Annotated in this window: 51 protein-coding genes and 1 pseudogene (1 of these 52 running past the window's edge); 24 read left to right on the top strand and 28 right to left on the bottom strand. The window is 45.6% G+C overall.

Annotated features, from left to right (window positions below; all coding sequences use genetic code 11):
* Positions 1-113 carry the 3' end of a hypothetical protein gene (locus J7529_RS08170; protein ID WP_271942162.1) on the top strand. Its footprint begins 181 nt before the window's first position, so only the last 113 of its 294 coding nucleotides appear in the window; the start codon falls outside the window, past its left edge; it ends in the stop codon at positions 111-113.
* Between the two features lie 34 nt (positions 114-147).
* On the opposite strand, the gene treY is transcribed toward J7529_RS08170, so the two are convergent.
* Both treY and treZ read right to left on the bottom strand, forming a co-directional pair.
* On the bottom strand, positions 148-2,991 hold the full coding sequence (treY, locus tag J7529_RS08165; RefSeq protein ID WP_318728580.1) for a malto-oligosyltrehalose synthase: 2,844 nt from the start codon (positions 2,989-2,991) through the stop codon (positions 148-150).
* A 161-nt stretch (positions 2,992-3,152) separates the two neighbouring features.
* Positions 3,153-4,976, bottom strand: coding sequence for a malto-oligosyltrehalose trehalohydrolase (gene treZ / locus J7529_RS08160; protein ID WP_318728579.1), 1,824 nt, complete (start codon positions 4,974-4,976; stop codon positions 3,153-3,155).
* A 176-nt stretch (positions 4,977-5,152) separates the two neighbouring features.
* Here treZ and J7529_RS08155 point away from each other — a divergent pair, with 176 nt between their 5' ends.
* Positions 5,153-5,413 carry a hypothetical protein gene (locus J7529_RS08155; RefSeq protein ID WP_413038843.1) on the top strand — a complete coding sequence of 87 codons (261 nt, stop codon included), beginning with the start codon at positions 5,153-5,155 and terminating at the stop codon, positions 5,411-5,413.
* A 62-nt stretch (positions 5,414-5,475) separates the two neighbouring features.
* On the opposite strand, the gene J7529_RS08150 is transcribed toward J7529_RS08155, so the two are convergent.
* The gene (locus J7529_RS08150; protein ID WP_318728577.1) at positions 5,476-9,267 is read right to left on the bottom strand and encodes an NACHT domain-containing protein; all 3,792 of its coding nucleotides are present in this window, start codon (positions 9,265-9,267) and stop codon (positions 5,476-5,478) included.
* A 385-nt stretch (positions 9,268-9,652) separates the two neighbouring features.
* On the opposite strand from J7529_RS08150, the gene J7529_RS08145 reads away from it, so the two are divergent.
* Positions 9,653-9,868, top strand: a complete 216-nt coding sequence (locus tag J7529_RS08145) for a hypothetical protein (protein WP_318728576.1) — start codon at positions 9,653-9,655, stop codon at positions 9,866-9,868.
* Positions 9,869-10,196: 328 nt separating this feature from the next.
* On the opposite strand, the gene treS is transcribed toward J7529_RS08145, so the two are convergent.
* Complete coding sequence (treS, locus tag J7529_RS08140) at positions 10,197-13,694, bottom strand: maltose alpha-D-glucosyltransferase (protein ID WP_413038842.1); 3,498 nt, start codon at positions 13,692-13,694, stop codon at positions 10,197-10,199.
* 187 nt (positions 13,695-13,881) lie between these two features.
* Here treS and malQ point away from each other — a divergent pair, with 187 nt between their 5' ends.
* Together malQ and cysC are read left to right on the top strand one after the other, a co-directional pair.
* Complete coding sequence (gene malQ / locus J7529_RS08135) at positions 13,882-15,405, top strand: 4-alpha-glucanotransferase (RefSeq protein ID WP_318728574.1); 1,524 nt, start codon at positions 13,882-13,884, stop codon at positions 15,403-15,405.
* A 170-nt stretch (positions 15,406-15,575) separates the two neighbouring features.
* Positions 15,576-16,106 (top strand): adenylyl-sulfate kinase, encoded by a 531-nt coding sequence (cysC, locus tag J7529_RS08130; RefSeq protein ID WP_271942138.1) that lies wholly within the window; start codon positions 15,576-15,578, stop codon positions 16,104-16,106.
* A gap of 77 nt (positions 16,107-16,183) precedes the next feature.
* Here cysC and J7529_RS08125 read toward each other — a convergent pair whose 3' ends face one another.
* The 3 genes from J7529_RS08125 to J7529_RS08115 form a co-directional block, all read right to left on the bottom strand.
* Complete coding sequence (locus J7529_RS08125) at positions 16,184-16,834, bottom strand: Uma2 family endonuclease (protein WP_271942136.1); 651 nt, start codon at positions 16,832-16,834, stop codon at positions 16,184-16,186.
* 117 nt (positions 16,835-16,951) lie between these two features.
* Positions 16,952-18,616: a chaperonin GroEL gene (groL, locus tag J7529_RS08120; RefSeq protein WP_271942133.1), complete on the bottom strand. Its 1,665-nt coding sequence runs from the start codon at positions 18,614-18,616 to the stop codon at positions 16,952-16,954.
* Positions 18,617-18,798: 182 nt separating this feature from the next.
* Positions 18,799-22,164 carry an EAL domain-containing protein gene (locus J7529_RS08115; RefSeq protein WP_318728573.1) on the bottom strand — a complete coding sequence of 1,122 codons (3,366 nt, stop codon included), beginning with the start codon at positions 22,162-22,164 and terminating at the stop codon, positions 18,799-18,801.
* A gap of 345 nt (positions 22,165-22,509) precedes the next feature.
* Here J7529_RS08115 and J7529_RS08110 point away from each other — a divergent pair, with 345 nt between their 5' ends.
* Positions 22,510-23,610: an isocitrate/isopropylmalate family dehydrogenase gene (locus J7529_RS08110; protein ID WP_318728572.1), complete on the top strand. Its 1,101-nt coding sequence runs from the start codon at positions 22,510-22,512 to the stop codon at positions 23,608-23,610.
* A gap of 31 nt (positions 23,611-23,641) precedes the next feature.
* Here the strand turns inward: J7529_RS08110 and lpxB are convergent, their stop codons facing one another.
* Positions 23,642-24,817, bottom strand: coding sequence for a lipid-A-disaccharide synthase (gene lpxB / locus J7529_RS08105; RefSeq protein WP_318728571.1), 1,176 nt, complete (start codon positions 24,815-24,817; stop codon positions 23,642-23,644).
* Between the two features lie 139 nt (positions 24,818-24,956).
* Between lpxB and J7529_RS08100 the strand changes: the two genes are divergently transcribed.
* Positions 24,957-25,745 (top strand): Uma2 family endonuclease, encoded by a 789-nt coding sequence (locus J7529_RS08100; protein ID WP_318728570.1) that lies wholly within the window; start codon positions 24,957-24,959, stop codon positions 25,743-25,745.
* 72 nt (positions 25,746-25,817) lie between these two features.
* Here the strand turns inward: J7529_RS08100 and lpxA are convergent, their stop codons facing one another.
* From lpxA to purC, 5 genes are read right to left on the bottom strand one after another with little or no spacing between them, the layout of a single operon-like run.
* On the bottom strand, positions 25,818-26,618 hold the full coding sequence (gene lpxA / locus J7529_RS08095; RefSeq protein WP_271942114.1) for an acyl-ACP--UDP-N-acetylglucosamine O-acyltransferase: 801 nt from the start codon (positions 26,616-26,618) through the stop codon (positions 25,818-25,820).
* 48 nt (positions 26,619-26,666) lie between these two features.
* Positions 26,667-27,176 (bottom strand): 3-hydroxyacyl-ACP dehydratase FabZ, encoded by a 510-nt coding sequence (gene fabZ / locus J7529_RS08090; protein ID WP_271942112.1) that lies wholly within the window; start codon positions 27,174-27,176, stop codon positions 26,667-26,669.
* A gap of 24 nt (positions 27,177-27,200) precedes the next feature.
* On the bottom strand, positions 27,201-28,031 hold the full coding sequence (gene lpxC, locus J7529_RS08085; RefSeq protein WP_318728569.1) for a UDP-3-O-acyl-N-acetylglucosamine deacetylase: 831 nt from the start codon (positions 28,029-28,031) through the stop codon (positions 27,201-27,203).
* Between the two features lie 2 nt (positions 28,032-28,033).
* Positions 28,034-31,036 carry a BamA/TamA family outer membrane protein gene (locus tag J7529_RS08080; RefSeq protein ID WP_318728568.1) on the bottom strand — a complete coding sequence of 1,001 codons (3,003 nt, stop codon included), beginning with the start codon at positions 31,034-31,036 and terminating at the stop codon, positions 28,034-28,036.
* Between the two features lie 45 nt (positions 31,037-31,081).
* Entirely contained in the window at positions 31,082-31,810 is a 729-nt protein-coding gene (gene purC, locus J7529_RS08075; protein WP_413038841.1) for a phosphoribosylaminoimidazolesuccinocarboxamide synthase, read from the bottom strand.
* 137 nt (positions 31,811-31,947) lie between these two features.
* Between purC and J7529_RS08070 the strand changes: the two genes are divergently transcribed.
* Positions 31,948-32,181, top strand: coding sequence for a hypothetical protein (locus J7529_RS08070; RefSeq protein ID WP_318728566.1), 234 nt, complete (start codon positions 31,948-31,950; stop codon positions 32,179-32,181).
* Between the two features lie 11 nt (positions 32,182-32,192).
* Here J7529_RS08070 and J7529_RS08065 read toward each other — a convergent pair whose 3' ends face one another.
* On the bottom strand, positions 32,193-32,336 hold the full coding sequence (locus J7529_RS08065; protein ID WP_318728647.1) for a hypothetical protein: 144 nt from the start codon (positions 32,334-32,336) through the stop codon (positions 32,193-32,195).
* Between the two features lies 1 nt (position 32,337).
* Here J7529_RS08065 and J7529_RS08060 point away from each other — a divergent pair, with 1 nt between their 5' ends.
* Both J7529_RS08060 and J7529_RS08055 read left to right on the top strand, forming a co-directional pair.
* Positions 32,338-33,669 carry a WG repeat-containing protein gene (locus J7529_RS08060; RefSeq protein ID WP_318728565.1) on the top strand — a complete coding sequence of 444 codons (1,332 nt, stop codon included), beginning with the start codon at positions 32,338-32,340 and terminating at the stop codon, positions 33,667-33,669.
* A gap of 27 nt (positions 33,670-33,696) precedes the next feature.
* Positions 33,697-33,996 carry a WG repeat-containing protein gene (locus J7529_RS08055; RefSeq protein WP_413038838.1) on the top strand — a complete coding sequence of 100 codons (300 nt, stop codon included), beginning with the start codon at positions 33,697-33,699 and terminating at the stop codon, positions 33,994-33,996.
* 89 nt (positions 33,997-34,085) lie between these two features.
* On the opposite strand, the gene J7529_RS08050 is transcribed toward J7529_RS08055, so the two are convergent.
* The 7 genes from J7529_RS08050 to J7529_RS08020 form a co-directional block, all read right to left on the bottom strand.
* Positions 34,086-34,376, bottom strand: a complete 291-nt coding sequence (locus J7529_RS08050) for a hypothetical protein (RefSeq protein ID WP_318728564.1) — start codon at positions 34,374-34,376, stop codon at positions 34,086-34,088.
* A gap of 255 nt (positions 34,377-34,631) precedes the next feature.
* The gene (gene grrA / locus J7529_RS08045; protein WP_318728563.1) at positions 34,632-35,042 is read right to left on the bottom strand and encodes a GrrA/OscA1 family cyclophane-containing rSAM-modified RiPP; all 411 of its coding nucleotides are present in this window, start codon (positions 35,040-35,042) and stop codon (positions 34,632-34,634) included.
* Positions 35,043-35,149: 107 nt separating this feature from the next.
* On the bottom strand, positions 35,150-35,476 hold the full coding sequence (grrA, locus tag J7529_RS08040) for a GrrA/OscA1 family cyclophane-containing rSAM-modified RiPP (protein WP_318728562.1): 327 nt from the start codon (positions 35,474-35,476) through the stop codon (positions 35,150-35,152).
* A 60-nt stretch (positions 35,477-35,536) separates the two neighbouring features.
* Positions 35,537-36,292, bottom strand: coding sequence for a DUF554 domain-containing protein (locus tag J7529_RS08035; protein WP_318728561.1), 756 nt, complete (start codon positions 36,290-36,292; stop codon positions 35,537-35,539).
* An 81-nt stretch (positions 36,293-36,373) separates the two neighbouring features.
* Positions 36,374-38,008 carry a trypsin-like peptidase domain-containing protein gene (locus J7529_RS08030; protein WP_318728560.1) on the bottom strand — a complete coding sequence of 545 codons (1,635 nt, stop codon included), beginning with the start codon at positions 38,006-38,008 and terminating at the stop codon, positions 36,374-36,376.
* Positions 38,009-38,106: 98 nt separating this feature from the next.
* The gene (locus J7529_RS08025; RefSeq protein ID WP_318728559.1) at positions 38,107-38,571 is read right to left on the bottom strand and encodes a hypothetical protein; all 465 of its coding nucleotides are present in this window, start codon (positions 38,569-38,571) and stop codon (positions 38,107-38,109) included.
* A gap of 125 nt (positions 38,572-38,696) precedes the next feature.
* Positions 38,697-39,440, bottom strand: a complete 744-nt coding sequence (locus tag J7529_RS08020; RefSeq protein WP_318728558.1) for a hypothetical protein — start codon at positions 39,438-39,440, stop codon at positions 38,697-38,699.
* 371 nt (positions 39,441-39,811) lie between these two features.
* Between J7529_RS08020 and J7529_RS08015 the strand changes: the two genes are divergently transcribed.
* Positions 39,812-39,982: a hypothetical protein gene (locus J7529_RS08015; protein WP_318728557.1), complete on the top strand. Its 171-nt coding sequence runs from the start codon at positions 39,812-39,814 to the stop codon at positions 39,980-39,982.
* On the opposite strand, the gene J7529_RS08010 is transcribed toward J7529_RS08015, so the two are convergent.
* Entirely contained in the window at positions 39,970-40,965 is a 996-nt protein-coding gene (locus tag J7529_RS08010; protein WP_318728556.1) for a carbohydrate kinase, read from the bottom strand. The two genes, J7529_RS08015 and J7529_RS08010, sit on opposite strands and share 13 nt — an antisense overlap.
* Positions 40,966-41,230: 265 nt before the next feature.
* Between J7529_RS08010 and J7529_RS08005 the strand changes: the two genes are divergently transcribed.
* The 7 genes from J7529_RS08005 (at position 41,231) to J7529_RS07975 (ending at position 47,012) form a co-directional block, all read left to right on the top strand.
* On the top strand, positions 41,231-41,509 hold the full coding sequence (locus tag J7529_RS08005) for a helix-turn-helix domain-containing protein (RefSeq protein WP_271940846.1): 279 nt from the start codon (positions 41,231-41,233) through the stop codon (positions 41,507-41,509).
* A gap of 15 nt (positions 41,510-41,524) precedes the next feature.
* On the top strand, positions 41,525-41,830 hold the full coding sequence (locus J7529_RS08000; RefSeq protein WP_318728555.1) for a hypothetical protein: 306 nt from the start codon (positions 41,525-41,527) through the stop codon (positions 41,828-41,830).
* Positions 41,830-43,104 (top strand): histidine--tRNA ligase, encoded by a 1,275-nt coding sequence (hisS, locus tag J7529_RS07995; protein WP_318728554.1) that lies wholly within the window; start codon positions 41,830-41,832, stop codon positions 43,102-43,104. Before J7529_RS08000 ends, hisS begins: the two co-directional genes overlap by 1 nt.
* A 130-nt stretch (positions 43,105-43,234) precedes the next feature.
* Entirely contained in the window at positions 43,235-43,414 is a 180-nt protein-coding gene (locus tag J7529_RS07990) for a hypothetical protein (RefSeq protein ID WP_318728553.1), read from the top strand.
* A gap of 389 nt (positions 43,415-43,803) precedes the next feature.
* The gene (locus J7529_RS07985; protein ID WP_318728552.1) at positions 43,804-45,219 is read left to right on the top strand and encodes a hypothetical protein; all 1,416 of its coding nucleotides are present in this window, start codon (positions 43,804-43,806) and stop codon (positions 45,217-45,219) included.
* Between the two features lie 52 nt (positions 45,220-45,271).
* The gene (locus J7529_RS07980) at positions 45,272-46,078 is read left to right on the top strand and encodes a hypothetical protein (protein ID WP_318728551.1); all 807 of its coding nucleotides are present in this window, start codon (positions 45,272-45,274) and stop codon (positions 46,076-46,078) included.
* A gap of 145 nt (positions 46,079-46,223) precedes the next feature.
* Entirely contained in the window at positions 46,224-47,012 is a 789-nt protein-coding gene (locus J7529_RS07975) for a radical SAM protein (RefSeq protein ID WP_318728550.1), read from the top strand.
* Positions 47,013-47,095: 83 nt separating this feature from the next.
* Here J7529_RS07975 and J7529_RS07970 read toward each other — a convergent pair whose 3' ends face one another.
* From J7529_RS07970 to J7529_RS07960, 3 genes are read right to left on the bottom strand one after another with little or no spacing between them, the layout of a single operon-like run.
* Positions 47,096-47,551: a lasso peptide biosynthesis B2 protein gene (locus J7529_RS07970; protein ID WP_318728549.1), complete on the bottom strand. Its 456-nt coding sequence runs from the start codon at positions 47,549-47,551 to the stop codon at positions 47,096-47,098.
* A 23-nt stretch (positions 47,552-47,574) separates the two neighbouring features.
* A complete protein-coding gene (locus J7529_RS07965) occupies positions 47,575-47,931 on the bottom strand; it encodes a DUF86 domain-containing protein (RefSeq protein WP_271940826.1) in 357 nt (118 codons plus the stop codon).
* Positions 47,921-48,211 (bottom strand): nucleotidyltransferase family protein, encoded by a 291-nt coding sequence (locus J7529_RS07960; RefSeq protein WP_271940823.1) that lies wholly within the window; start codon positions 48,209-48,211, stop codon positions 47,921-47,923. The genes J7529_RS07965 and J7529_RS07960 overlap by 11 nt, the downstream gene beginning before the upstream one ends.
* A gap of 183 nt (positions 48,212-48,394) precedes the next feature.
* Here J7529_RS07960 and J7529_RS07955 point away from each other — a divergent pair, with 183 nt between their 5' ends.
* The 3 genes and pseudogenes from J7529_RS07955 to J7529_RS24660 all read left to right on the top strand — a co-directional run.
* Positions 48,395-51,604, top strand: coding sequence for an efflux RND transporter permease subunit (locus J7529_RS07955; protein WP_318728548.1), 3,210 nt, complete (start codon positions 48,395-48,397; stop codon positions 51,602-51,604).
* Positions 51,605-51,655: 51 nt separating this feature from the next.
* Positions 51,656-51,907, top strand: coding sequence for a DUF433 domain-containing protein (locus J7529_RS07950; protein WP_318728547.1), 252 nt, complete (start codon positions 51,656-51,658; stop codon positions 51,905-51,907).
* Between the two features lie 81 nt (positions 51,908-51,988).
* Positions 51,989-52,108 (top strand): annotated as a pseudogene (locus J7529_RS24660) (DUF5615 family PIN-like protein); the annotation flags it as partial.
* A gap of 221 nt (positions 52,109-52,329) precedes the next feature.
* Here the strand turns inward: J7529_RS24660 and ureE are convergent.
* The 3 genes from ureE to J7529_RS07935 form a co-directional block, all read right to left on the bottom strand.
* A complete protein-coding gene (ureE, locus tag J7529_RS07945; RefSeq protein WP_318728546.1) occupies positions 52,330-52,773 on the bottom strand; it encodes an urease accessory protein UreE in 444 nt (147 codons plus the stop codon).
* A 175-nt stretch (positions 52,774-52,948) separates the two neighbouring features.
* Positions 52,949-54,025, bottom strand: coding sequence for a glycosyl transferase (locus J7529_RS07940; RefSeq protein WP_318728545.1), 1,077 nt, complete (start codon positions 54,023-54,025; stop codon positions 52,949-52,951).
* Between the two features lie 136 nt (positions 54,026-54,161).
* Positions 54,162-54,650, bottom strand: a complete 489-nt coding sequence (locus tag J7529_RS07935) for a universal stress protein (protein ID WP_271940809.1) — start codon at positions 54,648-54,650, stop codon at positions 54,162-54,164.
* Between the two features lie 148 nt (positions 54,651-54,798).
* Between J7529_RS07935 and J7529_RS07930 the strand changes: the two genes are divergently transcribed.
* The 3 genes from J7529_RS07930 to J7529_RS07920 all read left to right on the top strand — a co-directional run.
* Positions 54,799-55,800, top strand: coding sequence for a GUN4 domain-containing protein (locus J7529_RS07930; protein WP_318728544.1), 1,002 nt, complete (start codon positions 54,799-54,801; stop codon positions 55,798-55,800).
* Between the two features lie 10 nt (positions 55,801-55,810).
* Positions 55,811-56,464 carry a Uma2 family endonuclease gene (locus J7529_RS07925; RefSeq protein ID WP_413038840.1) on the top strand — a complete coding sequence of 218 codons (654 nt, stop codon included), beginning with the start codon at positions 55,811-55,813 and terminating at the stop codon, positions 56,462-56,464.
* 344 nt (positions 56,465-56,808) lie between these two features.
* Positions 56,809-57,671 (top strand): RNA-guided endonuclease InsQ/TnpB family protein (locus J7529_RS07920; protein WP_413038839.1); only part of this gene is annotated, 863 nt, incomplete at its 3' end.

Raw genomic sequence — 57,671 nt, 5'->3', positions numbered from 1 at the left:
GCAATGGAGAACCCCTAGAAGGATTACTGGTGCTTGGAGTCACCTGTAGTCTCGTCGGGGCTATGTTTGATGCCTTTGCTTTTTATCGAGAACAAATTTGGCATAGTCATTAAGTCATTTGGCCTAATGTCCCGATGACCACTTGGTTTATGAAGTTTGTTTAATCAGCAAGGCTACGGGAAATTGGTTGAGAATCTCCCGCATCCACAGAGTATTTTCACCTTGGATTTCTTGCCCCGTAATCGCATCTTTCCACACCGCAGAAGACCCCGTGGGTAAAGAAATTCGAGTTTCATGCCAAACTTGTTCCCCCAAGGGGTATTCATCTTCCTTAATTAATTGAGTTAAAAACCGGGGAGCGATCACAATTGCACTTTGCTCATTCCAAGTCCTCATAAACGTTACAATATGAGATTTTAAACTCCCATTAACCGGCAACTTCTGGTAATCTCCCCGTTGAAACAATTCTTGATAGTCTTGACGAGCCTTGAGGGATTGAACAATAGTAAACAGCTTAATTTTACCTTCTTTTGGGTGCTGGAGAAGATCGGTAAATAAAGCAGACTTATTCTTTTTCCACTGCGATCGAATTTCATTAAGCAACTTTAATCGCTTCTTAAAGTCTACTGGCCGCCGGTTATCTGGATCGACCAACGTTAAATCCCATAACTCCGTTCCCTGATAAAAATCAGGCACACCCGGAACCGTAATTTTTAGCAGCGTTTGTGAAAGGGAGTTGAAAATACCGTAATGTTGAATTTTCTGCTGGAATTGACGGAACGAGGGTAAAAACTTATTCTGCTTCGTCTCCTTAAATAAACTATCCACAAACTTCAGAAACCCTTCCTCATAGGCCGTATCCGGACGCAACCAGGCCGTATTGACCTTCGCTTCCCGAATAGCCTTAATTAAATACTCCTTAATCCGTTGTACAAATTCCCCTTTATCTTGGTCATCAAAAGGATAAATTCCCAACAGAGTCTGATAGAGGAAATATTCATCATTGGGAGTGGGCACATCTAAACCGCGCACCGTGTCTTTATACCCCGCATTCATCTTTTTCCAATCTTTTATATAGGTACTCCATTCCTCCGGGATTTCCGACAGCACATTAATTCTAGAGCGCATATCTTCCCCCCGTTTTGTATCATGGGTAGATGTGCCATTCATCGCATGGGGCCAATTTGAACACCGCTCTTGATTAAACCCATGGAACTCTTCTAGAGAAAACCCAAATTGACCGGGTGTAGAACCGACCTCATTTAAAGACACCAAGCGGTTATAGATATATAAAACCGTATCCTCTACCGACTTGGCCATCAGCGGCCCCGTGAACTGCTGTTGACGCATGACAAAATGCAGCCATTGTTTTTTATCTTCTGGGGTTAAATTGTCATCAAATTGCAGCAACAAGAACTTTTTAATAAAACTAATTTCGTTAATTAGCTCATTCAAAAAGCTAGGAATATTTTCTTGTGTCTTGGCAATCACTTGAGCAATACAGTCTTGGTCTAGGGTACTCACTTCATAATTGACTTCCTCTCCACTGACTTCTCCGCTAATATACGTCCGATAGACCGAGAAGGCTGCCATCACTTCCACCAAAGCCGCTTTCAACCCATAAATGGTAAAGTCACTCGAATAGCGATACTGGTCAGCAATCCGTTTGAGCAAATGCGCTAAGTTATCAATATCTCCTGCTAGATGTTTTTCCAGGATTTTGCGTTTATTCTCATCAATTAACTTATCGCATTTCAAGACATCACCAATAAATTGGCTATAGCACTGATCGAATTCTGCTTCCGAGTCTTGATAGCAAAAAATCCCATTGATATAGTTCAAGAAATCATAGCCTGTCGTTCCTTCAATCGGCCAATTTACTCTCAATTTCTCATGAGGTTCGATGATTTTTTCTGCTATAATATAGGTATTTTCTGCCTGATTTCTCAATCGAATTAGATATTGTTTGGGATCGTACAAGCCATCAATATGATCGATTCTTAATCCGGTGATTTTGTTTTCTTCTATCAACTGCAAAATTAGCTTATGACTTTGATCGAAAACGGCTCTATCTTCCACTCTCACACAAATTAAATCATTAACGGTAAAGAAACGCCGGTAATTGAGTTCTTCATTTCCCACTTTCCAGAAAGAGAGCCTAAAGAACTGCTCATTGAGTAAGTCATCCAGTAGATCAAAACTTTCAGGTTTACCGACCTCTCCATTAAAGACTTGAATATTCTCTTCTATAAAGACTTTAATTTCAGGATTGTCATTCCACAACTCCCAAATCATGCTTTTAATAAAACTAATCTGTTCGTACCGTTCTCGGTAACCTGCACTGCTGGGAATATATTGAATAGCATTAATCGCGTACAATACACCTAGAAATTTAACAAAATCTGGATGAGTTCTGCCTAGCTTGTTTCGCAATCGCTCGGAATTATGGTCTAATATTTTGCTATAAGACTCAATCTGAATGGGGAAATTCCAATCCCAATAGTTAATCGTAAATCCTTTTTTTTTATACTGGATTTTTAGTTCACCACTTTCTAGACAATCTCCATAAAATTTACCTAAAAATGGGGCTAAAACTCGGTGTCTAATGCCTTCATAGGGATGTTCCCAATCAATATCAAAATAGTCTTTGTATTGAGAGTTGGGGCCATTCTCTAGAACATCCACTAACAAGGGATTTTGGCTACTAAAGGCCATATGGTTAGGGACAATATCTTGTATCCAGCCAAGTTGGTGTTTTTGCACCCCTTCAATGAGCTTTTCAAACTGTTCTTCTCCACCGAGTTCGGGGTTAATTTGATTGGGATCGACTACATCATAGCCATGGGTGCTACCACTTTGAGCTTTCAAGATGGGAGAAGCGTAAATATCAGAAATCCCTAATTCAGATAAGTAGCGAAGAATGGACTGAGCTATTTCAAAGGTAAATTGGGGGGTAAATTGGAGTCGATAGGTCGCGGTGGGAATTTTCATAAAGTAGTATATCAGAAAAACAGTTCGGATTGATTATAGCGTCAATCCAGGAGTTATAGCATTTTGCTCTGAAGTGGCGCTTAAAAAGGTGCTAACAAAGGGCTGAGAGCAATTTGCCTTAATAGAAATGGTATTGGGTACACAATCAATGGAATTTAACGCTAGGATTGAGTATACAAGACAAATCCCCAACCGGAGAGCGTGATTTCTTTGCCTGCGCTCAGTTCTTGGGGGTTAGTTTGTCCGAAACCGCTCCATTGTGGAGCGGCAGAATCAAGGATTTTTGTCCAAACTCCAGGGGGAATGGAGGGGGTGAAGGTAATCGGATCGGAGTTGAAATTTAGACAGATATAGACATGAGAAGTGTTAGCGTGACGATGGAGGAGAATCACGGAGGTATCCGTGGGATGTATCACTTTTGTATGCTCTGTTTTAAGGGAGGCTAAAGCAGGATGAGTTTTGCGTAATTCGATGAGGGTTTTATGGAGCGATCGCAGAATTTTATGATTTCCTTGTTGTCCTAATTCCCAGTTTAAGGTCGATTCCTCAAATACGTCCACACTTTGGGGGTCAGGGACTTCTTTTTGCCAACCAAATGACTTAAATTCTTCGGCTCTTCCTTTACGTACGGCTGCCACTAAATCGGGGTCGCCATGGCTGATAAAATACTGAAAGGGCGCGGTTTCTCCATATTCTTCTCCCATGAATAACATGGGGATAAAGGGAGAGAGCAATACAGCGGCTGCTGCTAATTTTAACTGATCGAATCCGACTAGGGTAGAGAGGCGATCGCCAGCTAATCGATTTCCCACTTGGTCATGATTTTGGATACAGACGACAAAACACTCCCCCGGATAGCTTAACGAGGAATTGCCATGGGAGCGCTGACGATGGACAGAATATTGACCTGAATACACATAACCTTCGCGATAAGCCTTCGCTAAGTGGCTTACCTGACCGAAATCTTCGTAATATCCTGAAGTCTCTCCCGTTAACAGGCTATGGAGAGCATGGTGAAAATCATCACACCATTGACTATGATGGCCCCACCCACCCGTCTCCCGGGACTGGAGAACGCGCACGTCATTTAGATCACTTTCCGCAATTAAATAATGGGCATATCCTAACTTTTGATCCAAGGCTTCCACGGCTGCCCCCAACTGTTGCAGAAAAGGCTGGGCGCTAAAATCATAAATGGCATGAACCGCATCTAAACGCAGAGCATCAATATGATATTCTTCTAGCCAATAGAGGGCATTTTCGATAAAGAAATTGCGTACAGGGTCGCTATAAGCATCATCATAATTGACTGCATCTCCCCAAGGGGTGCGATATTTATTGGTGAAATAGGGGCCATAATCCCAAAGATAATTGCCCTCCGGGCCAAAATGGTTGTAAACCACATCCAGAATGACGGCAATTCCCGCTTGGTGACAGGCATTCACCAGGGTTTTCAGTCCATCCGGCCCTCCATAGGAGGATTGCACCCCATAGAGATAGACCCCATCATATCCCCAGTTGCGACTACCGGGAAACGCGGCAACTGGCATAATTTCGATGGCGTTAATGCCTAAATCGAGTAAATCGGGCAGTCGGTCAATAATCGCGCTAAAAGTTCCTTCAGTCGTAAACGTGCCCACATGCAGCTCGTAAATCACATAGTGCTCTAAGGGCAGACCGTTCCAGTCTCGATCTTGCCAGACAAACCCTTGATGATCCACGACTTGCGAGGCATCGTGAACCCCTTTCGGTTGCAGGGAGGAAGCGGGGTCAGGACGGTCTAGGGTAGTGTCGAGTTGATAAAAGTAGAGGCTTCCGGGTTGAACATCACTAATGGTTACCGACCAATACCCCTGTTCGTCTCGTGAAAGGGGAATTAGCCGCTCTTGGGGAGAAACCAGGTGAACAGCAACTTCTTGCCGTTGAGGGGCCCAAACTCGAAATTCACACTGGTTGTTTCCCAAATATTGAGATCCAATTTTCATCTGTTCAAGATCCTTAACTGCATCATCCGATCTTAGTACAGGATTGGCCGGGGTAGAAAACCGGTTTTCTTTTCACCCCAGCAGTAGGGTGTGTGAATAACGCACCCTATTCAATTTTTGCGATAATACGATTGGAGCTAGATGACGGCGATCGTTTCCCTGAATCAGGAGGACAAATGGTTAGACAACGTTGGACGGATGAAATGCTCGATGAGTTGGCTTCGAGTGTAGATGAACTCAGAGATAGTGTTAGTGAGATCAAAGATAGCGTGGATGGGTTGAGAGTAACCAGTCAAGCGCTCTTACAAGTTGCGGCTCAAAATCAACGAGATATGGAATTAATTAAGGAGCGACAAGCGGAAAGTGATGCACGATTTAATGTTTTACTCGAAGAAGTTCGTTATCTGACTCGACGAGAACGAGAGGATGAGGCGTAGAAACCGGGTTTCTTGCTACATTGGTATCCCACCAGGAAAGTCCTGAGAAACCCGGTTTCTTTTCACGCCAGCAAGTCTAGCCAAGATTGCAGCACCGAGACCAAATTCTCCTGCTCCGGGGGGAAGCCGCGCAGGGGAGCATCCAGAGGAGTACGGGTAATCCAGGCGATGGAGACAGTGGGAGCGAGGAACTGGCACAGATGGAGGAGGCACTCTTGCGGGTCGCCGTTGTGGAGAATCAGGGCAATGTGGGGGTGGCGCAGTTGGGCGTTGGTGAGTTCGGTTTCGAGGTCAAAAGAGTCGGTAATTTTGGGGAGGGTTTCCCCAGGGAAGAGTTGCCGAAAGACGCGGGTACTGAAGGCTTTGGCGAGTTTATCCTCATCGGTAATGGTGGTTAAATGTTCGATATCCACCCAGACGGGGGTGGTGTGGGGGGTGGGGTGCAGTTGGTTGGGGAGGTCGCGCAGTTGGGCGTTGAGGGTGTCCGTGAGGGCAGTTTTGCCCACGGGGGTTTGGTCTGCGACTTCGGGATGGGGGGGAGTGTCGAGATGATGCCAAGCGCGGTAGAAGTCGGGGTAGGGGAGATCTTGGGCAATTTTCCAGAGGAGGTTGTAGCTACTATCAAAAAGGTGCAAGTTATTTTCATTAATTTCATTGCTCAGGTGAGGTTGGAGAGCAAAAACTATCTCTTGCCGTTGTTTATGGGTAGTGAGAATATCGCCTAGACTCTTAGCTGCATAGTGAACACTTATACGATCAGTAGAAGTTGCTATGATTTTCAGCAAAGCCTTAATAACATCAGTATTTCCTTGTCCGAATTTTCCTAATCCCTGAATTACTTCATGATAATAAATACTATCTTTATGAGTTTCTAGGAGTTTAAGGATACTAGAGATAACATATTCATTTCCTAGAGTTATTTGATATAAACTTTCCATTGCTATTCTAAAACTAGAGAACATATTTGGGGTGGCAAGATAGTCAATAATTGTGCGGATTGCTTTATTATTGTTTTTGGCTATTCTGCCTAAACTATCAAAAACTACTTGATCGCTAATATGTGGAATAGTTGTAGTTTTGAGGATTTTGATTAAACCTTCAATTACTGCCGGATTTCCAGGATCTATTAATTCCAGTCTTTCGCAGGCTTCCCAGCAAATTTGATCTTCTTTTATTTTGTCTATTAAATTTTCCAATGAAATTATTGCTTGGGCATTTCCAGGCTCAAGTTTGCCTAAATTATAAGCCACTTGTAAACAATGCTTTTCATCTTTAGCCGTTTCCAGGAGTTGCATTAATTTAGAAATTGCATCAGAATTGCCAGGATCAATCAGACCTAAACTAAAAGCTGCACGCCTACAAGTATCAGGATTTGGATTGGTCTTAATGAATTGACTTAAGACTTCTATTGCATCACTATTTCCTTGTGCCATATTTCCCAAAGTAGATATGGTATAGTGAACAGTCTTTTCTTGCGAAGTGTTTTTGAGAATATGAATTATTCTCTTGATAGCTATTTTATGTTGTATAGCTACTTTCCCCAAGCAAACAATAACTGTGTGGCGAGTTGTTTCATTTTCCGTTTGCTGCACTAGATTGAGTAATTCAGTAATGAGTTTCTTATTTCCTTGTCCTATATCAGCCAAGCCTAACATTACAGTCCAACATCTGTAATCATATTGAGTTGTTTTTAGTATATTCATACAATGATCTATGACTTTTATATTTTGACTCGCAATTTTCTCTATAATCCTAAATATTGTATTCAATCTATCTGAATTAACACATTTGTCTATGAGATGGATTAGACAAGTAATTATTTCCGGGTTATTACTTCTAATTTTTTCTAGAGTCTCGATTTTTTGAAAAGGAAGATGTTCAAAATCTTTGTCTTCAATTCTATTGATCAAAAAAGAAACAGCATAAGAATCATATGGAGATATTTGTGCTAAGTTTTCAGAAACCTCTAACTGTATGTCATCTGGAATATTGTTAGATTTAATTAGATTTATGAGTTTGTGATTTATATACTTTTTATCTGTCATCATCAATGTTTTTCTAGCACTTTTCCTGATTTCTTCATAAAAGCTTTGCCAATGGTTAATTTCAGGATTGAAAAAACCAAATGAAAACTGTATTACTTTTGATAAAATTCGGTCTTTCAAATAGCAAGTTTTAAATTCACTGATTCCAACCGCAGCTAGAAAATAGGCACGATACCAATAAAACTGGTAACATCCATCCTCAAAATTCACCAACGTCTCAATAAATCCCTCCTTCTTCCCATCCTCCACATCTCCACGCCCCAACCACAATAAAATCACCTCGCGCCAACGGGATTCAAAAATGCGATAGGGTTGACTCGAAGACTGTTCTGGCGAATGATCCGACGGTAGAAAAAAGTGCCAATCTGCCACTGCACAAGCGGCAAAATACTCCTGAAATGTCAAATGGAAAAACGCATAAACCGGCTCCTTGGTGTCATTATCGAGATAGACAAAATTCAACCATCCCAATTTTTCCGCTAACTCAAACTGTTTTCCTAAAACGTTATCTACTAAAGATTCCTTCAAAGGCACATTATCCTTCATCGCGCTACGTGCTAATTTTGCTAACTTTTTATTTAACTTCCAGCGTTGCTTCCTGTCTGTAGGAAATCGATTCTGTTTCCAGATGTAAAAATCTCGACAAAACCGCTCATATAAATCTGCTTTTGTTGCCGTTTCCAGAATCTCCCCCTGATTCAACCGCCAACTCTGGCACAACAAAGGCAACCTCAACGGATTTCTCACCAAATCCAAAATCCTGGCACGTTCCGGTTCCTGCAACTTCTGCGCCAACTGTTTCCCTAACTCCGGTTTCTTCTCCCGCTCAAACCAAGCACCAATAAACTGCTCCACCTGCTCCGGTTCAAAACACAACGTGCGATAGGTTTCAAACTCCCCTAACGTCGTCGGGTTACTTTCCCAGACATTCAACCGACAACTCAACACTACCCGCGCTTGATTCACCCATCCTCGCAACGAGTCGCGAATCTCCACCACGGGAAGAGCAGCAGACATTTCATCCAACCCATCCAACAATACCCACACTTTTCCCGTCTTAAACCAGTCAATAAACTCCTGCTTCTGTTCTACTGTTGGCTGCAAAACCTGCAATTTTTCCTTTAACCATTTCTCCAGTAAAAAATCCTCCAGCGTCATTCCCTGCAACCGCGCCAAGGGTATCCAAATCGGATAACTTTCTGTCTCAATCAACTTCTGTCCAATCTGGTCTAACCAGGTCGTTTTTCCCGCTCCCGGCTCCCCAATAATCGCCAAATTTTTCCCGGCATTGCCAATCACTTGCGCCAAAAATTCTTGGTGTTCGTAGCGCTGTTCGATCTCCTTTTCTGTCAGTTCATACTGCTGCATCCCCGCTTCCGCACCGGGCATCTCTTGCCCCGTCCGTCGCGGTTGCTGCTTGCGCTTCACCAATCCCAAGGGCACATAAACCTCGACCTCATGCCCTATTTCTGTGGCACTCTTGCGCCGTTCTTGCTCCTGCTTGAATGCGTCGGTACAGAGCTTTTTCCAGTTGATCGAGTTAGTAATATCGCCAACGTCAATAATCTCATCCGGTTCTAATCCCAACGCTTCGACAATAGCGAGGGCATAACTTTTATCGACTCGATCATTCTTACCTTTCTTGCCAAAAAATGCTTTTACTGTCGTCTCTTCACATCCTGCGACTTCAGCAATTTTGGCATACGTCCAAAGTTTATTATTTTCATCCCTCCTTGCTGCTTTTGCCTTCTCTAGCTTAATTTTTCCTTCTCGTGTTGCAGCAATACCCCGTTGACGTTGTTGACTCATAGCCCTGTCACTTGAATAAAAAACGAGTTAGGACTTACGCAACGCATCTATCTATATAACGTCAGTTTCACCTAAAAAGGGCTTTGGTGTAAGCACGAAGAGTGCTTAAAAGCCTAGCTGGAGAGGGATAAATCCCTCACTACGAACGAAATCTAATGCATCAAATTAGGTGCAACAGTCCACGACCGATAGAGTTAATGCGTACGTCCTGTGAGTGAGTCATGACCACGATGACTGGTTTCATTTTAACCTAACCCAGTCCTGCGATCGCGGCTGCAAATCAGGGGAGTTAGTGGACTTATTAAGTCCCCCGAATACATCCTGACTGCAACACTTTGTAAACCCCACCATGGTCTCAAAGCCATACAGGAAAAGGTTTACAGCCATGGAAGAACAACTGGATAAATTTCGACAACGGGAAGCTCTGGAAAACCTGGGAACTAATTGGGTTGATCCCCATATTCAGCAACTGACGAGTGTTCCCAGTCACACGCTCCCGACTATTCCGGCTCATCCCGTTGTCGGGTTCGGGTGTGCTTCGGGTTGGTTGCTGGTGACGTTTGTCTATTGCTGGATGAAGCGGAAAATCGATGGGAAATAGTTCTCTCCCACAGAATTGGTAAGGTGGGCAGGAGAAAGCGGCGATTTTATTCTAGTTTCAAACTCTTTTCCTGCCCACCCTACTGGACTGTTTCACCTAAAATAGGGCTTTGTTTGGTGTAAGCACGAAGAGTGCTTAAAAGCCTAGCTGGAGATTGCTCAATCCCTCACTACAAACAACATCTAATGCATCAAATTAGATTTCGTTTGTAGTTGGCGCTTTAGCGCTAAAGCGCCAACTACGAACCGAGTGTCACGACACTACGACTATAGCTACAGATCATTGTAAACACGCTATCGCGAAGCGCTATAATTCGTCTGTTTACCGATTACTCATTACCGGGGGAAGCGCTGCGGGACTGTAAAAGAGGAATCAGATAGGACATATCAGAAACTTGCAAGAGTTTTAAGGTACGCGATAGGGGGATTTTCACCCAAGTGGGACGATGGGTGAGTTCGTAGGAAATGGCGTAGACTGATTTTTCCAGGATGTAAGCGTCGAGTAGCACTTGCATTTCCCGTGGGGTATCGGGGAGGAAGTTGCCTTGGCTGGCGGTTTGCAGATAGGCTTTCACAAAGACAAGGTTAACCCAACTGCACCAAAAGTCTGACCATTGCTCCATGTCGGACAGGTTGTCGGGGTCAATCATGCCATTATCGACTTCTTGTTGTAGGGCGACGCTGGCAGCATAGTGGAAGGATTGTAGCATTCCGGCCACATCTCGCAGGGGCGATCGCTTCATGCGTCGTTCGCTCAAGGGTCGATTGGTTTCCCCTTCAAAGTTGGTGATCACAAAGTCTTTACCGGTATAGAGGACTTGTTCTAAGTGATAATCCCCATGACAACGGGTTCTCAGGGCAGTAATCTTCAAGTCAATGACAGAGCCAAAGCGCTTTAATAATTGGTCTTTGCGATTAATTAAGTCCATCGCGATCGATTGCCAGTCTTCGGGGAGTCGGTTGAGACGCTTTTGTAAAAATAGGAGGGTTTTACCGCTCAGATTCCGCATATATTGGTAAATCGACCGTTGGTAGAAAGATGAAAAGGGTTCTGGGGCAAAGTGTCGATTGTCGAGATCGGAGGCTAGGGCTAGATGGAATTCAGCCATGTATTGGCCCAGACGTTCAGCGGAGCTAAGGTAAGATCCGATTAGGGAGTAAACGACTTCAGGAATCTCAGCCATGGAATCATGGCTCTCTAAGTCTAAGTCGGTCGATTTTGAGGTGACATCCAGGGTAAAGTCCTTGAGGTTAGGTAAGGGTAGGTCGGCAATTTCAATGGGAGTAGCCATGACTTGCTCGAAATAACCCCGCAAATTATCGAGGGTATATGACCAACCGTCGCGGATGTCGGGAATAAAGTCGCGCAACACGCCAATGGTCATGGAGGGTTTACCGGGGCGACGATATTCTAGGGAACCATAAAAGGGGGTAATTTCGCCCGATCGCAGGGAGAACGTTTTGGGGTTCGGTTCCAGGTCTGAGCTAATTCTACGGGTGAGAAATTCCCCAATTTCCAGGTCGGCATTGATTCCTTCTTCAATTTGCCGGAAGAGTTTGAGAACCAGATGATGGCGATCGACTTCAGCTTGAGGATCGCTATAGATAATCGAAGTATGTTTGTGTTCGCCTCGCAAGACTTGGGGATCTAAGGATTCAATCCCTTGGCTCAATTGTTCGGGGGTTTTAAACAGATAGGGAACAATTTTGCCTGCAATCCCTTGATATTGCCAACCGTTGGCGATCGCCTCTAACATGAATCTGAGGAAATCTGGATCGGCGCTGGCTTCGTATAAAATACCGGTTTCGCCGAATTCTTGCACGTTGATTTTAGCAACCATGCGATCGCTATACATGAGGTCTTCCTCAACACTAATGGCTTCGTATGCAATAGAAAAAGCATAGGTTTCGGCTGCACCTTCGGTATAGTTGACCTGAATGAGCAGAATCTGAGCTTCCCGGTTTTGGTAAGGAATGGGAATCACATCCACAATTTGTGTGGATTGAATGGTGCGCGATTTACCCGTAAACCAGGAGCGAGTAATCAGATAGTGGGGTAGATGGAGTTCAAAGCGGGTTTTGGGATCGTTTTGATAAAACGCGCTTGGCCAGGGGCCGGTCGGGACTTCTAGGGTGGGAAGTTGGGTAACAGGAACCGGACTTGGGGTTAAATTTTCCTCGATTTGTAGGGTGAACCAGTAGAAAGCGTAGGGACTGAGGCTGAGAAAATAGGAACCCTCGGCGATCGCCGGAAATTCAGTACGGCCAAAGATTTCTACGGGTTTCATCCCTTGGAAGGGGGATAGGTCTAGCTCCACAGTTTGCACAAACCGGGAGAGATTAGCCACCACTAGGATATGTTCGCCGGCATAGGTGCGGGTAAAGGCTAATACTTTGCGGTTATCGGGATACAGAAATTCAAAGCTTCCTCGACCGAAGGCTTGGAACCGTTTCCGGGTGGCGATCAGCCGTTTCATTGACCACCAGAGGGCGTTGGTGTTGCTGCGTTGAGCTTCGACGTTGATCGCTTCGTAATGGTATTCCGGGTCGAGAATGGGAGGAGCGTAGAGCCGTTGGGGGTTGGTGCGGCTAAATCCAGCATTGCGGTCAGCGCTCCATTGCATGGGGGTACGGACTCCGTTGCGATCGCCCAAATAAATATTATCCCCCATGCCAATTTCATCCCCATAATAGAGGACGGGGGTTCCGGGTAAGGAAAAGAGCAGACTATTGAGTAATTCTATGCGGCGGCGATCGTTCTCCATTAAGGGACTTAAGCGGCGACGAATCCCTAAATTAATCCTCGCTTGCGGATCTTGGGCATAGACGCGATACATATAATCTCGGTCTTCATCCGAGACCATTTCTAAGGTCAATTCATCATGATTTCGCAGAAATAGCGCCCATTGACAGTTATTCGGAATTTGGGGGGTTTGTTGTAAGATATCTATGATTGGAAAACTATCTTCCATTTTCAATGCCATAAACAGACGCGGCATCAAGGGAAAATGGAAATTCATGTGGCATTCATCACCCCGGCCAAAATAGGCAGCCGCATCTTCAGGCCATTGATTCGCTTCAGCCAGTAACATGCGGTTGGGAAACTTTTCATCAATATGGCTGCGCAGATCCTGCAAAAATGTATGGGTTTGGGGTAAGTTTTCGCAATTCGTTCCTTCTTCCTCATATAGATAGGGAACTGCATCTAAGCGCAGACCATCAACTCCCATCTCTAACCAAAAATCCACCACTTCTAAAATAGCTTTCTGCACCGCTAGATTTTCATAGTTGAGGTCTGGTTGATGGGAATAAAATCGATGCCAATAATAGGCATTCGCCACAGAATCCCAAGACCAGTTAGAATGTTCAAAGTCTTGGAAAATAATCCGAGCACCTTGATATTTACTAGGGTTATCATTCCATACATAAAAGTCTCGCTCTGGTGACCCTGGAGGCGCTTTTCTAGCTTGCTGAAACCAAGGATGCTGGTCAGAGGTATGGTTAACGATTAATTCGATAATGACTCGAATGCCTCGTTTGTGGCTCTCGCGTAAGAATTCTTTGAAGTCCTCTAAATTTCCATAAATGGGATTGACGCTATTGTAATCGGCAATATCATAGCCATCGTCTTTGAGGGGAGACGGGAAAAAGGGCAGTATCCACAGGGCAGTGACCCCTAATTCTTGGATGTAGTCCAGTTTGTCCTTGAGTCCACCGAAATCACCGATACCATCTCCGTTACTATCGGCAAAAGCCCGGACAGGAACTTCATAAATAACCGCATCTTTAAACCAAAGGGGATCGTCTTTGAGGATGGAGTGGCTCATTTCTTCTATTGTCCAATGTTCTTGATTTTTCATTTTAATACCTGAAGCAAAAAAATAGGAGTCGCTCAAGAAAATGAGCAGATGAATAAAAAAACAACAAATCCGCCCCAGCGATCGCGAGGGACTTTTTGTCTTATTCTATGGAGAGGACCGATCATCCGTATCTCTTGTAGAGTTTGTAATTCCTATGGCTTTTGAACGCGCAAGTGGCATTTTATTACACCCAACATCCTTGCCCAGTTCCTTTGGAATTGGCGATTTAGGAGAGAATGCTTACCGATTTATTGATTTTCTCGCTCGGAGTGGGCAAAAAATATGGCAAATTTTACCCCTAGGACCAACGGGTTATGAACATTCTCCTTACACGATGAATTACAGTGCTTTTGCCGGTAATCCCTTGATGATTAGCTTAGAGCAATTAGCCACAGAAGGATTATTAAATTCTGAGGAATTAATCCCTCTCAATGGAGAAGATATCATCCCCAACCGAGTGAATTTTGATCGGGTGATTCCCCACAAATATGGGTTCCTCAAACAGGCCTATGAAACCTTTAAGGAACAGTTAGCAGAAGAGGAAAATCCTGCCTTGACTAACTTTACTCAATTTTGTCAGGAACAGGCCAGTTGGTTAGATGATTATGTGTTATTTATGTCCCTGATGGAGGAGAATGGGGGACAAGCTTGGAATCATTGGGAAAGATCGCTCGCTCGTCGCGAACCCCAGAGCCTAGCTCGTAAAAAAGAAACCCTTGTTGATTCCATCCTATACCATCAATTTCTGCAATTCAAGTTTTTTGAACAGTGGCGAAACCTGCGCCAGTACACCAACGAAAAAGGCATTCAAATTATCGGTGATGTTTCGATTTATGTTTGCCACAACAGCGCCGATGTCTGGGCAAATCCCGAAATTTTCAAGTTAGATCCCCAAACCTTGGAACCGGCATGGATGGCAGGCGTACCTCCGGATTATTTTAGTGCGACAGGGCAATTGTGGGGGAATCCAGTTTATGATTGGAATAAATTGCAAGAAACGAATTATGCTTGGTGGATTGAACGCTTCCGAGCCACGCTGCAATATGTAGATGTCGTCAGAATTGACCATTTCCGAGGCTTTGAAGCCTATTGGCAAGTACCTGCGGGTGAAGAAACAGCGATGAATGGAGAATGGGTAAAGGCTCCAGGATTTGAGTTTTTCCAAACCTTGGGTGAGGAATTAGGCAGTTTACCCGTTTTAGCGGAAGATTTGGGCATTATTACGCCAGAAGTGGAAGAATTACGGGATCATTTTAACTTTCCAGGAATGAAAATTCTCCTATTTGCTTTTGGGGGGGAATCTGATAATGCTTATTTGCCCCATAATTATCCCCAAAATTCAATTTGCTATACAGGAACCCACGATAATGATACGGCAGTGGGGTGGTGGGAAAAGACGAGCCAAAAAGAAAAACAGCATTTAGCCGAATATCTCGGTTATAGTTCCCCGGAAGAAATTACTGAGATTTCTTGGCTGTTAATCCGTATAGCCTTGAGCGCGGTAGCCGTTTGGGCAATTCTCCCCCTACAAGATTTATTCAGTTTAGATAACCAAGGACGAATGAACGATCCCAGTGTCAGTGCTGGAAATTGGCGTTGGCGCTATGCTGATCCAGGAATGTTGAGTCAGGAATTAGGCGATCGCCTGCTACACTTAACTCAATCCTATGGCCGCTAAGAGTGCGACGCACTAGGGAATAGGGAATAAGTTTCAGCACTGAGGATTAACCCATTCTTCTACTCCTTGCCCCCTACCTATTACCCATTACCAGCGTGTAGCGCTCCTGACTTTCACAAGTTGACCAGAAAAGAGTACAGTAGATCTAAATCTTAAAACTTTTTGCTCATATGAATCACCGTGGTGTTACAATCTGGTTTACTGGTCTCAGTGGCGCTGGTAAAACCACTATTACCCAAGCCCTAGAAAAAAAACTACGCGCTGCTGACGTTAAATTAGAAGTCCTAGATGGGGATATTGTTCGTACAAACCTCACCAAAGGATTAGGCTTTAGCAAAGAAGACCGAGATGAAAATATCCGCCGTATTGGGTTTGTTTCCCATCTATTAACCCGAAATGGGGTGATTGTTTTAGTTTCTGCTATTTCTCCCTATCGAGCTATTCGAGAAGAAGTGCGTCAGAGAATTGGCGATTTCGTGGAAGTGTTTGTTAATGCTCCCTTAGCTATTTGTGAAGAACGGGATGTGAAAGGATTGTACAAACGCGCCAGAGCTGGGGAAATTAAACAATTCACCGGTATTTCTGACCCCTATGAACCCCCAGAAAACCCAGAAATTGAATGCCGCACGGATCTCGAAGAGTTATCTGAAAGTGTGGATAAAGTTTGGAATAGACTGGTAGAAATGGGTTATCTCAGCTAAGGTTTTATTTCTCTTCTGGGAAGCGGAGATAGGGAGAGGTTGGTGCTAGTGTGTCTAGTATTTCCCATGCCCTATTCCTATTCCCTATAAACTGTCTGCTTTCTAACCCAAGCACGAAATTCTTTTATCACTCGATTACGTCCCTCTATCTTACTGCGTTCCAGATATTCAGGAATCACTTGCCCAACCGCAAAATCGGGGAAATGAAAACTCTGCTGAACTTGAACATATTTCCCCCCTTGCAAAACACTAATTTCTAACCGTTTCCCATTAAATCTCCAGAGTTCACGCACCCCTAAATTGACATAATTATTTAAGGGAGTCCGGGACGTTATATCAATTTCAATGGCCAAATCTGGAGGCGGATCAACGGTTACATCTATCCGCTTTTTTCCGCGAATATCGGCTTCATGTTCGATGTAGAAACAATCATCTGCTTCTACTCCTTGTTGCATGGAGGTGCTTTTGAAGGTGGTTGATCCCAAACTCCTAAATTCTAAATCAAGTTCTTCTAGAAGAACTTTAATAAAATCAGAAATCATGACTTTATTATCTTCATGTTCGGGTAACGGAACCATAATTTCTAAAAATCCCTGACTGTAATTAATTCGCGAACTGCGTTTTTCTCCCAATTCTTCTAGCAATTGTTCGTACATTGACCAACTAATATCGGTCATTAGTAGTTGTTGTCCAGGAGCAACCCGAATTTGTTGAACTTGAACTTGCATAAATTTCTCCAATTCCCTATTCCCTAGGATGAAGCGCTGTATACTGAAAGCAGCTTGTTCTTACGAGCAAGCTGCCAAAAGTTAGGTGAAATGGATGGGAAAACCTTCCATGGGTAATTACATCATACCCATGCCACCCATGCCACCCATGCCGCCCATGCCACCCATGCCGCCCATGCCGCCCATATCGGGAGCAGCAGCTTTGGGTTCAGGTTTTTCGACCACTAACGCTTCAGTGGTTAAAACCATTCCAGCAATAGACCCTGCATTTTGCACGGAAGAGCGAACAACTTTAGCGGGGTCAATAATACCAGCGGCAATCATGTCTACATATTCACCCGTGGCGGCATTGTAACCCACATTAAATTCGGTTGTCCGTACATGGGCAACGATAACTGAACCTTCAACGCCAGCATTATCAGCGATTTGACGTAGGGGAGCAGCTAGAGCACGAGCGACGATCTCTGCACCAATTTGTTCTTCGGCGGTTAATTGTCCTTTGAGTTCTTCAACTTTGTTGGAGAGGTGAATTAAGGTGGTTCCGCCTCCGGGAACAATGCCTTCATCAACGGCGGCTTTGGTTGCGTTGAGTGCGTCTTCGATGCGGAGTTTGCGGTCTTTGAGTTCGGTTTCGGTGGCTGCACCAACTTTGATTACAGCAACACCACCAGCGAGTTTGGCGATCCGCTCTTGGAGTTTTTCTTTATCGTAGTCGGAGTCGGTTTCGTCGAGTTGGCGACGAATTTGGGCGATCCGCTTTTCGACATCGGCTTGGGTATTGTTTTCGGAAACGATGACGGTGCTGTCTTTGTCGATGCTGATTTTGCGAGCAGTTCCGAGCATGTCTAGCTCGACGGTATCGAGGCTTAAGCCAACTTCTTCGGAAATGACTTGACCACCGGTTAATACAGCGATATCTTGCAGCATTTGTTTGCGGCGATCGCCAAATCCAGGGGCTTTAACGGCAGCAGCATTCAGCACACCTCTAGCTTTATTCACCACTAGGGTAGCTAGGGCTTCGCCTTCAATGTCTTCGGCAATAATGAGTAGGGGTTGACTGGCTCTGGCCATTTTTTCTAAAACGGGAACCAAGTCTTGAATGGAACTGATTTTTTTGTCGGTGAGTAGGAGTTTTGCATTCTCATATTCCACCGTCATTTGGTCGCTGTTGGTGATGAAATAGGGAGAGAGATAACCGCGATCGATTTCCATCCCTTCAACCACTTCTAGCTCGGTGAGCAAGGATTTGGATTCTTCAACGGTGATGACACCATCTTTGGTTACCGCTTCCATCGCTTTGGCAATCATTTGCCCGACTTCTTCGTCATTGCCAGAAGAAACGGTGGCGACTTGGGCGATCGCCTCTCCTTCTACAGGTTTGGCAATGGCTTGAATTTCTGTGACTAAGTGGGCAATGGTTTTTTCAATTCCCCGACGTAGCGCTACGGGGTTTGCACCAGCAGCCACATTTTTTAACCCTTCCTTCACCATGGCTTGAGCTAAAACGGTGGCAGTGGTAGTTCCGTCTCCCGCCGTGTCTTTGGTTTTGGAAGCCACTTCCCGGATCAGTTGCGCTCCGGTATTTTCTAGGGGATCTTCGAGTTCAATTTCTTTAGCAACGGTGATCCCATCATTGATGATTTGGGGCGCACCAAATTGCTTTTCTAACAGCACATTCCGACCTTTAGGGCCAAGAGTAATGCGGACGGCATCCGCTAGGGCGTTTACACCTTTTTCTAAGGCTTTGCGCGATTCTTCCTTAAATGAGACGATTTTAGCCATACACCTTTAGGGTTAGGTTTACGTGATATCATCAGCCAATTTAGCACTCTAACTAAGAGAGTGCTAACCTCTTCCACATATATCAGGTTTTAGCTCAGGTTTCGAGGTAGGGATATCCACACATGGAAGAGGGGAGGCAATAGGCAACGGGCAACAGGCAATAGGGAAAACCCGCTTTTACTTTACAATGTGCGTCCGGTGGCTAAAAGATCGGTCGCGGCGACTGGGGTTAGGGGTCGTGAGAAGAAGTACCCCTGGCCCAATTCGCAGCCGAGTGCTTTGAGCCACCCTAACTGTTCTTCCATTTCGATACCTTCGGCGATCGCCCCTAACTGTAACTGATCGCTCATACTCACCACCGCTTGCACAATCTTGTAGTTCTTATCCCCGGGCTGCATTTTCCCGACAAAAGATTGGTCAATTTTGAGATAGTCGGCAGGTAAGTTGTAAAGATAGCTCAGGGACGAATACCCAGTACCAAAATCATCAATACTGATGCGAATTCCTAAGTTTCTTAATTGTCCCAGCCGGTTGATCGTAGTTTCGATATTTTCAACCAAGAGGCTCTCCGTAATTTCTAACGTTAATGAGGTCGCTGGTAACTGAGTATTCGTGAGTGTTTGGCGAATCATTTCTACCAAAGTGGGTTGCCTTAAGTCTTGTCCCGACAGATTAATACTGATTCTGAGATCCTCCAGGTCTGGGAATTGGTGCTGCCAGGTCACCACTTGCTCACAGGCTGACTGCAATATCCACTGGCTAATGGTGCTGATTAGCCCAGTTTCTTCGGCAATGGCAATGAAGTCGGTAGGAGAAATAAAACCTCGCATGGGGTGCTGCCAGCGGATGAGGCATTCAAACCCAATGAGCCGTCGTGTATTGAGATCGACGATGGGCTGGTAGTAAGGGATCAATTCTCGCTGGTCGATCGCCATTCGTAGGTCATGCTCCAGGGTCATACGTTTCACCGCCTGGACATGCATCTCAGCGTCAAAAATTTCGTATCGATTGCGACCTTTAGCTTTGGCTCGATAGAGAGCGATATCAGCATCCCGTAGCAGATCGGATGCTTGGGTGTAATCCTTCGTGCCCCAAACAATACCAATGCTAGTCGTCACAAAGATGTTATGACCGTCGATGGGAGTGGGGCGATTAAACTCGGCTAATAGGCGTTCAGCAATATGAATAACGGTTGAGATGTCGGGAATTTGTTCGAGTAGAAGGACGAATTCATCTCCTCCCAAACGAGCGGCTACATCCGTGAGTCTAATGGTGCTTTGCAGCTTTTGGGCGACGATCAATAACAACTGATCTCCAACCAGATGCCCCAAGCTGTCATTAATCACCTTGAATTGATCCAAGTCGAGGAACAGCACGGCAAAATGATAGGTGGGCGATCGCTGCGCTCTTTGAATCGCCAACTCCAATCGACTGGTGAGCAGTGCCCGATTGGGTAAATCAGTGAGTGTATCATGAAGGGCACTGTAAATTAACTGTTCTTCTGCCTGTTTGCGATCGCTGATATCGAAATTCACCCCAATCATTCGTAGGGGTTGCTCTTCAGCATCTCGCTGGACAATGGCATGGGCTTCAATGTGGCGAACTGTGCCATCCGGCCATCGGATTCGGAATTCACAATTAAAATCTTTCTCCCCATTGAGTGCTTGTTGTAGGGCAGCTCGAGAGGTCTCCAAATCGTCTGGATGCAGTGCCGTTTCCCACGCTTCATAGATTTGACAGAAGTCTCCAGAGGGGATGCCGTAGAGTTCATACATACGTTCATCCCAAAGGAGGCGATTATTGACCACATCCCAATCCCAAATCCCGATCTTTGCCGATCGAGTCGCCAACTCTAATCGATTGGTTAAATCCTGAAGTTGGATTTCAGCCGCTTTGCGATCGCTCACATCCAGAATCAGTGTATGCCAACGTACCGAACCATCTGGATTCTGGGTCGGTTGACCGATTCCCTGTAGCCATTTGCAGCGACCCGATGGGGTGGTAATGCGCCATTCCCAATTCCACCTGTCCAGGGTGTGGGCAGATTTTCTGATCGAAGCTTGCATCTCAGGCAAATCTTCTGGGTCAATCATCTCCCAGAGAATGCTGGTGTTGGCCTCAACTATATGGGCTTCAATTTCCCAAAGCTGATAACAACCTGCACTCATATAGAGAACCTTATCCGTGCCATCGGGATACAAAATGTAGTGAAATATTGCTCCCGGCACGTTAGCAGCCAGATTTTTGAAGTTAGCCTCGCTCTCCTGTAACACAGTAAAGGACTCCTGGAGTTGTTGGGTCATCTGTTTGAAGGAGTGACTTAGCTCACTCACTTCACGGGTACGGCTAGTAGCCATTTCTTCTGGGAACGATGTGGACCTTAAGGACTTCTGGGTAATATCCTTTGCCACCTGGTTGAGCCGCAGCAACGGTTCTGTAATCCAGCGAGCTGTGAGAATGCTAGAGGCAGTCGCTAGGGCTAGTGCCCCTAGACACAGCGAAAGGGTATTACGGGTGTTGGCATGAATCTGCGCCATAAAGTCAGATTCGGGTACAACAATGACAATCAACCAGTCCAACCCCAAATCGTCAGAAAAGGGGGTAATCTTCACAATTTCCCGTGTTCCATTGGCGATGAATTCAGTGCGTTCGACTTGTTGAATCTGACGGAGACTGCCAAATTGCTCAATGAGATGTTCTGCCGTTTGTCGAACTTGTATATTGCTGCTCTCCAGAGCATTCAATCGCTTCCACGTTTTGCGCTCAACTGTTAGGTCGAGTTGAGAAAGCGGCTCACCCGTAGAGGAGGCGACCAAATCGCCTGTACGCTCCATGATAAAAATTTGACCCGATCGCCCGATCTCGAGCTGTTCTAAGAAGTTACTGATTTGCCAGAGTGAAAGTGTGGCGTTGGTGACTCCAATCAGTTGCTTGGTTTGTGTATCATATAAGGGACTCACCGCACTGAGAATATTGAAGGGCGGATCGTGGTTTGGGTAAATGTCTGTCCAGGTCAACTGTCCAGCCATCACCGCATTCCGATACCAGGGACGACTCTTGAGGTCAAAGTTATCGACGCTTATTCGTTCTCCGCGATCGCCTTGTCCAGAAACGGCATAGGTATGGAGTTGGGTTTGGCCAGGGTCAATGGCTTGGATGACCACTTGCCCCTCTTTTGTCACTCCAACCCCCACAGTTTCCCCAGTTTCATAGCCAACGGCAGTGATAAATAAACCTTCATGATGCTGCATCTGGTGCCAGAGATACCGAGTTAATAGGTCTATGTCGGTTAGATCGGTTAGGTTCAACTGTTGATGGGCCAGGGTATCGGCAATAACCCCCTGAGGAATCTGGGTATATTCAGTAATATGTTCTACCGTTCGAGCCGCAATCTCGTGCCAAAGATCGTCAGCAACATTATCAACCGCCTTTTGTCCATTCCGAATTGAAAGCCAGGCCGTTAGACTAACTGCTGCTGTAATTTGTACAACAAAAGGAACAATCAGGATAATTCTTAATGGAGTATTGGCTAACAACCACTGTAACATTTTGCTGTTTCCTTAGCAGTTACTCGGCTCCTCTCTAGAGTTGTAGTGGGATGGGTCTGATGCAAACTTTAAGATTGCATTATTTGTATTATTGTTGCTCCTCTGGCAAACTCAATCGTCTTTTCACCCTTACAAGCTGATAAGGAGGTTTACTACATTTATCCTAGCCGTATTCTACTGCGATCCGATCGATTTCCTGCCATCTTTGACTTATCCTCTCTTCAAGGGAAAAAATGATATTGAACGCACATCTATATTGGTATTGGTAATTGTGTTTACAGTGTCTGCGATCGCCATCGACGACAATAACCAAAGCAAACCCGTTCAAGGATTGACTACATTGTTATGCCGACTCAACAACCCACACCTGCGATCGTTGTCATGCATGGCGATCAGACCGGAGAGGAACTTCTAGCTGAGGCTTTACGGGTCTTGCAACCTGGGGTAATTGGCCAACCCCTGGAATTCATCGATTATGACTTGAGTTTGGACAACCGTCGAGCCAGTAACAATCAGGTGGTTTGGGATGCTGCCACTGTTGCCTGTAAGACGGGACTGGCTTTGAAAGCTGCCACCATTACCCCAGAAACGCCAGGTGATGTGGGTAGCCCCAATGCTATCTTGCGAGAAGCCTTGGGAGCCTCGGTTATTTTACGAACTGGGCGACGCATTCCCCAGATTCGACCGGTAGGTGGCGTTTATTCCCCCATTACCATCGTCCGCATGGCCGTAGATGATGCCTATGGTGCGAAGGAATGGCGGGAAACCACGGAAACCGGGGATGAAATTGCTTGGCGCACTTCCAAGATTAGTCGTTCCATTTGCCGAACGGTAGCCGAGTTTACATTTTCCCATGCCAAGCGGACGGGGGCTAAAGTTTTTGGCGGGCCAAAATTTACAGTCAGTGCCACCTATGAAGGCATGTTTAAGGAAGAACTCGATGAGGCAGCCCAGCGCTATCCGGATGTCGCGTACCAACCCCTGCTGATTGATGCTACATTTGCGCTCTTACTACAAAATAGCGGCGAGGCGTTGGTTATCCCCGCTCTCAATCGGGATGGGGACTTACTCTCCGATATGGTATTGCAAATGTATGGCAGTATTGCCGGTTCGGAGAGTTTAGTCATGGGTTTTGATGCCGATACCTTGCAGGTCAAAACGGTGATGGCAGAAGCGCCCCATGGCACAGCTCCTGCTCTCTATGGTAAAAATATTGCCAATCCCATGGCTATGATTTTAGCCGGTGCTGCCCTATTGACCTATGTGAAAACTCCAGCGGGAGATCGCGCCTCACGCTCGATTTATGAGTCGGTCTTTGAAGCCATTTATGAAGGGAAAGCCACCCCGGATCTGGGCGGACAAATGACTACATCTGAGTTTACGGATGAGGTGATTCGCAAAGTCAAGACTAAGCTGGAGGTCTGGTCTACCCTAGAATCTACTTGATAAGCATAGGAGATCTCCTATTGCCTATTGCCTATGACCTATTCCCCGATCGCCAAAAATCAAAAATGGCTTGAGCAGCGCGATCGCACACTTCCGGTTCTCCTAAAGCTTGGCGCATTTGGGCATAGCCTTTTAGGGTTTCTTGGCGAATCTGGGGATTCAATAATAAATCTAAAGCGGTTTGACTAATGGCTTCGGGAGTGGCTGCCTCTTGAAGAAATTCTGGGACAATGGGTTTCATCTCCACTAAATTGGCGGGGGAGACATAGGGTAAAGAGAGCTTGAGAATATGGCGAGCAATCCAAGCAGTGAGGGGACTTAAGCAATACATGACCACTTGGGGGACATCGAGTAGAGCTAACTCTAAATTGACGGTACCCGATTTACAAATAGCTAAGTCTGCACCGGCTAAAACGGCGGGAGCTTCCTCCTCAACGAGGGTTGCTCGCAGTCCAAAATCGGCGATCGCCCTTTCTATCGGTTCTCGAAACTCTGCCAGAGATAAGGGAATCCAAAATTGAACGTCTGGTAGTTTTTGCTGAATCTGTTGTGCCGCTGCAAACATCACCGGCATTAAATAGGTGACCTCTTGACGGCGCGAGGCTGGTATTAAGGCGATCGCCATTTCATCTTCTCGGATGCCTAATGTAGTGCGTGCGCGATCGCGGTTGGGAAATGTTTGCATCCGGTCAATTAAAGGATGTCCAACCCAATTGACATTAACCTTATGTTCCTGAAAATATCGTGCTTCTTCTGGGAAAATCGCCAACAACAAATCCGTAATTTCAGCTACTCTTTGGGTATCGCGTTTATTTTGAGACCAAACCCAGACCTGGGGAGCAATATAGTACACAATCGGCACTTGGGGTAAATGACGGTGCAAATAGCTGCCAATACCCAAATTGGGCCCCATATAGTCAATCAAAATAATTACATCTGGAGGATTTTGGCGCAAATAGCGCTTCACTTGCTCCTGAATCTTCAATGTGGGAATCACAAAAGGCAATGCCTCCAAAAGTCCCACGGAACCAATTCCTGTCGTTTGACCCAACAATTTTGCTCCAGCCTTAGCCATGCGCTCTCCCCCTAAAGCCAAAATCTCCAGATCCAAACCGTGTTGAGAACCATAACGGTGCAACGCTTCCACCAACAGAGCGCCTTGCAAATCTCCTGAGACTTCACCGGTACTGATAAAAATAGTGGTCATGGGAATGGGGAATGGGGAATGGGGAATAGGAAATAGGGAATAGGGAATGGGGACAACAGGATTCTACCCTTTCCTTGAATAGTCCATAAATAAGCTTCTTAAAGCGATAGTATAGAACAAAAGCACTCGATCTCGTCAAATGGTTAACCTAAGCCAAAAGCCAACAAAAATCTCTCGAACTGCCAAAAGAGAAGACCTACCCACCATGTACGAGTTACCCAGTGAAGAAGTAGGAGAATCAGGTTTGCCAGACCAATATCATCCCATACAGGCTCAACTGTTAGAGCAAACATTTCAACCTGCCACTTATTCGCCAGAACAGGTCTTTTCAGCCATGGATTTGAATATCTACTACGATGTAGAGAATACCAAAAGATATCAACGTCCGGACTGGTTTGGAGTAGTAGGAGTATCTCGATTGTATCAAGGGAGAGAATTACGCAGTAGTTATGTAGTCTGGCAAGAAGAAGTACATCCGTTGATTATTGTGGAGCTGTTGTCAGCGAGTACCCAAGAAGAAGATTTGGGAGAAACAACTCGTAAAGATAGGAACAAACCGCCGACCAAATGGGAAGTGTACGAAAAATGGCTAGGAGTGCCCTATTATATCGTTTACGACGGTGAACAGAAGGATTTTCGAGCCTTTCAATTAGACGAAAATGGGTATGAAGAGCTAGAGATAAAGAATAAGGAATTGTGGTTAGAAGAGTTAGGGTTGGGCTTGAGATTGTGGCAAGGAAGTCATAAGGAAATAGAGCGGTTATGGCTACGTTTTTATGATGAGTCGGGGAATTTAATTCCTACAGAAGCAGAGGAAATGGAAAGAGAACGACAGGAGAAAGAACAAGCACAAACAGCATTGCAGGAATTGAGAGATCGCCTGATTGCTATGGGTTTAGATCCGGATAACCTGCCGCATAATCGTTAAAAAGTTTAACGATTATGCAGTTTCGTCTGTTATGGAGTACCGTCTAATGCTCATGCACCCATCTACTCCAACCTAGTCCCTATTCCCTGGAATGGGGCCTCGGCGGCCTTTTTCTGTGACAGATAGGTGCAGGAACTGGTGTAGGTGGGTTAATTGCTCGGTTTTCGGTAGCGTATTTAATTGCTCTAGGGCTTGTTGAAAGGTCAGATCGGACCGATAGAGCATTCGATAGGCTTCTTTGAGGATGCGAAAGTTTTCTTGAGTTAATCCAGAGCGTTTTAAACCGATCGCATTGAGCGATCGCACCCGGGCCGGATTTCCTTCTACAGTCATATACGGGGGAACATCTCGCTCAATGCGACTCATTCCACCAACCATCGCCATCTGGCCAATATGCACAAATTGGTGAACTCCTAACAAACCGCTAATTCTAGCCTTTGATTCCACATGCACATGACCAGCAAACGCGGTACAGTTGGCTACAATCACCTCATTTTCGAGCAGGCAATTATGGGCCACATGGACATAAGCCATTAGTAAATTGCGATCGCCAATTACTGTTGCTTCATCCGGCGCGGTTGCGCGATTAATGGTCACATATTCACGAATACAATTATCATTACCGATTCTGACCCAAGTTTGGCCCCCATCATACTTAAGATCCTGGGGAGCCAAACCAATTGCCGCTCCGGGAAAAATCTCATTTCTCTCGCCAATTTCCGTCCATCCTTCCAGCACCACATGGGAGCCAATGGTCGTATTTGCCCCTATGGTCACATTTTCCCCAATCACGGCATAGGGGCCAACGCTCACCGTTGGATGAACCGTTGCACCACTATGAATCACTGCCGTTGGATGAATTAGGGTGGTCATATCTCCCCCATTCTGATTTCTCTTATCTTGCTAACACCAAATCGTTACTTACTCTTCACTCAAAATTGCAAACTTCAGCTCTCCTTCTACAATTGGTTTACCATTGACTTCTTGACCATTAACTTCTATTGTCCCTTTCATCATCACAAAACCGCGTTTTGGCATAGCTTTGGTAATTTCTGCGGTAATAATTAACTGATCTCCAGGCACTACAGGCCGGCGAAATTTAACCTTATCGATACCTGCAAAGGCAAATAATCCGCTGGGAAAGTTGTCCATTTGCACGACTACAATGCCTCCCACTTGAGCCATGGCTTCAACCATTAGTACACCTGGCATAATGGGACGACCCGGAAAATGCCCTTGAAACTGGGGTTCATTGAACGTGATGTTTTTTAGTCCTACTGCTGATTTGCCTGGCTCATAGGCAATAATCCGGTCTACCAGAGCAAAGGGATAACGATGGGGAATAATTTTCTGAATCTCTTCGACACTGAAAACGATGTTGGTTGGATCAAGAGCAGGGGTTTCTGGGCTAGTCTCGGTTTCTGTGGACATGGGTTAGACGATAAACAACAGGGATTAGATCAGTTGGGCAATTTTCCTCGCCAGTTGCACATGAAGGTGATGGCTGGCCTTAAATGCCAGATAGTGAGCCACAGGAGGAACTCCCAATAAACTCAGGTCTCCCACCAGGTCTAAGAGTTTATGGCGGGCAGGTTCATTGGCAAATCGTAAGGGAGGATTGAGCCAACCTTCAGGGCCGCAAACGAGGGCATTATCCAGACTACCACCTTTGATTAACCCCTGCGCCCGTAAGGTTTCAATTTGGTGAGCCAGTCCAAAGGTGCGAGCGGGAGCAACGGTGGTGCTAAAGGATTCGCGATCGGGTTGCCAACTGTGCCATTGTTGACCGATCGCCGCTAAGTCGAATTCAATGCCATAGGTAAAGCGCAGTTGGGGCGCAGGAATGGCGGCAACAAAGGCATCTTTGTCGGCGATCCAAATGGGTTCAGTTAAGGTTACTTCTGATACTGGAAATTGGACGGGAAGGGCCGGTTGATGACCGCTAATGGCCTCGACCCAAGGCGCGGCTGAACCGTCGAGTAGGGGCACTTCAGGGCCATTGATCTCGATTCTGGCATCTGTGATTCCGAGGGCGAGGAGGGAGGCGAGCAGGTGTTCTACCGTTCGTACGCTGGTCTCCTCAATCGCTAGTTCCGTAGATAGTACGGTGGATTTGACGGCTTCGATACTGGCGGGAATTGTGGGTTGATCTCGCAGATCGACGCGCACAAAATAGCGTCCGCTTCCGGGTGCTGCGGGCAGTACGTTGACTTGGGTTTCCAGTCCGCTATGCAAACCGACACCCGATTGGGTAAAGGGTTGGTTTAGGGAAGTTGCGATCGCCATGATTAAAATTTCTCTCCGATCCCAAAGTGGACTCGACTCCCGCCATTGGTATTAAATCCATAATCAATACGGATGGGCCCTAGGGGGGTATTCACCCGTACACCAATCCCTGCGGATGCTCCTGAACCGGGCAATCTACGCCGTCCAGAGGGATTACCAATCACCGCATTACCCGATCCGAGGTTCGTGGCTCCATCCACAAATAATACGCCTCCCAACAGTCGGCTTACAGGGAAGCGATATTCTACAGTGCCTTCGAGGAAGTATCGACCACTGCCCAAAGCCCCTTCTGCAAAGCCTCTGACAGACTCTAGACCGCCCAGAATGAAGGCTTCATAGGGGGGGAGGTCTCCAAAGGTTGCACCGCCTTCAATTTGAAATGCGAGGGCTTGGGGGCCTTCGGTGAAATTCGTAAATTTGACCGGGACAAAGAAAGTGTAACTTCCCCGCAGACGACTCATGATGACACTTGTGACGGGGATGGACTGCTCGATACTAAAGCGGGTAACTGAGCCAGTGGTGGGTTGAGCTGGGTTGTTGCGGCGATCGCTAACGATGCCGAACTGGATCGTGAATAGATCGTCAATACCGGTATTATGGAAGGCTAGACGTTGCCCATCTCTGTCTCTAGCCGTCAGTGTGTTATTGGCATTGCGGATCGAAACACGCTGGTATTGTATACCTAGGGAGGCTAACCAATCGGGTTTTAAGGGATTTTCTCCCAAGGGACGGGAAAAGCGAATCCCTGCACCCGTACGCAGCACGCGGGGGCGATCGCCATTTTGTAAGCGAATGGGGTTTTTATCGCCATCGTAAACCAGGGAAATCGAACGCCGCCTAAATCCATTCATGGTATAAGATGTGCGTCTAGAATCTCCACCAATCCACGGATCGCTGAAGCTGACATCAAAGAGAAAATCACGAGTACCAAGCTGCACTTCTGTACGCAGGGTCTGGTTATTGCCGCCGAAGTTCGTTTCTTGATAACTTAACGAACCGAATAAGCCACTGGCAGAACTAATACCACCTCCAGCGGCGATCGAACCCGTATTTTGTTCCTGCACATTCAGCACCACTACCACCTTTGTGGGGTCAGTTCCTGGATTTAACGTCACATTTACATCCTGGAAAATTCCCAAGCCAAACACTCGCTGTAGATCGGCTTGAACTGTATCGCGATTAAAAATATCTCCCGGTTGTAAACTGAGCTGTCGAGTAACAATAAACTCCCGCGTTCTGCCCTTAACAGGAGTTCCATCTTCTTCCGTATCCTGTCCATCTCGATTCAGATAAACAATATCAATACCTTCAATCACCCCTTCGGGAATCACCAGGGTAACCGTACCCTCATCACTCACATCTGGCGCATCCACCACCTGAGCCAAAATATACCCATTCTCTTGATACCAGGTATTCAAATCTTGAATACTCACTTGAAAGCGACGTAGATTAAGAATGTTGCCATATTGATCGCCAAAAATTTCATCAATCACTTCTTGGGGAACAACAGAAGGAATATCTGTTCCTGGATTGGCATTAATATTAACTTGTCGTAAAACTGGGTTAGGTGTTACCTCAAATGTGACACGCACACCTAATGGGGTATCTTCTGGCGTTGCTCGCACATTAGAAAAGAATCCCGTGGCGAAAATTGCATCAATATCTTCTTGCAGTCGAGTCCGAGTTGTCGTCCGCCCGGCTTGGGTACTAATGACATCAAATACCCGATTTCTTAAGTCTCCATCGACTCCACTCACAACAATTTCTGCTACTAATACTCTGGGTTCTGATGGCGATGAATCGTTTTGACTCAGTTGAGCGTTTAGGAAAACTGGGGTTGCCGGAGCCGTTTCTACTTCTTTTATTCCTAAGAAAGGAGTAAAAGCAAACTTCTCTGAATTTTCCCTTAGCTGTTGCGGTTGGGTGAGCGAGGTAAAGGCTAACGTTTTCTCCTGAGTTATCGCATTTTCCTGCATCTCGGAAAATGGGGTAAACGCGAATTGTTCCGAATTTTTCGCTAACGGTTGCGGTTGAGCAAGTGCAGTAAAGGTTAACCTCTTGTCCTCAGTTATCCCATTTTCCTGCACTTCAGAAAATGGGGTAAAAGCAAGCTTCTCTGAATTTTCCGATAGCTGTTGTGGTTGGGGAAGCGAGGTAAAGGCTAACGTCTTGTCCTCAGTTATCGCATTTTCCTCTACCTCAGAAAATGGGGTAAAAGCAAGCTTTTCTGAATTTTCCGCTAGCTGTTGTGGTTGGGGAAGCGAGGTAAAGGCTAATGTCTTGTCCTCAGTTACCGTATTTTCCTCTACCTCAGAAAATGGGGTAAAAGCAAGCTTCTCTGAATTTTCCGCTAATGGTTGCGGTTGGAGGAGCGAGGTAACAGCTAACGTTTGCTCCTGAGTTATCGCATTTTCCTGCATCTCAGAAAATCCGGCAAACGCGAGTTGTTCCGAATTTTCCGCTAACGGTTTCGGTTGAGCGAGTGCAGTAAAGGTTAACCTCTTGTCCTCAGTTACTGCATTTTCCTCTACCTCAGAAAATGGGGTAAAAGCCAACTTCTCTGAATTTTCCGATAGCTGTTGTGGTTCAGGAAGCGAGGTAAAGGCTAACGTCTTGTCCTCAGTTACTGCATTTTCCTCTACCTCAGAAAAGGGCGTAAAAGCCAATTTTTCTGGTAAAGATTTAGAAGAAACAACCCCTAAAGACTGATGGATAAGGGGGATAGACTCTTTTACTGATTGTGCCATTATTTGCACTAACTGCTGATCGATCTCCTGATTCTGTATATCAGGAGAGGGGGCTACCGTTTCCGCAGTAGAGTCTAAAATTTGGCCTTGGACAGCATCGACAAAACCGAGTGTTGCCGAACTTGTTAACAGAGTTAACCAGACAGGAGACAAGCGCATTGTTTTCACGTTCCGTAAACTTCCACACACCACATTGAAGAGTTGATTGGGCTGTTGAGTTAGGTATCGGGATTGGGAAAATCCTACGACTCCAGCCAAAAAACCCAATCAACCCCTTAACTTAACACTTCTTAAGCAGTATTTTCATTTTGCCTGGCCTAAAACTCTCTCTAGTACTTGCTCATAGGCTGATTCAACATTGCCTAAATCTTGTCTAAAGCGGTCTTTATCTAGGATACGCGCTTGCGGGTCACTTTCGTCCTGTTTCCATAACCGACAGGTGTCTGGGCTAATTTCGTCGGCTAGGATGAGGTTATTTTGGCGATCGCGCCCGAATTCCAGCTTAAAATCAACTAAGATAATGCCGCACTCCCGGAAAAAGGCACTCAGGTGGCGATTGATGTCCAGGGACATTTGCCGAATTTGGTCGAGTTCTTCGGGTGTAGCGAGTTGCAACAGCAGGAGGCGATCGCGGGTCAGCAGAGGATCGCCCAAACTATCCTTCTTGTAGCAGTATTCTACTATAGGCGGATCGATTTCGGTTCCCAAAGCCAAACCGGTTTGTTTGCACAGACTCCCCGCAGCCCGATTACGCACAATGACCTCAATCGGCACGATGGTGACTGCTTTCACCCGCATTTCCCGCTCCGAAGGACAGTCAATATAGTGGGTGGGAATACCCTGCGCTTCAAGCATTTGGAATAAATGACGGGAAATGGCACAATTAATCTGTCCCTTACCCGCGATCGTGCCTCGTTTTTGGGCATTAAACGCCGTCGCATCATCCTTAAAGTAAGTCAGAAGGATATCTGCATAATCAGTGGTATAGACTATTTTCGCTTTCCCTTCGTACAGTTGCGTCTGTTCTGTCATAAAGCCTTGAAAACTTATATCCGACAGCCCTACCATACCTCTTTTTGGCGCATTCATTGCCTCAGAGGTTGTGGTAAAACTTAGAGTTAATTGAAGCTCTGGTTTACGATCCAACACTTAAACCTGACTATGATATTATGAGAGATTCTTTAGTCTGGCCGGATGAACGTCCATGGGGATTAGATCCTGATGCCTATGACAAATTAATCGACCTTTGGATAGCCCGATCTTTCATTCATAAAGGGATTCCATTTTCTGACTGGAGTTTTAATCCAGAGCGTTTTGAACGAGTGTGGAAGGAAGCACGAGAGCAAGGGTTTCAATGGCCGGGTTTTTATCGTTTGCATTTAAGCGAACAGGATCCAGGGTAAGAGCATCTCAATCACCCTTGACAAAAGGAACTGAGGATAGAGAACATATAATCATGATTCATGGCTGCCCGTTTCTGCTTCTGTCGAAGACTGCGCTTGAGAGTCGTTTCCTGACGCAGAGCATTGCTACTCAGAGCATCTTGGACGATCGCCACTTTGGGTTATCTCATTTCTGGATCGCCCGTATCTGCGTTTCCCGATACCCAAAATTACTGGGCTTCTGAGTGCATTCAACGGCTTTCCTCTGGACGGGGATGGGTGGGGTATCCCGATGGCACATTTCGCCCGAACGCCTCGATCACGAGGGCAGAGTTCGCCACGATGATGATCAATGCCTTTCGCACCCATTCTTTCTCTGAGCGGGAAGGGATTACGTTTAAGGATGTGCCGTCATCCCATTGGGCATATCAGTCCATTAAACGCTCCTATGAACTCCAATTTTTTAGCGGATATCCCGATCGCACATTTCGCCCCAACCAACCCATTACCCGCACCGAGGCCTTTGTTGTCCTGCAAAGTGCCAGCGACTTTACTGCACCAGAAGAGACGGAAGCCTTTCTGAATGAGGTGTTTGATGATGTCGAACAAATTCCTAACTATGCAAAAGGGGCGATCGCCAATGCTACGATTGGTAGACTCATTTTAAACTATCCCCAAGTGCGACAACTGCGCCCCACTGTACCCGCGACTAGAGGAGAAATAGCGGCTTCTTTTTGCCAAGTTCTCAACATTTCTCGCACCCTGCCTCAAGCCTATCTCGCTGTTGGTGAAGACCCTTTTGACCTGCCCCCAGAACTGGGTGGAATCAGTCAATTTTCTGAAGGGTTAGCTGTGTTTCTCGGCCCCAATTTCAAAATGGGTTATATGAACCCCGAAGGCGAAATTATTATCCCCGCTCAATATGATTATGCCAGTATTTTTCAACAGGGTCTTGCGAGAGTCAGAATCGGCAGTCTCTGGCAAGTCATTACTCCAGAGGGTCAAGTTATGCTGGAACAAAATGGCTATATTCCGGAATTTTCCGAGGGTTTAGTCCGTCTGGGTCGCAGCTATCCCTGCACCGCCATTTATAACCGGGAAGGGGAATTGATGTTTGAAATTGACCACTTGATTGAGCAATTTTCCGATGGGTTAGCGTTAGTTAAACTGCGAGAGCGCGGGGGGTATGGTTTTGTCAATCGCACTGGAGCTTATGTCATCGATCCCCAACCGGATGAAGTCTCTTCCTTCTCGGAGGGAAGAGCCTGGATTGTCCAGAAAATCGATCCAGGAAAGCCTCGTTACGGCTTTATCGACAAAAATGGCAAAATTGTCATCGAACCGGTTTATGAGGAAGTACAAGCCTTTTCTGAAGGGCTGGCGGCCGTTAAAATGAATGGACTTTGGGGATATATTGACCTTTCTGGAACAATGGTCATTGCACCCCAATTTCAGCAGGCTCAACGGTTTTCTGAAGGTCTTGCAGGCGTTCAGGGAGAAAGCACTTGAGGCTATATTAATCCCCAAGGAACCTGGATGATTGAAGGGGGATATCATGTGCCAGAATTTGCCCAAGTTCAGCCGATAGAACCGTTTGCCAATGGGTTAGCACTTGTGCGAATTGGCGATCGCGCCGCTCTACAAGATCGCCAAGCTAATTTTATTCTTCCCCTAGAATTTGTCAACATTGCTGGCGTTGGTGATGGTTTAGCGTTTGTGAATCTTGGAGGACGGTGGACAACGGAGGTGGCGGGTACAAATCGTCCCGCGAATTATCCTCAGCGCTCCGTGATGACAGGAGGCCGTTGGGGTTATGTGCAATTGCCCAGGGATTAAACCCCGTTTGGGAAAGGGGCAACTATACTGGGTGTCCAACTTGCCCCCCTTTAACCTCTCCTTGAAAGGTATAGCAGTGAAAGAGTTGATTAGGACACTGAGGTTATGGTTTGAGGCAATAGGCAATAGGCACGAATCGCAATAAAAAATGTCCTAACTCTCCCTTTCTCTGCTATAGTATGGAAACTGCCAGGGGTTGACTCTTTCGACTCCATTTCATCCAGCAATTTCTGAGCAGTCGCTAGAATTTCCCGATCCCAATCTGCTCCTGCTTCGAGTAACTTTTTCTTTAAAGGTGCTTCGTAAATTTCCGGATCGCGCTCATGTTCTTCTAACACTATTTCCGCCTTTAGTGCCCCAGCAAACTTGCGCTTAATCAACGCCTTCAGCCCTTGATAAGTATCGGGTGCAACATCACCGCCGCCTTCGCTGTACTAGCCACTAACGCTGCCATAATTAAAGCAAGAGGCTCCATCTTTTCTCTCCCATCAGATTAATGATCTACAATTCGCTGCTTCTCCCATTCTGCTCGTTCTGTCATCTAAATATCCCCATCTTCTCCATCACATAAATATCCCCATCTTCTCCATCACATATAGCTGTAGGGTGCATCAGTAATGCACCCCTTGAACAGATTACCGCTTACGGAAATTAACAAAACCGCCGCCATCACGCCATCCATTGCGCCATCCGCCATTGCGGAAACTACCCCCGTTACGCCATCCACCATTACGGAAACTACCCCCATTGCGCCATCCACCATTACGGAAACTGCCCCCATTGCGCCATCCACCATTGCGGAAAACATTACGAAATTGTGCCAGATCTTGGCTCCGTTGTGTCTCAGATGACAGGGGATTGCTTTCTAAATCCAGTTGGTGTTCTCTATTTTGTAAAGTTTCGGTTAATCGGTTTAATCGCTGTTCGAGATCAACGTTAGCGCTAGAGAATTCAGCTAAATTACCGGTAGCATTGGCTGGTGAAGCACTTAACGTGGATAACGCTAACAAAAACCCGACTAATCCAGTGGTTGTTGTGACTTTCATACTCTCCTCTGGGTAAAGATTAGACTTCTTGCAGAAGTCAGGGAATAGGTATAAGAATACAAGATTACTGTATTACTATTCATTTTATACTTACTTATTCGAGAGGTCTATCGCTTACGGAAGTTAACAAAACCACCACCGTCACGCCACCCGTTACGCCATCGGCCAGTATTGCGGAAATTGCCCCCATTGCGGAAACTATTGCGAAACTGGGCAAGATCTTGAGGATAGTCGAGAGCAGAAGATAACGAGTTTGTTTCTAACTGTTGTTCCCGATTTCGTAAAGTATCCGTTAATCGATTTAAGCGCTTTTCCAGGTTAGGGGACGTGCTGGAAGATGAGGATAAATTTCCTGTACTCTGAGCCGGTAAAGCACTTAATGTGGATAGGGTTAATAAAAACCCAACTAATCCCGTGGTTGTGCTAATTTTCATGAATAACTCCTTTGCATAGAATGCTTTGAAAGGATAGTATTGGCTAGATTAGGGGGTAAACTAAGACGCGATAAGGCTCTGCATTGCTTGCGCGATCGCATAAATTAACGGTGCTAACGCCAGTGCAGGCAAAAATGATGCAATTCGCAGTTTACCAATATTGAGCAAATTCAAGCCTAAGCCTAACATGATAATTCCGCCGACTCCAGTCACCAGGAAAATTCGCGGGTCGTTGCTTGGGTCAGGTAAGATTTGAGTCAGGCTACCCGCTAGTAAGGAAATGCCCCCTTGAAAGATGAGGATGGTGATGATGGAAAACCCTACTCCAATCCCATAACTTCCGGTGAGCGCAATCGAGATTAACCCATCCATCGTTGCTTTGAGCGCCAGCAAGCTATCGTCACCCGTGAGTCCATTATTAATCGATCCAATCAACGCTAAAGGACCGACACAAAAGAGTAAACTAGCTGTAACAAACCCTTCTGTAAACCGTCCCCCTCCGCGAAACCAAATCTTGAGTTGGGAACCAATGGCATTGAGTCGCTCTTCAAGTTGCCACCATTCTCCCAATAAGCCACCCGAAGTTAAACTAAGCACCGCTAGCACAACCCCATCAACCTGTCCCGCTTGCGCTTGAGTTAAACTTCCAGCCATACTCATCCCCAGATACAGGGTAATCAATCCCATACCTTGAGTAATCGTGGATTGAATGCGTTGGGGCAATTGATTTTTCAGCAGTAACCCTAACCCAGTTCCCACCAATACGGTTGCTACATTCATCCAGGTTCCACTGGTTTTTAGCCAAAAATCAAACATCAGATTTAACTAACTCACTGACTGTCCAATTAAGATATCATGACTTGTAGCAATTACCCATTACCACGTGAAGCGCGGTAATTAATTTGGCTGGCGTTGCCAAATCAATATCTCATTATTTAAACCTCCAGAAATGAGTCTTTGATCGTTGGCACTCAGACCGAGAGAAATGACATAATCTGAATGTTTCTTTACGGTGGATTGTAACTGACCGGTCTGTACATTCCAAAACCGAATTGTCTTATCCCAACTGCCACTAATGAGGGTTTGGTTATCTTCTTTGAGCGCTAAAGACCAAACACCATCGGTATGACCTTTGAGGGTTCGTTGTAATTCCCCTGTGGCTAAATTCCAGATACTGATGTCTCCTTCTCCCCCTGCACTAGCGAGGGTTTGACTATTGGCACTAATGGCTAGAGCGAGAACAGATAAACGATGGTTTTCAAGAATATTGACTAACTTGAATGTGGGCAACTCCCATACACGAATGGTGGTATCTTGGGAGCCACTAATCAACCATTTGCCATTGGGAGAAATGGCTAAGGAACTAATTAATCCTTGATGACCGGGAAGGGTTTCTATGGTTTCATAGGTGTTCAAATTCCAAATGAGAATCTGTTGATCCCATCCTCCAGAAACAAGGGTTTGACCATCGGGCGTTATGGCTAAAGCAGAAACGGCATCTCGATGACCGGTTAGGTTTTTTTGTAGCTCTCCAGATTGGAGATCCCAGAGCTTAATGGTGCGGTCTTCACTGCCACTGATGAGGGTTTTACCATCAGGGGCGATCGCCAAAGCATTGATGGCTTTTTGATGACCTGTTAAGGTGTTAATTAGCTCTCCAGTGGTTAAATTCCAGAGAATGATCGCCCCATCACTATGGCCACTGACCAGGAGTGCATCCCCTAACGAGGCGATCGCTACTGCACCTAAAAATCCCCCCTCCCGTTGTAGCGTTTGGCTTAACTGATATCCTCCTGCAACAATAGCTTCAGTCGCTGGAGCTGGGGTTTCACTCAGCACTGCCCTAGAATCAGATGCTGTCGGAGTCGGTTTTTCCGCGCTCTCCCACCAGGTTAAAACTTTATCCAGTTTAATCCCTGTGGCCACTACTTGATCCGTATCTTCGACTAATTGAACCAACCGGTTAATACCAATCACTTCCCCTCGTTGATTTAAAACCGGGCCGCCACTCATGCCCACCCGCACCACATTGGTATAATTTAATGGTAATTGTGTTTGATCCACCCCTTGTAGCAATTGCACAAATTCCCCTTCGGTATTCACAAAAATCCGTTGACGAACCGATCCCCCAGACCGTGGCCAACCGGCTACATAAGCTAGAGTTCCTACTTCTACTGCTTGCGGGTTACCGATGTCTGCGGTGCGATAGGTCATTTCACTATAGAAGGCCAGCACGGCAATATCTTCTCCAGGCATTCGCAACCGATGGGACGGCCCTACCTGATAGCGATCGCCATCGGGAGTAATAATGGTATAGTCTTCCGGTTGATCCACCACATGGGCATTGGTGACCACATAATAAACCTGATTTTCAGTAGCGAAAATTACACCGCTTCCTCCCTGGGGGCCTTCGATGCGAACCGTAATTTCTGAGGCAATGCGGTCAATTACTGGGTTGGCAAGACTGGGAAGGCTAAGAGCTAGGCTAGGGGCGAGACTCAGAAGAGCAGCAGAGAGAAAACGAGTATACATTTCAATTAAAAATTTTTGTAGTTCAGGTGGGAAATTATCGTAGGTGGGCAGGAGAATAAGCGATAGAATTCAACGTATATAACCCGATTCTGCCCACCCTACCTGGTATTTAGACGCTGTTGGAAACGGATAATTACAGCTTGAAAAAATGGCCATTGATAATATTCAAACATGAGCCAAGCCACCAGGAATAGATGGGTAAAGAAGGTTAGCCCAGTCCAAAACAAGGGAAACCATGCGCCGCTACTTTCGGGATCGGGGGGGAAGATATAAGAGCCTAATCCAATTAGAATGGGAGGTAAGAGGATTAGGGGAACACTTAACAGCCAGAGAATTTGGGATTGATCGCCCGATCGCATCATTGCAACGTTAATCCAATTTTGACCCGTCCAGTACCAGGAAAAGGGGCGATCGCCATCTGCCAACTGAAGGGTTTGCTGTTGCAGATTTGCACTAAAGATATGACGGCAAAAGTTACAGGCAAAGGCATCCATCAACGTCAGTGCAGAAATCCTTCCATGGCGACACAGAGGACAGGTGTAGGTGTCATGGGTATTGAGCATGGCAATTAAAATTTTTTGGCTTTTTCTGGTTAACTAGGGGGTCAGTTTTTGTCGTGACAATCTTCTAAAGATTTGATATCAGTAATGGGTAATTCTAGATATTTATGGAGTTTGAGTCTGGGTAATTACGGGCGATCGCTGATAGTTTTGATAAATTCCTTACCATTTTCTTCTAAGACCACAATGGGATTACCACTAGATGCAATTTCAATTCGTTTCACTCGTATTGTGCCATTCGATAAGGATTCTCCAGCCACCACATAGCGAGAGGTCGGTTCATCAGGAGCCTTAAGAATTGCCCGCATTCCATCCGGCAGCTCTGCCACTCCTGTTACTTTTACAGCTTCTGCTCCCGATGGTGTTACAGGACTCGGAGTTGGGATAGGCTGCACTTGAGCGACTTCAATCGTTTGGGGAATTGCTTGGACGCTGGGATTGGGTTGTACCGTCGGCAATTGGGGGGATGGAATTGGGTTTGGAGCCGGTAAAGGAATAACGGGTAAGGGTTGAACCGGGGAGGGGGCTGGGTTGGGTTTGACTGTCACTTCTGGGGTTGGAGTCGGTGGGGCTTGTGTTACCGTAATCTGACCCGGAGTCACAATAGGATGGGTGTCTAAGGGGCTGAAGGGGTCCCGCTGTCCTTCTTTGAGTTGTGCTAACCGTTCCTCAGCCGAGGTTGAAGGGGTTAATTGGGGAATTTGGGCTAAGATTTGGCTCTTCTGTTTGGGCGTAACCTGGGGAGAAGGAGGAGGAGTAATAGCAACTTCTGACTCGATTACAGCATCCTCTTGGGATACCTTGGGCCCACTACAGCCCACTGTCCAGAGTAAAGAAATGCTGATGGTACTCATCCACAGGAAGCGATTCATTGTTAGATCTCCCAATCTTGCTCTTCTCATTCAGAATACCGCCTCTTGCCTGAATTGCAACAAAATAGGGCTTTGTTTGGTGTAAGCACGAAGAGTGCTTAAAAGCCTAGCTGGAGAGGGATAAATCCCTCACTACAAACCAAATCTAATGCACCATTTTAGGTGAAACAGTCCAGTAGTGGGGAGCATGGGGGAAGACGGAGGCACGGGAAGGTTCCCTATTGCCCTTTCCTATAAGTTTTGTAACGATTTCCCCAATTTTGCATAAAATGGCCGTCTTTTTTCTGAGCTCCCTATAGAGACCCTTGTTAATGCTCTGAAATCCCATCCTCCTCGGATGGGATTTTTTCTACTCAAGAGGAGGTAGTTCCATGTTCTGGCCGATCGCCCTTTTTGCTATTATTGTCTTTTTCTGGACACAAGAAACCTTAGTTGAGAAACCGCAGAAGAAGAAAACCCCAGAAGAAAAACTGGGAGAGGCGATCGGCGAATATCTCAAGTCAGGGATTAGAATTCGCACAGAAGAATCTCAAGATAAATAGTCCGTGGTAATCCCCTGTTCTTGGAGAAAAGTTTGTACCTGTTTAGCCGTCGGCTCAGGCGCTATCGCTCCAGGTTCAACAGTGGTTAGAGCGCCAACGGCTGCTGCATAGGTAACAATTTCCTTGACCTTCTGGGGATCTTGCAAGCTGGAAATCTGGTATCGATTGAGTTGATGAATCAAACCTGCTACAAATCCATCTCCTGCTCCTATTGTATCCTTTACCGATACGGCAAAAGCGGGTACACTTCCTTCTCCTTCTCCGATCGCATAATGGATCGGTTTTTCTCCTCCGGTAACCACCACACCCTCTAAATCAGGAAATCGGTCTCGGATAGCCAATGGATCGGTCATATCCAATAAAAACTCGGCTTCTCGATCGCTAACTTTTACAAAGTCTACTTGAGCTAATAAATCATAAATTAAGGGTTTGGCTTGCTCGGGATCGGGCCAAAAAAGTGGTCGCCAATTCACATCGACGACCAGTTTCAGGTGATATTGATTAGCAATCTCTAACGCTTTATGGATCGCTTCCTGGGTTTGGGGATAAGCCAGCTCTAGGGTTCCCAGGACTAGATATTGAGCGTCTCTAAATAAATCTATAGGGAGCAGGGCAGAATCAAGATAGGCATCCGCGAAGGCGGTTGTATCTGTCTCTCCAAAGCCCGCAAAATAGCGATCGCCATTATAGGAATGAATTACATAAACCTGTCGGGTGGGGGCACTAGCATGTCGTTGAATGCCTTGGATATCAACCTGCTGTTCTTGGAGAAAATTCACCAAGCTATCTCCCGCCTCATCCGATCCAACACTCCCAATAAACGCTGATGGCGTACCCAACTTGACTAACCTACACGCTACATTAGCAGGAGCGCCGCCTGGATATGGAGTCCAGGACTTAACTTGATCGTAGGGCAGTCCAGCTTTGTCAGCCAGACAATCGAATAAAAGTTCACCTAAGCACAGAACCTGAGCTGTATTCATAGAAAATTTTGCCGTAAGCCTAGAACCCTCAGTGTACTACTATTCCCGGTTATTATCACCAGGAGGATTTTTCCTCTAGCGGGGATCATAAGCTAGTTCTAGCGATCGGACTGATGAAGATTTTTCTGTTGCTGGGCAAACCATCAAAAATGGTTCAGCTTAATCATCAATCAAGATCACAATAGCAAAGATAGAATCTAAGTTATAGTTTAAGTAGATATACTAAAGCCAATATGCTTTCCCTTAGTAGAGATCCATAATCACTATGACTGTTAGCGAACCAATGAAATCCATATCCCTCTCCGACCGTGAAATTCAGGTGGTAGAACTGGTGGCCATGGGATTAGCCAACCAGGATATTGCCGAAAAACTCGAAATCAGTAAGCGCACGGTAGATAATCATATTAGCAATATCCTCAAAAAGACCAAGACTGATAATCGGGTGGAATTAGTTCGATGGGCAATGAAATGGGGTAAAGTATGCATAGATGAGGTCAATTGTTGCATTTTACCTGCTGATCCGACACAATCCGAAGACGTATAAATGTCATCTTTGCCTATGAAACCCCAATCTGCATCTATCCTGGATTCGGCTGTAAATCAGAAACGCAGAAACCTGAGTTGGCCGAAGTTGCCCCTAGCGGTATACCGTGAAGTTGCAGCCCATTTACGTCAAATTGATGGTGTGAATACGGGGCTGTATTCCCAATCTAGCTCGGAGTTTAATTATTATTTAAGCCAGGTTGGAAGTATGTGGCTCGAATACCCGGAAGATCTCGGAGCTGAGGATTTGGCCCGTATCGATCAAATTTTGGCGTACTATAGCGATCGCTATGGTGTCTGGAAATCAATTGACGAAAACTAATGGCACAACTGCAAGGTATACGAGGAACCCGCGATATTCTGCCGGATGAGGTAGCCAGATGGCAGTGGGTGGAAGCAATCGCCCGGAAAGTTCTGGCTCAGGCTAGATATCAGGAGATTCGCACGCCCGTTTTTGAGCAAACGGAATTGTTTGCCAGGGGAATTGGGGAAGCGACGGACGTGGTAGGCAAGGAAATGTATACCTTTACGGATCGCGGCGATCGCTCAATTACCCTGAGACCCGAAAATACGGCAGGAGTGGTGAGATCCTATATTGAGCATAATCTCAGCTCGAAAGGCCTTCAGCGTCTTTGGTATATCGGGCCCATGTTCCGGTATGAACGGCCACAGGCTGGACGACAGAGGCAGTTTCATCAATTGGGTTTGGAGGCTATTGGCAGTGCCGATCCAAGGGCAGATGCTGAGGTAATTGCCATTGCCACCCAAATCCTTAAATCTTTGGGTCTAAAGTCCCTCAAATTAGACCTCAATTCTGTCGGCAACCGGGAAGACCGCGTTCAATATCGTCAAGCCCTGGTTGATTATCTTACGCCCTATAAAGAAGAGCTGGATGCAGATTCCCAAGATCGTTTAAACCGCAACCCTCTGCGGATTTTAGACAGTAAGGACAAGCGCACCCAAGAAATTGTCCAAGATGCGCCCAGTTTATTGGAGTATTTGGGGGACTTCTCCCGCAATCATTTTGGGCAGGTGCAAACCCTACTGGCTGATTTAGGCATTGACTATGACATTAATCCTCGTCTCGTCCGAGGACTCGATTACTATACCCATACCGCCTTTGAGATTCAATCCGACGATTTAGGGGCCCAAGCCACTGTTTGTGGAGGCGGACGCTATGACGGATTGGTCACGGAATTAGGCGGCAAAGAGACCCCAGCAGTCGGTTGGGCTATGGGATTAGAGCGATTAATGATCTTGGTGGAAAAACTGGCTCAAGTTCCAGAATCTACCCTAGATTTTTACCTGATTTCTAAGGGAGAACTAGCCCAGCGCCAATCCTTGAAACTAGCTCAGGGGTTGCGCGAAGCTGGATTTTCTGTGGAACTAGACCTGAGTGGCGCAGCGTTGAAAAAACAAATAGCTCGTGGCGACAAAAGTGGCGCGATCGCCTGTCTGATTTTAGGCGATCGAGAAGCCGAACAACAAGAAGTGCAACTCAAGTGGATGTCCGCCAAAGAACAACAAACCCTGGAACAAAGCGATCTGTTAAGCAATACGCCTTATTTACGTCAACAACTCGATAAGCATTGTTAGGGGCGATTGGAACCCGATTAAACCCGTTATCGTCGTTGTTTTTTGAGGATCTCAGGATTAAACTCACTAATCCTGAGAATACTTTTATATACTATAAGCATCGCCTGTTCAGTCAACTGAAAGAGGTACAATGGAGAATCTAAATTCAATAGCAAAAGAAGAACAGTACATCAGCAATGTAAGCTCAGGTTCTGAATGGAATCGAGAAGAGCAAATGATCAAAAATCAAAAAGCGATGGAAAGTCTTAAAGCGATGATGGCTCGGAATCGTCGAAAGGAAACAACTAAGAAAGGTTTAGAATTTTGGTGATGTGTTTATCAAACCATCAATAATCATCGTCCTGTTGGACAAAAGCTATTTTCTGAGAATAATGGAAATTAGATGATAGTTTTTATAAATAGTTCTATCTTAGGTGTGCTTTAGATGTGTGTGTTATACAGAGCAGTAAAAATTGGGTCAAAGGCTCAGTCTCAAGGATAGCCGACAGCGCCTCGCGAAGCCCTAGATATCGATCTAATTATTGCCGCTCACTACAAAATATTAAAAGAAGAATATCCTGGGCATTATGTGGTAATTTCCACTAAAGACATTAAACATTTGAGTCTTTTTTCTGAAGCAAGAGATTGGAGAGCAATAAAATTATAATATAAGGTGTTATTGTCATTTGAAATAACTATATTTTTGAATTATTCATTACTATGTCTGTGATTCCTCCGTACCTGATCATCTTTACCATTGCCCTAGTGATCCTTCCTTCTCTAGGTGCAATTCTCTTAAGGATGGCACTCCATCTCCATCTTACCGTTCTTGCCCAAAAAGTTCGGCGACTGATTCACTGGCAACCTCTCAACCGTAAACCAGAAATTATTGAATATGTAGAACAACGGTATGCAGAATCGATTGCTCGGTTAGAACACGTCAATACTGGAGCGCTGATTGACCAAGTATATAGTCAAGAGCAAATTCTGTTTTTATCCTGCGATCAAATTGAATATTTAGGGCGAATTTTACCCAACTTGTTATTATCTGTTGGTTTGCTGGGAACATTTATTGGGATTACCTTAAATCTGACGGCTTTAAGTGAAACCATCAGTAATACCACGGCCATTGATATTAACAGCTTACTGGAAGCTCTGCAACAACCCTTACAAGGCATGGGAATTGCCTTTTTTACTAGCCTAGTCTCCATTTTGTTTAGCGCCGTCTTAACCGTCGTCAATGGACTGTTTAATACCGCGATCGCCAAAACCAAATTTGTTGATTCCCTTGAAGACTATCTCGATAATGTTTATCTGCAAACCTTAGAAAACAATACCCGATTTGACCGCATCATTCAAGGAATGAATCACTCTTTTGAAGGATTTCTTAACCGATTTGGTCAAATGGTGAGTGCTTCTGTAGAATTAGCCCTCAAAGAAAAAATGGAAGAGTTGGCGATTGAAAATCATCGTGCCACAGAACTGGCAGAAAAAGTTTATAGTCGCTTAACGGAATCTACGTTAACCATTAGTCAAAGTACCGAAGAATTTAAGCAATCGGCCGATCGCTTCTTAATCGTCGCTCAACGATTAGAAAACAGTCCGTTCCCTCAAAGTCTCACCGCAGCTACGAACACTTTAGGAGCGCTTCAGCACAGTTTTGATCAATCCATTAACAGTTTAACCACTTCTGTACAAACCATTGAAATTGCTGCCTTAGAATTACAAAGTTATAGCAAACGATTAGCAAAATTTGGCGATCAAATGAGCCAAAGCTATTCTACGTCCCTAAAAGTACTGGAAAGCCAACAACAGAGTCAGCAATCTATTCAGAATATGATGGCTCGATTACAAACCGGAACTCAGGGATTTGAAATGGCGGTAAAAGCAGTGGATCAACTGCAACGACGCACGATTGCGAAAGCGGAAGATTTAGATGAGTTGCAAGCGGAACTGAAACAAGTGGTCATTGCTTTAAATCAAGTGACTCGTGTTATTCAACAAGGATTGGAAAATTTTGGCACTCAGGTGACGACTTCAGCACAGATTCAAGATAATATTCAACAAATGAAAGAAACGCAGACCGAGCTGCTGAGACTGCGCCGCGCTTTAGAAAGTACAGGGAATAGGCAATAGGCAATAGGATAAATTTGGTTGTACCCATTACCAGCGCCAAGCGCTCTATATTATGACTCGTCGTAAATATCGCAATATAACGACTCAAGAAGATCTGAAAATTTGGACAGCATTTACGGATTTGATGTCCAATGCCTTTATGATCTTAACGTTATTTTTGCTCTTAGCGTTAATTAAATCATTCTTTCTGAAGTCAGTTTCTGATGCCAATGTTACCCGTTCCCAAGAATTAGAGTCCCAATTAGCGAATTTGCAGTTAGAGTTAGATAGCCGAACCAGTGCAGTACAAGGGTTAGAAGGTCAAGTTGCGAACCTGCAAGATCAATTGCAACGACGGGAAAATGTGGTGCAAAAACTGCAAGGGGAAATTGAACGGTTAAAATCGCCTCCGGTGATTGTTTTACGGGAGTCGCAATCGAGAAGTTTTCCGTCTGGTAGTGCAGAACTTGCGCCAGATTTCCAACAGTACATTTTAGAGGATTTGGTAACGCAAATTGAAAGTTTTGCCCAAAATTATCAGGGCTATGTGGTGGAGGTGATTGGTCATACGGATGGTCAAGAAAATAGTGGCAGTGCGAGTAATTTAGACCGAGTTTTAGAGGATGTGGTGGAAGGAAGTGCGTCGGTTTCTCGGTTGAATCCGGGATCGAATGCCGATTTAGGGTTGATGCGTGCGGTTGCGGTGGTGAAGGTGTTGCAAAGTAATCCCCGTTTGCGATCGATGGGGTTACAGTTTAAGGCGTATTCTGCGGCTCAATTGTATGGGGTTTCAGGGAATTTTTCGCCGACGAATGGTGGGGATAATCCCAGTCGCAGACGGATTGAGATTCGGTTTACTCCTCCTGCGGTGGAGCGGTGATGGGGAGATGGGGATGCTCCCTTCGACTCCGCTCAGGGAGCTGACTGGGACAGGGGGCGTTTTAATGATCGAGTGGGCTTTTTTCAGGTTTCCGTCACAATAGAGGGGGAAGCGTGTTTGTTGAGCATAGATGGAGATGAAGGAAATGGTAACGACAACGACGGAATTTAAGAGTGTGTATGGACCGGTGGTTTCTTGGCGTTATGGGCGATCGCTAGGCATAGACCCGATTGGTCAAACTTCGGTTTGTTCATTTAATTGCGTCTATTGTCAGTTGGGAGAGATTGAGATTGTGACGCAAAAGCGAGATATTTATGTACCTACAGAAATGATTTTGGGGGATTTACAGGAGTTTGCACCTTGGGATGTGGATGTTGTGACGCTCAGTGGTAGTGGTGAACCGACATTAGCGTTAAATTTAGGGGAAATTTTGCAAGGGATTCAGGAAATGACCCAAAGACCGACGCTGGTATTAACTAATGGTACGCTGTTGGATGATCCGCAGGTACAAGCAGATTTACGATATTGCGATCGCCTTTCCCTTAAACTAGATGCTGTTACCGCTAAACCCCTCAACCGAGTCAATCGTCCCGTAGACAGCTTGAATTTAGAGCAAATGTGGCAAGGAATGCTCGACTTTCGCCAACAGTATGCCGGTGAAATTGGCGTACAAACCATGATTTTGACTCTTTGGGATGCAGAAACTCGCCATCAGTATATCGAGATGATGAAAGCCTTATCTCCCGTAGAAATTCAACTCAATACTCCGTCTCGTCCAAAACCGGTCAAACGGCAATTAGATGGCCGGGGAAATCATTATGATGAACGGTCTTATGAGGTGAAACGCTTCAAATGTGTGGAGCAGGAAGTCTTGCAAGCGTTTGCCGAAGAAATCGAGCAAGAGACGAACATTCCCGTGCGCTATCGAGGCTAACAAAGACTGATTTGAGTGTAAACCACGAGGAGTAAAACAGTTCAGGAGAAATGATATAACATCCCAAAGACCGATCGCCTGCCCTAGGGAAGAACCATCACTCCATAGCGATCGCGCACATCTTGAGTATCATTGATTGCCCAATCTTGCCATTCCACCCAAGCATGGGCGGCGAATTCTCCCTGTTGCTGCTGTACTCCAATGCGTAATTGACTCTCAATTCCCTGGTGACGTAATAAACTCCAGAGGACGAGGGACTGTTGCAAGCATTTTGCCCAAGGTTGACAATACTTAGCGGCTAATCGTACAGCCTGATTCACTTGTATGACGCGATAGACTAGATTATCCTCAGTTTCCACATTCTCTGTTAATGGGAAGAATTGGAATAAACGGGTTTGAGTGGACTTAAATCCCCACCATTTTAGGGAAAGGGTAACCACAGGTAACCAGAACAGAGCCTGCAATAAGAGCGATTTTACTGCGCCATCTAGACTCCAGAAACTGGAAAATTTCTGCATCCCTAACTTCAACACATTCATCTTTCTAGCACCTAACCTAAAATCTATTCTTCTCCCATCTCTTGCTGCAATAGTGTCTCTAGCATGGGAACTACAGCAGGTAAGTGATTTTCAATTGTATTCCAGACTAACCTTTGCTTGACTCGAAAGTATTCGTGAGTCATCACATTTCTCATATCCCCCATTAAACGCCAGGGAATTTGAGGATAGCGAGACTTGATGCTATCGTTAACGTTGATTGAAGCCTCACCAATTATCACAAAATTGTAAAGAATTCCGTGTAAAACAAGATCTTCCATGTCTTCAAACTGCTCATAACTCATGCCCGCAGTTGCTTGTTGAATGCGGGCGATCGCATCTAGAATATCTTGTATCCGTAGTGGCCATGCTCTAGAAGGCACGAATCACCTCCTGGAGAACTGGTTCTCGCAAATGTTCTCTCAAGGCATCTTCTGTGCCTAAGTCTATATCACAACCAAACAGATCTTCTAGATAGTGTTGCAGGCGAAATAAGTCAAACAAACTCGCTTCTATAGAAAAGTCTACGAGAAAGTCAATATCGCTATCAGGTCGTGCTTCGTCTCTAGCGACTGAGCCAAATAAATCAAGAGACTTGACTCCCAATGCCTCTAGTTCTTGCCGATGATTGGCTAAGGTTGCCAGTACCTGTTCTTTATTCATCCTGAGTTACAGTATGGGTATATCTATTGTCTTAGCACAATCTTTGCTTTACGCTAGGCCAAGGTTCCCCGATTCTCGACAAAACCGATACAATCAAGAGAAAATCTTTGCCCGCAAGCCAAACCAATTTTTAATTTTTTCGGCTGTCGCCGACATGAAAATTTTTAATTTTTAATTGATCTTATGAGCCGAGCCAACTTAAGTTTAAGCGCGATCGCCATTCGTCGGCATATCGGAACCCTGATGTTAACCATCGCGGTTATTGTTGTCGGTTTCTTTGCCCTTAGTCAACTCCCGGTTGACCTCCTCCCTGCCATTACCTATCCCCGGATTGGGGTGCGCGTTGATACTCCTGGTCTGGCTCCTCAAGTAGCGGTAGATGAGGTAACTCGGCCCCTAGAAGAAGGATTAGCTGCCACTGAAGGGGTCGTGCAAGTGTTTTCAGAAACTCGTGAAGGTCGGGTTTCCCTCAATCTCTACTTCAACCCTGGTAGTGATATTGACCAAGCTCTCAATGATGCTACGGCGACTCTGAATCGCACGATTAACCAACTGCCAGACGACTTGGAGCCACCGCGCATCTTTAAGTTTGACCCATCCCAACTACCGGTGTATGAATTTGCGCTGACTTCTGAGGGATTACAAGGGGTAGATTTACGGGTATTTGGCGATCAAGAATTGGCGCGGGAACTGACCGTAGTCCCTGGAGTTGCTGGGGTAGATGTCTCTGGAGGACTGCAAGAGGAAGTGCAGGTGAATCTGGACTTGAAACGGATGACGAGTTTGGGCATAACCATTAATGATGTGTTGGATAATTTGCGCGATCGCAATTTAGACAGTTCTGGAGGACGACTACGAAATATCCCTACCGAGAGCCTCACCCGTACCATCGGTCGCTTTGCAAACGCCCAAGATATCCTCAATCTCTCCTTTGAACTGAGTGATTCTCCCTCATCTCGCCAAGTCTATCTACGGGACTTTGCCCAAGTGATTGATGGCACAGAACGACAACAGGTATTGGTTTCCCTGAATGGGATTCCAGCCGTTAAAGTGAGTGTGCAAAAACAGCCAGAAGCCAATACGGTACAAGTCGTTGACGCAGTGAAAGCCAGGATTGAGGAACTGCGCTCTGGGGGCATTATTCCCGATGATATGATTTTGACCTCGACATTGGATGAATCCCGATTTATTCGCCAATCGATTCGCAATGTGGTGATTGCGGGATTAACCGGATCGGGTCTAGCGGCGATCGCCGTTCTCCTATTCCTAGGTTCCCTCCGACAAACCCTGATCGTCATCCTCGCTATTCCCCTGGCAACCCTCACTGCCATTATCCTCATGTTTGCCTTTGGTCTCTCCCTCAACGTCTTCAGCTTGGGAGGACTTGCTTTAGGGGTGGGTATTGTCGTAGACAACTCCATCGTGATGCTGGAAAACATGGTTAGCCAACATCAGGCTCTTCGACTGCGCTCAGAGCGTCCCCTGAGCGCAGTCGAAGGGGACACCTTAGATATCCCCCCCTCTCCCTATCTGGAAGCGCAAAAAGCCGCCTCACAACTCGAATCTGCGCTCTTAGCCTCCACTTCAACTAACCTGGTTGCTGTCTTACCCTTCGTACTCATTGGGGGATTCTTCTCATTGCTCTTCAATGAACTGATCCTCACCATTAGTTTTTCCGTTGCCGCGTCCCTGATTGTGTCCTTAACCGTGGTTCCCATGCTCACTTCCCGGTTATTGCGCGTGCGACGCTCCAGCGGCTTAGACAAAAGGGGCCCCTTACGCTGGTTTAACCAGCAGTTCTTGTTGATTACAGGGGGCTATGGACGGATATTAAGAGGGGTGATTCGAGTCCGAATTCTGGCGATCGCGTTAGCGGTATTGATTCTCGGTTATGGTAGCGTTCGCCTCGCTGCTGACATTCCCCAAGAAATTCTTCCCAGAATCAACACCGGACAAGCGCGTTTATTTGCCCAATTTCCCCCTGGAAGCAACCTAGAAACCAACCAGAAAGTGATGGAAGCGGTCGATCGCATTCTAGTCGAACAACCGGAAACCGAATATGCCTTTACCACCACTGGCGGATTTCTGTTTGCCAATCTCACTATTGAAAATTTACTGCGATCGAGTAGTACCATTACCCTCAAACCGGGCAGTAATGTCCAGGCGTTTGTCGAAAACGTTCAACGCGAACTCAATCAACTGAATCTCGTTAATATTCGCCTACGCTTATTTCCGGATGCAGTGCGGGGGTTAATTTTAAATAATTCCCCCGTGCGCGGCGATATTGATGTGGCGATCGCCACATCTCTCGGCCCCGATGGGATTGAAGACCCAGATATTCTTGCTCAAGCCGGTCGCCAAGTCCTGAAAGCCTTAGATGAAAACGTGACCTTAGCCCGATTTCGCCCCGATGCTGACCCCTCGCAACTAGAAGTCCAAATTCGTCCCGACTGGGAAAGAATGGCCGATTTTGGGGTCACTGCACAAGAGTTAGGGACAACGTTGGAAACGGCTATCTCAGGAACCGTTCCCACCCGGCTACAACGGGGTAATCGTTTAGTGGATATCCGCGTACAACTCAACCGAGAGGCGTTACAGAGGATTGATGAACTCCGGCAAATGCCCCTGTTTTCACAAAATAATAGTCCCATTCGTCTACAAGATATAGCGAGTCTGGATAAGGGAACAGCACCGGCAGAGATTCAGCGCGTGAATGGGCGATCTGTCTTTTTTCTAGTAGGAAACTTGAATCAGGGGGCGAGTTTAAGTGATGCTCTAGCGGAAGTTGACGCAGCTTTAGAGAATCTAGAACTCCCTCCAGGAGCGCGAGTGTTGCCGTCGGTTGCCGCCGAATCGAATCAACAACTGCAAGAGGCGATCGCTATTTTGGGCAGTTTGGCGGCGTTCCTGGTGTTTGTGGTCATGGCAGTTCAGTATAATTCTTTAATCGATCCCTTGGTGATTATGCTCACGGTTCCCCTGGCTCTAGCCGGAGGAATTTTAGGATTGTACCTGACGGAAACGGCGATCGGGGCTACCGTATTAGTCGGTGGCGTTTTATTAGTGGGAATTGTGGTCAATAATGCCATTATTATGGTTGAATTAGCCAATCAAATTCGCGCCGAATCGGGATTAGATTATCGTAGCGCCATTCTCAGAGCTGCGCCCCAACGATTACGCCCGATTTTAATGACCACAATTACCACAGTTTTAGGTTTATTTCCCTTAGCTGTAGGTTCAGGAGAAGGGGGAGAATTTTTACAGCCATTAGGCGTAGTTGTCTTTTCAGGCTTATCTTTGGCCACCCTGTTAACCTTATTTATGATTCCCTGTTTCTATGTGCTATTGCACGAAGATATTGGCGAGAAATTGTTGAGATTGCCGAAAAAGTAGATTATTATGAACCATAGTTCAGTCCCTTGATAGATAAGGAGGTAAGAGCCAATGGCCGATCTGAATGATTCTCTGCTCTCAAGAATTACATTTGATCGCCAGTTTTTTGGCGGTAAGCCCATTATTCGAGGAATGAGAATTTCCGTGGCTATGATTTTAGAATTGTTGGCAAAAGGGGCATCAATACCAGAGATTTTAGAGGATTATCCTGACCTGGAAATGGCTGATATTTATGCTGCTCTGTTCTATGCCTATCGTCTCATCAATAGCGAAGAAATAGTGGAGCGATCAGTAGCATCATAAATCATGAAATTTTTGCTCGATGTCAATGCCAATGGTTCTTTATCCGATTTTTTGAAAGATTTGGGATAGGATGTTGCTTGCGTTCGGGATGTCGATCGCAGTATGAGTGATGGTGACATTTTGGATTGGGCTGTAAGAGAACAGCGTATTATCATCACCACAGATTCTGATTTTGAACAACTGATATGGCTACAAGATTAACGTCATTGTGGAGTTTTACGGTTAGAAAATCTCCCGCGTTCCAAAAGACTCTCTCTACTGCAAGATGTTTTAGCTAATTACGATCAAGAGTTAGAAGCGAGATCAATTGTTATTGCTACTGAACACAAAATTCGGATTCGCAAGAAATTAAGCTTCAAGGAGGAATCCTGAATAATATAGAGTCCGAATAATCGGTTATGATATCAAGTCCGAACTATTCCCTAATGCGCAGCACTGTATGCTCCGGGTTCGGGTTGGAAGGGAGCAATTTTTTCCCTTACATTTACTCCTAATTGCTCTAACATTGTTCGGAGTACCGGGTCAACTTCTAAACGTAAGTAGTCTGGAGTGATTTCGACAGGAATATGACGATTTCCGAGATGATAGGCTGCTCGCAGAAGACCGATCGCCGTTTCCGAGGTCACTTCTAATACGGGTTCCGGTTTGGCGATCACTTGCACCAGGGTATCGGCGATCGCCGTTTGCAAAAGGTCGCCATTTTGGAGAACCGTTCCCCTAGGTAATCGTAACTCAACCGTCACCCCGTCCGGAGTTTCTGCCTGATAGCGACTGCGGGTACGCTCCCAAGCAGTTAAGGGAAGGGTAAAGGCAATTTGGGAATCATCCAACTGCAAACAGCGCTGGGTGAGGGTAATTGAGGTCATGGGGGAGTGGGGGAGTGGGGGGATAGGGAGATGGAGAAGCCTAATTGTGAATTCTAATATCACATCCGTTTATTTAGGGCGATCGCATGACAACCATTGTAGAGACAACGCACGCCTTGTCTCTACAGTACGCATTTGTAGGGGTGATTCATGAATCACCCCTACATTGAGGATTTTATATAAAGTAGTTGATCGCGGCTTCGGCGATCGCCTCGCTGCCGGTTTTATCCAAAACTACATCCGTTCTGGGAGGCGTAGGCACTTGGTGTAAAAAGCTCCAATCTCCGCTAAAGAAAGCTTCTGGATCAATAATCTGATGTCTGCCGTAATCTTGCAATCCTTCCATTAAAACCGGGGTTTCGGCAAAGCCGTCTCGTGTTAAAGAAGCAATGGGAGTTCCTAAGCGCAAGGCCTCCGCAAATGTACTATATCCCGGTTTAGAGATCAGGCGATCGCAAAGGGGCATAAAATCGACTGGCCGATATTCATATCCCCTCGCTTTAATCAAATTGGGTAGATCGGGAGCTTGGGCATCGAAGGTGATAAACTGCCAGTCGGGAAACGCCTTGAGGGTATCATAGGGAATCGCTTGCAAGCTTAACCCGCCAAATGTTAATAATACCGTGCGTTCTTTGGGAGCAGAAATTTGGAACTGTTGGCGCAATTGCTCCACAGTCGATCGAGGCATCCCCCCGGTTAACCCTACATCAACCATTTCCGGAAATGCACTCATGGGTTCATGAATCGGTAGCCGAAACAGGCGATCGCACTGGCGATAACTATTGCTAATCCAATCGGCGATCTCAAGAAATTCACCTCCCCAAGGGCGATAAATAAAATCCCAGCCAAAATTACCCATCATCCAACAAGGAATTCCGGCACTATGGGCAATCTCTATGGCTAAATGGGGCAAATCAGCTAATACTAAATCAACCCGATTTTGGCGAATAAAATTCACTTCTCCGGCAATAATTGAGCGTTCATTTTGGCGAATCTGTTTGAGTTTCTCTAGAGTCTGTTCTTTATCCATGGTCAAGCTGTCGGACTGAATTACTCCCACATCAAACCCCCTGGGACGGTGGATAAAGTCAACCGAAATATAGGATTCGAGTAACCATCGGGGAACAGTAGTTACTAAAATGAGGAGAATTTCAGGATTACGTTGCGCGATCGCGGCGGCAACTGAGGCCATCCTCACGGCATGACCAAAACCATGATTGGTGATTGCCAGATATAAAGTAGGTCGAGACATGGAATCAATGAACAATGAACAATGAACAATGAAATAATTAACAATGATTGCTCGTTCTATCCTAAGATTCTCAGGGCAAGTTTAGAGGGATTTGAGTTAACTTACCCTGAGCGAGTGTGACTCAAGAATAGGGGGTTCAGGTTGGCTCGGATAGCAGGGGTTTGTCTTGGACAATGAACACGGAACAGGAAGCACGATGAACGACATAATTACTGACACTACCGAGTAGTACCTCAGCAACTTCATGTCTTCCCCTACGTCCCACGACAATTAAATCTGCACCCCAGCTTTTGGCTAGATCGCAGATCCAACGTCCAGTATCACCCATTTTCCATTCCCATTCACAGGAAACACCTGCTTCTTGAGCGCGATCACAATAGCAAGTGAGCCATTGACGAGTCTGTTCCGTTTCCTCTGCCATCTGTTCTTGTACTGCTTGGGAAAAGTTAGTTAAGGTATGGCCATAGGGACCAACGTAGGTAAACAGACTACTTTCTTCCAAGCCGAGACGGTGAAAGAGCATCATTTGAGAAGAAAACTGTTGCGCTAGAGCTAACCCTTTCTCAAAAACGGTTTCTGCTTGAAGGGAGCGATCGAGGGCAACTAAAATCTTTTGATAAACCATTTTTAAATCTGTACTTAAAAACCTTCATTTAGATCATGGCACTGTTTCAGGTACAATACCAAGGGTCAGCTACAACAATTAACCGCTCACCTCTAGAAGCAGTGGAAAGGAAGTACGCAAAGAATTGAAAGAATTGAAGGAATGACCCATGGCTAACCCGCAACTCCGTTTGATGATCCTGTCCTTTCCCCTTACAAGTTATCTTTTGCTAGGACGGCTCTTATTAACGCTGATCGATCTGAGTTCTCACCTGAGTGCAAAATTGTGGAATTGGGCGATCGCCGATCGGCAACAGTACTCCTACTCTCTCAAAAATGACCGAGGATTGATTTTAGGGTTTCCCCTGGCATTTCCCTTACTCTCTCTTCTAGCGCTCAGTTCCCTGTTATGGTGTACGGTTTTGGTACTGTTGAAGGTGGGTAAGCGCGATCGTCTCTTGGAGCAGGTACAAAAGTTGCTTGGTGATGAATCGCTGTTTGTGATTGCACTTCCGGCTGAGTGTTATCACTGGCTCGAAGGATTGGTAACGGGAGTGTTTGAGGCGATCGAGGGGTTGATGACTCCGGGAATATCAGCCGAGTTCTCGGAAGTCGTGCCTGTGGAAAATAGTGTTGTTCCTGAACCTGCTGTTGTGGAAGCGGTTGAAGAGTCAACACCAGAACCCCAAGCTGCTGTCTTATCTTCTGCTGCTCCAGTTTATCCAACTAACCCGAATGTTCCCTTGCGTTCAGAAAGTGGTATAGATTATACTCGACTTCAGGATTTACTCGCGGATCGTAAGTGGAAAGAAAGCAATCAAGAAACCCTCGATCTGATTTTACGGGCAACTCGACGAGAAAGTGATGGTTGGTTAGATGCCCTGAATTTAGATGAGTTACCTTGTACAGAATTAGACACGATAAATGAACTTTGGATTGCCTATAGTAAAGGCAAATTTGGCTTAAGTGTGCAATCTCGGCTCTATGAACAGGTGGGAGGAGATTATGGTCAGTTTTGCGATCGCATTGGCTGGCGTAAAGAGAGTCAATGGACAAAGCCGACTGAGTTAAACTATACGGATAATGCGCCTCCAGGTCATTTACCTTATCTGGGATCGGCGATCGGTTATTCCCTACTCAGTCATAAACTCAAAACCTGTGGTATTCAATAAATTCAGCGCTATGGTTATTGCAGCACCAGAACCTCAAGCAACCGTACAACCCAAGGGCGAACAACGGGTCATTTTTCGTGGCATCACCTGGGAGAACTATGTACACATCCTCAATCAACTGCCTCAATCCAGAGGTTCTCGTCTAATCTATGATGATGGAGTTCTAGAGATCACTATGCCCTTAGAAGACCATGAATTTGCCCGGTGTTTAATTGAATATTTTATCCGTGGTTTAGCTGAACTTATCGATATTCCTATTAAGAGCATGGGATCGACAACTATGAATTATCCCCTGTTAAGAAAAGGAGCAGAACCGGATAGTGCCTATTATTTTCAAAATCAGCCGTTGGTGAAAGGACGCAATGTGAATTTTGCCCAAGATCCGCCCCCAGATTTGGTGGTTGAGGTAGATATTACCCACACGGATATTGCTAAGAATGAATTTTATGCCCGTTTGGGTGTGCCAGAGTTTTGGCGTTTTGATGGACAGGTGTGGCGGATTTATACTCTGAAGTCTGGGGTATATGTGGAAGTGGAGCAAAGTCCAACGTTTGCCGAAGTGCCGAAAGAGTGGTTATATCAGTTTTTAGCCACAGCAAAAGAAGATGAGATCGGGGCAATGCGAGAGTTGAGGGGACGCTGGCAGGAAGCAACCAATTCCTAGAGAACACGACTATGATGAACCTAAGAACTAGGTCTATTATGGTAATGGGTAATGGGCATGGGTCACAAGTTAAGGTGGTAATATCAAATCTAAAAAATAACGCTACACATCACAACCATTGTAGAGACAAGGCATGCCTTGTCTCTACACTACGCATTTGTAGCAACCATTTAACGATTTGATATTCCCCATTCCCCATTCCCTATTCCCTTATAAGAGATATTCCGAAAACCCCGTGAATTCATTCCGGGGATGAAGGATGAGAGCAGGTTAAAAGCAGCCTGTAAAACTTGATTCTTACACGAGAGCGTGATAAGATCAATGTATTGGTGCGCTCAGAAGAAATGATAGTTTACGAATTCAAAATTAAGGCAAAACCAAGCCAATACGCAGCCATCGATGAAGCGATCAGAACGGCCCAATTCATCCGTAACAAATGCCTATGTTATTGGATGGACAGATTAGGCAATTCAAGAAATGATCTAAACAAATATTGCGCTGTGTTGGCTAAAGAATTTAGTTTTGCTAAAAATTTGAACAGTATGGCTAGACAGGCTTCTGCTGAACGTGCCTGGTTTGCGATAGAACGTTTTTACGAAAACTGCAAGAAGAAAAAACCCGGCAAGAAAGGATATCCTAAATTTAAGAAATATTCTCGCTCAGTCGAGTATAAAACTTGTGGATGGAAGCTCCTTTCTCCCAAGCGAATCAAGTTTACCGACAAAAATGATATTGGAGAGTTAAAACTTGTAGGAACTTGGGACTTGGGGCATTATTCTACCGCTCAAATCAAACGAATTAGATTAATTCGGAGAGCAGACGGATACTATTGTCAATTCTGTATTAAGGTAGATCTCAAGATTGAATTAGAACCGACTAATCAAATGGTTGGGTTGGACGTAGGGCTTAAATATTTTCTGGCTGATTCAAATGGACATACTGAGCCGAATCCTAGGTTTTATAGAGAAGCAGAAAAAATGCTCAAAAGGGCCAATCGCCAGAAGTCCAAAAAATACTGTAAAAACAAGAAACCTCAATCCAAAAATTATCACAAGGCTAGAAAAAGGTATGCTCGGCAGCATTTGAAAGTAAGTAGGCGGCGAGAAGAACATGCAAAAAGAATTGCCGGTTCCGTTATCCACTCTAACGATGTGGTTGCCTATGAAGATTTGAATATCGCCGGCCTGGTTAGAAACCATAAACTAGC

Origin of the sequence: Roseofilum sp. Guam (genome assembly GCF_017746735.1) — a bacterium.
Taxonomy (GTDB): Bacteria; Cyanobacteriota; Cyanobacteriia; order Cyanobacteriales; family Desertifilaceae; genus Roseofilum; species Roseofilum reptotaenium.
This window is presented reverse-complemented; position numbering and strand designations above follow the sequence as displayed.

Coding starts and splice junctions, on each gene's coding strand:
- treY (WP_318728580.1), bottom strand. CDS start 2,991: ATGAAAATTCCCACCGCGACCTATCGACTCCAATTTACCCCCCAATTT.
- treZ (WP_318728579.1), bottom strand. CDS start 4,976: ATGAAAATTGGATCTCAATATTTGGGAAACAACCAGTGTGAATTTCGA.
- J7529_RS08155 (WP_413038843.1), top strand. CDS start 5,153: ATGGTTAGACAACGTTGGACGGATGAAATGCTCGATGAGTTGGCTTCG.
- J7529_RS08150 (WP_318728577.1), bottom strand. CDS start 9,267: ATGAGTCAACAACGTCAACGGGGTATTGCTGCAACACGAGAAGGAAAA.
- J7529_RS08145 (WP_318728576.1), top strand. CDS start 9,653: ATGGAAGAACAACTGGATAAATTTCGACAACGGGAAGCTCTGGAAAAC.
- treS (WP_413038842.1), bottom strand. CDS start 13,694: ATGAGCCACTCCATCCTCAAAGACGATCCCCTTTGGTTTAAAGATGCG.
- malQ (WP_318728574.1), top strand. CDS start 13,882: ATGGCTTTTGAACGCGCAAGTGGCATTTTATTACACCCAACATCCTTG.
- cysC (WP_271942138.1), top strand. CDS start 15,576: ATGAATCACCGTGGTGTTACAATCTGGTTTACTGGTCTCAGTGGCGCT.
- J7529_RS08125 (WP_271942136.1), bottom strand. CDS start 16,834: ATGCAAGTTCAAGTTCAACAAATTCGGGTTGCTCCTGGACAACAACTA.
- groL (WP_271942133.1), bottom strand. CDS start 18,616: ATGGCTAAAATCGTCTCATTTAAGGAAGAATCGCGCAAAGCCTTAGAA.
- J7529_RS08115 (WP_318728573.1), bottom strand. CDS start 22,164: ATGTTACAGTGGTTGTTAGCCAATACTCCATTAAGAATTATCCTGATT.
- J7529_RS08110 (WP_318728572.1), top strand. CDS start 22,510: ATGCCGACTCAACAACCCACACCTGCGATCGTTGTCATGCATGGCGAT.
- lpxB (WP_318728571.1), bottom strand. CDS start 24,817: ATGACCACTATTTTTATCAGTACCGGTGAAGTCTCAGGAGATTTGCAA.
- J7529_RS08100 (WP_318728570.1), top strand. CDS start 24,957: ATGGTTAACCTAAGCCAAAAGCCAACAAAAATCTCTCGAACTGCCAAA.
- lpxA (WP_271942114.1), bottom strand. CDS start 26,618: ATGACCACCCTAATTCATCCAACGGCAGTGATTCATAGTGGTGCAACG.
- fabZ (WP_271942112.1), bottom strand. CDS start 27,176: ATGTCCACAGAAACCGAGACTAGCCCAGAAACCCCTGCTCTTGATCCA.
- lpxC (WP_318728569.1), bottom strand. CDS start 28,031: ATGGCGATCGCAACTTCCCTAAACCAACCCTTTACCCAATCGGGTGTC.
- purC (WP_413038841.1), bottom strand. CDS start 31,810: ATGACAGAACAGACGCAACTGTACGAAGGGAAAGCGAAAATAGTCTAT.
- J7529_RS08070 (WP_318728566.1), top strand. CDS start 31,948: ATGAGAGATTCTTTAGTCTGGCCGGATGAACGTCCATGGGGATTAGAT.
- J7529_RS08055 (WP_413038838.1), top strand. CDS start 33,697: ATGATTGAAGGGGGATATCATGTGCCAGAATTTGCCCAAGTTCAGCCG.
- grrA (WP_318728563.1), bottom strand. CDS start 35,042: ATGAAAGTCACAACAACCACTGGATTAGTCGGGTTTTTGTTAGCGTTA.
- grrA (WP_318728562.1), bottom strand. CDS start 35,476: ATGAAAATTAGCACAACCACGGGATTAGTTGGGTTTTTATTAACCCTA.
- J7529_RS08035 (WP_318728561.1), bottom strand. CDS start 36,292: ATGTTTGATTTTTGGCTAAAAACCAGTGGAACCTGGATGAATGTAGCA.
- J7529_RS08030 (WP_318728560.1), bottom strand. CDS start 38,008: ATGTATACTCGTTTTCTCTCTGCTGCTCTTCTGAGTCTCGCCCCTAGC.
- J7529_RS08025 (WP_318728559.1), bottom strand. CDS start 38,571: ATGCTCAATACCCATGACACCTACACCTGTCCTCTGTGTCGCCATGGA.
- J7529_RS08020 (WP_318728558.1), bottom strand. CDS start 39,440: ATGAATCGCTTCCTGTGGATGAGTACCATCAGCATTTCTTTACTCTGG.
- J7529_RS08015 (WP_318728557.1), top strand. CDS start 39,812: ATGTTCTGGCCGATCGCCCTTTTTGCTATTATTGTCTTTTTCTGGACA.
- J7529_RS08010 (WP_318728556.1), bottom strand. CDS start 40,965: ATGAATACAGCTCAGGTTCTGTGCTTAGGTGAACTTTTATTCGATTGT.
- J7529_RS08005 (WP_271940846.1), top strand. CDS start 41,231: ATGACTGTTAGCGAACCAATGAAATCCATATCCCTCTCCGACCGTGAA.
- J7529_RS08000 (WP_318728555.1), top strand. CDS start 41,525: ATGAAACCCCAATCTGCATCTATCCTGGATTCGGCTGTAAATCAGAAA.
- hisS (WP_318728554.1), top strand. CDS start 41,830: ATGGCACAACTGCAAGGTATACGAGGAACCCGCGATATTCTGCCGGAT.
- J7529_RS07990 (WP_318728553.1), top strand. CDS start 43,235: ATGGAGAATCTAAATTCAATAGCAAAAGAAGAACAGTACATCAGCAAT.
- J7529_RS07985 (WP_318728552.1), top strand. CDS start 43,804: ATGTCTGTGATTCCTCCGTACCTGATCATCTTTACCATTGCCCTAGTG.
- J7529_RS07980 (WP_318728551.1), top strand. CDS start 45,272: ATGACTCGTCGTAAATATCGCAATATAACGACTCAAGAAGATCTGAAA.
- J7529_RS07975 (WP_318728550.1), top strand. CDS start 46,224: ATGGTAACGACAACGACGGAATTTAAGAGTGTGTATGGACCGGTGGTT.
- J7529_RS07970 (WP_318728549.1), bottom strand. CDS start 47,551: ATGAATGTGTTGAAGTTAGGGATGCAGAAATTTTCCAGTTTCTGGAGT.
- J7529_RS07960 (WP_271940823.1), bottom strand. CDS start 48,211: ATGAATAAAGAACAGGTACTGGCAACCTTAGCCAATCATCGGCAAGAA.
- J7529_RS07955 (WP_318728548.1), top strand. CDS start 48,395: ATGAGCCGAGCCAACTTAAGTTTAAGCGCGATCGCCATTCGTCGGCAT.
- J7529_RS07950 (WP_318728547.1), top strand. CDS start 51,656: ATGGCCGATCTGAATGATTCTCTGCTCTCAAGAATTACATTTGATCGC.
- ureE (WP_318728546.1), bottom strand. CDS start 52,773: ATGACCTCAATTACCCTCACCCAGCGCTGTTTGCAGTTGGATGATTCC.
- J7529_RS07940 (WP_318728545.1), bottom strand. CDS start 54,025: ATGTCTCGACCTACTTTATATCTGGCAATCACCAATCATGGTTTTGGT.
- J7529_RS07935 (WP_271940809.1), bottom strand. CDS start 54,650: ATGGTTTATCAAAAGATTTTAGTTGCCCTCGATCGCTCCCTTCAAGCA.
- J7529_RS07930 (WP_318728544.1), top strand. CDS start 54,799: ATGGCTAACCCGCAACTCCGTTTGATGATCCTGTCCTTTCCCCTTACA.
- J7529_RS07925 (WP_413038840.1), top strand. CDS start 55,811: ATGGTTATTGCAGCACCAGAACCTCAAGCAACCGTACAACCCAAGGGC.